Origin of the sequence: Pseudomonas izuensis (assembly GCF_002356535.2) — a bacterium.
Lineage (GTDB): Bacteria > Pseudomonadota > Gammaproteobacteria > Pseudomonadales > Pseudomonadaceae > Aquipseudomonas > Aquipseudomonas izuensis.
On record NZ_AP017423.2, the window covers coordinates 6,642,962 to 6,700,632 of the forward strand.

48 protein-coding genes (2 of these 48 running past the window's edge) are annotated in these 57,671 nt (G+C 59.6%); 26 read left to right on the forward strand and 22 right to left on the reverse strand.

Features of this window, described 5'->3' with window-relative positions:
* The 3 genes from LAB08_RS29845 to LAB08_RS29855 all read right to left on the reverse strand — a co-directional run.
* A protein-coding gene (locus tag LAB08_RS29845) for a 5-(carboxyamino)imidazole ribonucleotide synthase (protein ID WP_096514183.1) crosses the window boundary here: on the reverse strand, positions 1-967 show its 5' portion. 116 nt of this gene lie to the left of the window's left edge; only the first 967 of its 1,083 coding nucleotides appear in the window; its start codon is at positions 965-967; the stop codon falls past the left edge of the window.
* An 11-nt stretch (positions 968-978) separates the two neighbouring features.
* Positions 979-1,470, reverse strand: coding sequence for a 5-(carboxyamino)imidazole ribonucleotide mutase (gene purE / locus LAB08_RS29850; RefSeq protein ID WP_007971731.1), 492 nt, complete (start codon positions 1,468-1,470; stop codon positions 979-981).
* Between the two features lie 328 nt (positions 1,471-1,798).
* Entirely contained in the window at positions 1,799-2,722 is a 924-nt protein-coding gene (locus LAB08_RS29855; RefSeq protein ID WP_096514182.1) for a LysR substrate-binding domain-containing protein, read from the reverse strand.
* Between the two features lie 180 nt (positions 2,723-2,902).
* Between LAB08_RS29855 and aspA the strand changes: the two genes are divergently transcribed.
* The 7 genes from aspA to LAB08_RS29890 all read left to right on the forward strand — a co-directional run bounded on the left by aspA (position 2,903) and on the right by LAB08_RS29890 (position 15,531).
* Positions 2,903-4,327, forward strand: coding sequence for an aspartate ammonia-lyase (aspA, locus tag LAB08_RS29860; RefSeq protein WP_096514181.1), 1,425 nt, complete (start codon positions 2,903-2,905; stop codon positions 4,325-4,327).
* A gap of 374 nt (positions 4,328-4,701) precedes the next feature.
* Positions 4,702-6,147, forward strand: coding sequence for an alanine/glycine:cation symporter family protein (locus LAB08_RS29865; RefSeq protein ID WP_096514180.1), 1,446 nt, complete (start codon positions 4,702-4,704; stop codon positions 6,145-6,147).
* Positions 6,148-6,288: 141 nt separating this feature from the next.
* Positions 6,289-7,293 carry an asparaginase gene (locus LAB08_RS29870; protein ID WP_096514179.1) on the forward strand — a complete coding sequence of 335 codons (1,005 nt, stop codon included), beginning with the start codon at positions 6,289-6,291 and terminating at the stop codon, positions 7,291-7,293.
* Positions 7,294-7,439: 146 nt separating this feature from the next.
* Positions 7,440-8,432 carry an AraC family transcriptional regulator gene (locus LAB08_RS29875; protein ID WP_096514178.1) on the forward strand — a complete coding sequence of 331 codons (993 nt, stop codon included), beginning with the start codon at positions 7,440-7,442 and terminating at the stop codon, positions 8,430-8,432.
* 227 nt (positions 8,433-8,659) lie between these two features.
* A complete protein-coding gene (locus LAB08_RS29880; RefSeq protein ID WP_096514177.1) occupies positions 8,660-9,697 on the forward strand; it encodes a histone deacetylase family protein in 1,038 nt (345 codons plus the stop codon).
* 5 nt (positions 9,698-9,702) lie between these two features.
* Positions 9,703-10,803 (forward strand): polyamine ABC transporter substrate-binding protein, encoded by a 1,101-nt coding sequence (locus LAB08_RS29885; protein WP_096514176.1) that lies wholly within the window; start codon positions 9,703-9,705, stop codon positions 10,801-10,803.
* 168 nt (positions 10,804-10,971) lie between these two features.
* Positions 10,972-15,531, forward strand: a complete 4,560-nt coding sequence (locus LAB08_RS29890) for a dermonecrotic toxin domain-containing protein (protein ID WP_096514175.1) — start codon at positions 10,972-10,974, stop codon at positions 15,529-15,531.
* A 12-nt stretch (positions 15,532-15,543) separates the two neighbouring features.
* On the opposite strand, the gene pdxR is transcribed toward LAB08_RS29890, so the two are convergent.
* A complete protein-coding gene (pdxR, locus tag LAB08_RS29895) occupies positions 15,544-17,085 on the reverse strand; it encodes a MocR-like pyridoxine biosynthesis transcription factor PdxR (protein WP_096514174.1) in 1,542 nt (513 codons plus the stop codon).
* A 92-nt stretch (positions 17,086-17,177) separates the two neighbouring features.
* Between pdxR and LAB08_RS29900 the strand changes: the two genes are divergently transcribed.
* Genes LAB08_RS29900 through LAB08_RS29910 form a run of 3 tightly spaced genes read left to right on the forward strand, consistent with a single transcriptional unit; the run spans position 17,178 to position 18,946 of the window.
* A complete protein-coding gene (locus LAB08_RS29900; RefSeq protein ID WP_096514173.1) occupies positions 17,178-17,801 on the forward strand; it encodes an FMN-binding negative transcriptional regulator in 624 nt (207 codons plus the stop codon).
* 9 nt (positions 17,802-17,810) lie between these two features.
* Positions 17,811-18,257 (forward strand): GNAT family N-acetyltransferase, encoded by a 447-nt coding sequence (locus tag LAB08_RS29905; protein ID WP_096514172.1) that lies wholly within the window; start codon positions 17,811-17,813, stop codon positions 18,255-18,257.
* 17 nt (positions 18,258-18,274) lie between these two features.
* Positions 18,275-18,946 carry a GNAT family N-acetyltransferase gene (locus LAB08_RS29910; protein ID WP_096514171.1) on the forward strand — a complete coding sequence of 224 codons (672 nt, stop codon included), beginning with the start codon at positions 18,275-18,277 and terminating at the stop codon, positions 18,944-18,946.
* A gap of 259 nt (positions 18,947-19,205) precedes the next feature.
* On the opposite strand, the gene oadA is transcribed toward LAB08_RS29910, so the two are convergent.
* Complete coding sequence (gene oadA / locus LAB08_RS29915) at positions 19,206-21,014, reverse strand: sodium-extruding oxaloacetate decarboxylase subunit alpha (RefSeq protein WP_096514170.1); 1,809 nt, start codon at positions 21,012-21,014, stop codon at positions 19,206-19,208.
* 11 nt (positions 21,015-21,025) lie between these two features.
* Entirely contained in the window at positions 21,026-22,441 is a 1,416-nt protein-coding gene (locus LAB08_RS29920; protein ID WP_096514169.1) for an acetyl-CoA carboxylase biotin carboxylase subunit, read from the reverse strand.
* 190 nt (positions 22,442-22,631) lie between these two features.
* Between LAB08_RS29920 and LAB08_RS29925 the strand changes: the two genes are divergently transcribed.
* Positions 22,632-23,594, forward strand: coding sequence for a LysR family transcriptional regulator (locus tag LAB08_RS29925; RefSeq protein ID WP_096514168.1), 963 nt, complete (start codon positions 22,632-22,634; stop codon positions 23,592-23,594).
* Here the strand turns inward: LAB08_RS29925 and LAB08_RS29930 are convergent.
* Both LAB08_RS29930 and hexR read right to left on the reverse strand, forming a co-directional pair.
* On the reverse strand, positions 23,536-23,748 hold the full coding sequence (locus LAB08_RS29930) for a PA3496 family putative envelope integrity protein (RefSeq protein WP_096514167.1): 213 nt from the start codon (positions 23,746-23,748) through the stop codon (positions 23,536-23,538). The two genes, LAB08_RS29925 and LAB08_RS29930, sit on opposite strands and share 59 nt — an antisense overlap.
* Positions 23,749-23,949: 201 nt before the next feature.
* The gene (gene hexR, locus LAB08_RS29935) at positions 23,950-24,816 is read right to left on the reverse strand and encodes a transcriptional regulator HexR (protein ID WP_007927594.1); all 867 of its coding nucleotides are present in this window, start codon (positions 24,814-24,816) and stop codon (positions 23,950-23,952) included.
* Between the two features lie 350 nt (positions 24,817-25,166).
* On the opposite strand from hexR, the gene LAB08_RS29940 reads away from it, so the two are divergent.
* Together LAB08_RS29940 and LAB08_RS29945 are read left to right on the forward strand one after the other, a co-directional pair.
* On the forward strand, positions 25,167-25,481 hold the full coding sequence (locus LAB08_RS29940) for a hypothetical protein (RefSeq protein ID WP_096514166.1): 315 nt from the start codon (positions 25,167-25,169) through the stop codon (positions 25,479-25,481).
* A gap of 228 nt (positions 25,482-25,709) precedes the next feature.
* Positions 25,710-26,012: a hypothetical protein gene (locus LAB08_RS29945; protein WP_096514165.1), complete on the forward strand. Its 303-nt coding sequence runs from the start codon at positions 25,710-25,712 to the stop codon at positions 26,010-26,012.
* Between the two features lie 61 nt (positions 26,013-26,073).
* On the opposite strand, the gene LAB08_RS29950 is transcribed toward LAB08_RS29945, so the two are convergent.
* Complete coding sequence (locus LAB08_RS29950; RefSeq protein ID WP_096514164.1) at positions 26,074-28,935, reverse strand: EAL domain-containing protein; 2,862 nt, start codon at positions 28,933-28,935, stop codon at positions 26,074-26,076.
* Positions 28,936-29,193: 258 nt separating this feature from the next.
* On the opposite strand from LAB08_RS29950, the gene uvrD reads away from it, so the two are divergent.
* From uvrD to LAB08_RS29970, 4 genes are all read left to right on the forward strand, one after another.
* Entirely contained in the window at positions 29,194-31,377 is a 2,184-nt protein-coding gene (gene uvrD / locus LAB08_RS29955) for a DNA helicase II (protein WP_096514163.1), read from the forward strand.
* Positions 31,378-31,501: 124 nt separating this feature from the next.
* Positions 31,502-31,942, forward strand: a complete 441-nt coding sequence (locus LAB08_RS29960; RefSeq protein WP_096514162.1) for an EamA family transporter — start codon at positions 31,502-31,504, stop codon at positions 31,940-31,942.
* A 179-nt stretch (positions 31,943-32,121) separates the two neighbouring features.
* The gene (locus tag LAB08_RS29965) at positions 32,122-33,000 is read left to right on the forward strand and encodes a Tim44 domain-containing protein (RefSeq protein ID WP_096514161.1); all 879 of its coding nucleotides are present in this window, start codon (positions 32,122-32,124) and stop codon (positions 32,998-33,000) included.
* Positions 33,001-33,134: 134 nt separating this feature from the next.
* Positions 33,135-33,542: an SMI1/KNR4 family protein gene (locus LAB08_RS29970; protein ID WP_096514160.1), complete on the forward strand. Its 408-nt coding sequence runs from the start codon at positions 33,135-33,137 to the stop codon at positions 33,540-33,542.
* Between the two features lie 21 nt (positions 33,543-33,563).
* Here the strand turns inward: LAB08_RS29970 and LAB08_RS29975 are convergent, their stop codons facing one another.
* Complete coding sequence (locus LAB08_RS29975) at positions 33,564-35,327, reverse strand: cation:proton antiporter (RefSeq protein ID WP_096514159.1); 1,764 nt, start codon at positions 35,325-35,327, stop codon at positions 33,564-33,566.
* Between the two features lie 286 nt (positions 35,328-35,613).
* On the opposite strand from LAB08_RS29975, the gene LAB08_RS29980 reads away from it, so the two are divergent.
* Positions 35,614-36,096 carry an acyl-CoA thioesterase gene (locus LAB08_RS29980; protein ID WP_096514158.1) on the forward strand — a complete coding sequence of 161 codons (483 nt, stop codon included), beginning with the start codon at positions 35,614-35,616 and terminating at the stop codon, positions 36,094-36,096.
* A 115-nt stretch (positions 36,097-36,211) separates the two neighbouring features.
* Here LAB08_RS29980 and pdxY read toward each other — a convergent pair whose 3' ends face one another.
* Entirely contained in the window at positions 36,212-37,084 is an 873-nt protein-coding gene (gene pdxY, locus LAB08_RS29985; protein WP_096514157.1) for a pyridoxal kinase PdxY, read from the reverse strand.
* Between the two features lie 119 nt (positions 37,085-37,203).
* Here pdxY and LAB08_RS29990 point away from each other — a divergent pair, with 119 nt between their 5' ends.
* On the forward strand, positions 37,204-37,617 hold the full coding sequence (locus LAB08_RS29990; RefSeq protein ID WP_096514156.1) for a DUF3301 domain-containing protein: 414 nt from the start codon (positions 37,204-37,206) through the stop codon (positions 37,615-37,617).
* A gap of 147 nt (positions 37,618-37,764) precedes the next feature.
* On the opposite strand, the gene LAB08_RS29995 is transcribed toward LAB08_RS29990, so the two are convergent.
* Positions 37,765-38,736, reverse strand: a complete 972-nt coding sequence (locus LAB08_RS29995; RefSeq protein ID WP_096514155.1) for a CobW family GTP-binding protein — start codon at positions 38,734-38,736, stop codon at positions 37,765-37,767.
* Positions 38,737-38,762: 26 nt separating this feature from the next.
* On the opposite strand from LAB08_RS29995, the gene LAB08_RS30000 reads away from it, so the two are divergent.
* Positions 38,763-39,119 carry an NADH:ubiquinone oxidoreductase gene (locus tag LAB08_RS30000; RefSeq protein WP_096514154.1) on the forward strand — a complete coding sequence of 119 codons (357 nt, stop codon included), beginning with the start codon at positions 38,763-38,765 and terminating at the stop codon, positions 39,117-39,119.
* A 24-nt stretch (positions 39,120-39,143) separates the two neighbouring features.
* Here LAB08_RS30000 and zigA read toward each other — a convergent pair whose 3' ends face one another.
* Positions 39,144-40,349, reverse strand: coding sequence for a zinc metallochaperone GTPase ZigA (zigA, locus tag LAB08_RS30005; RefSeq protein WP_096514153.1), 1,206 nt, complete (start codon positions 40,347-40,349; stop codon positions 39,144-39,146).
* A 143-nt stretch (positions 40,350-40,492) separates the two neighbouring features.
* On the opposite strand from zigA, the gene LAB08_RS30010 reads away from it, so the two are divergent.
* The 3 genes from LAB08_RS30010 (at position 40,493) to LAB08_RS30020 (ending at position 42,946) form a co-directional block, all read left to right on the forward strand.
* Complete coding sequence (locus tag LAB08_RS30010; RefSeq protein WP_096514152.1) at positions 40,493-40,870, forward strand: glutamine synthetase; 378 nt, start codon at positions 40,493-40,495, stop codon at positions 40,868-40,870.
* Positions 40,871-40,998: 128 nt separating this feature from the next.
* The gene (gene folE2, locus LAB08_RS30015) at positions 40,999-41,895 is read left to right on the forward strand and encodes a GTP cyclohydrolase FolE2 (protein WP_096514151.1); all 897 of its coding nucleotides are present in this window, start codon (positions 40,999-41,001) and stop codon (positions 41,893-41,895) included.
* Between the two features lie 145 nt (positions 41,896-42,040).
* The gene (locus LAB08_RS30020; RefSeq protein WP_096514150.1) at positions 42,041-42,946 is read left to right on the forward strand and encodes a His/Gly/Thr/Pro-type tRNA ligase C-terminal domain-containing protein; all 906 of its coding nucleotides are present in this window, start codon (positions 42,041-42,043) and stop codon (positions 42,944-42,946) included.
* Positions 42,947-43,023: 77 nt separating this feature from the next.
* On the opposite strand, the gene LAB08_RS30025 is transcribed toward LAB08_RS30020, so the two are convergent.
* A complete protein-coding gene (locus LAB08_RS30025) occupies positions 43,024-43,545 on the reverse strand; it encodes a DUF3617 domain-containing protein (RefSeq protein WP_096514149.1) in 522 nt (173 codons plus the stop codon).
* A 132-nt stretch (positions 43,546-43,677) separates the two neighbouring features.
* Here LAB08_RS30025 and cls point away from each other — a divergent pair, with 132 nt between their 5' ends.
* Positions 43,678-45,117 (forward strand): cardiolipin synthase, encoded by a 1,440-nt coding sequence (gene cls, locus LAB08_RS30030; RefSeq protein WP_096514148.1) that lies wholly within the window; start codon positions 43,678-43,680, stop codon positions 45,115-45,117.
* On the opposite strand, the gene cfaB is transcribed toward cls, so the two are convergent.
* The 5 genes from cfaB to hflK (LAB08_RS30055) form a co-directional block, all read right to left on the reverse strand.
* Positions 45,114-46,301 carry a C17 cyclopropane fatty acid synthase CfaB gene (cfaB, locus tag LAB08_RS30035; RefSeq protein ID WP_096514147.1) on the reverse strand — a complete coding sequence of 396 codons (1,188 nt, stop codon included), beginning with the start codon at positions 46,299-46,301 and terminating at the stop codon, positions 45,114-45,116. The two genes, cls and cfaB, sit on opposite strands and share 4 nt — an antisense overlap.
* Positions 46,302-46,592: 291 nt before the next feature.
* Entirely contained in the window at positions 46,593-48,506 is a 1,914-nt protein-coding gene (locus LAB08_RS30040) for a cation-translocating P-type ATPase (RefSeq protein WP_096514146.1), read from the reverse strand.
* The gene (gene hflK / locus LAB08_RS30045) at positions 48,503-49,561 is read right to left on the reverse strand and encodes a protease modulator HflK (RefSeq protein WP_096514145.1); all 1,059 of its coding nucleotides are present in this window, start codon (positions 49,559-49,561) and stop codon (positions 48,503-48,505) included. Before hflK (LAB08_RS30045) ends, LAB08_RS30040 begins: the two co-directional genes overlap by 4 nt.
* Positions 49,558-50,604 (reverse strand): protease modulator HflC, encoded by a 1,047-nt coding sequence (gene hflC, locus LAB08_RS30050; protein ID WP_096514144.1) that lies wholly within the window; start codon positions 50,602-50,604, stop codon positions 49,558-49,560. Before hflC ends, hflK (LAB08_RS30045) begins: the two co-directional genes overlap by 4 nt.
* Entirely contained in the window at positions 50,601-52,559 is a 1,959-nt protein-coding gene (gene hflK, locus LAB08_RS30055; protein ID WP_096514143.1) for a protease modulator HflK, read from the reverse strand. The genes hflC and hflK (LAB08_RS30055) overlap by 4 nt, the downstream gene beginning before the upstream one ends.
* 214 nt (positions 52,560-52,773) lie before the next feature.
* Here hflK (LAB08_RS30055) and lpdA point away from each other — a divergent pair, with 214 nt between their 5' ends.
* Positions 52,774-54,174: a dihydrolipoyl dehydrogenase gene (gene lpdA / locus LAB08_RS30060; RefSeq protein WP_096514142.1), complete on the forward strand. Its 1,401-nt coding sequence runs from the start codon at positions 52,774-52,776 to the stop codon at positions 54,172-54,174.
* A gap of 102 nt (positions 54,175-54,276) precedes the next feature.
* Here the strand turns inward: lpdA and LAB08_RS30065 are convergent, their stop codons facing one another.
* Positions 54,277-54,750, reverse strand: coding sequence for an Lrp/AsnC family transcriptional regulator (locus LAB08_RS30065; RefSeq protein WP_096514141.1), 474 nt, complete (start codon positions 54,748-54,750; stop codon positions 54,277-54,279).
* Between the two features lie 145 nt (positions 54,751-54,895).
* Here LAB08_RS30065 and LAB08_RS30070 point away from each other — a divergent pair, with 145 nt between their 5' ends.
* Complete coding sequence (locus LAB08_RS30070; protein WP_096514140.1) at positions 54,896-55,525, forward strand: LysE family translocator; 630 nt, start codon at positions 54,896-54,898, stop codon at positions 55,523-55,525.
* 3 nt (positions 55,526-55,528) lie between these two features.
* Here LAB08_RS30070 and LAB08_RS30075 read toward each other — a convergent pair whose 3' ends face one another.
* Both LAB08_RS30075 and LAB08_RS30080 read right to left on the reverse strand, forming a co-directional pair.
* Positions 55,529-57,646, reverse strand: a complete 2,118-nt coding sequence (locus LAB08_RS30075; protein ID WP_096514139.1) for a hypothetical protein — start codon at positions 57,644-57,646, stop codon at positions 55,529-55,531.
* Positions 57,633-57,671: the 3' portion of a DUF3142 domain-containing protein gene (locus LAB08_RS30080; protein ID WP_096514138.1), read on the reverse strand. It continues 1,158 nt past the right edge of the window; the window shows 39 of its 1,197 coding nt (coding positions 1,159-1,197); the start codon falls outside the window, past its right edge; its stop codon occupies positions 57,633-57,635. The genes LAB08_RS30075 and LAB08_RS30080 overlap by 14 nt, the downstream gene beginning before the upstream one ends.

The following is a 57,671-nucleotide window of genomic DNA, read 5'->3' on the forward strand; positions in this document are numbered from 1 at the left end:
GATGCAGATGGCAATCGGCGATGGCCAGGACTTTCTCGGTCTCAGGCACTTTACCGATGAAGTTGACCATCGCGCTTTCGCCGACCTTGGCGGTCGAACCCAACGGCAGACCGGCCACCGCCCGCAGGTGGTTTTCGAACTGGCTGCACTCGGCACCTTCGGTGGTCCAGTGCCCGGAGTTGTGCACACGCGGGGCGATTTCGTTGGCCTTGAGGCCACCGTCGACTTCGAAGAACTCGAACGCCATCACGCCGACGTAGTCCAGCTGCTTGAGCACACGGCTGGAGTAGTCTTCGGCCAGGGCTTGCAGCGGATGGTCGGTGCTGGCCACGGACAGCTTGAGGATGCCGCTGTCGTGGGTGTTGTGGACCAGTGGGTAGAACTTCGTTTCACCATCGCGTGCACGCACGGCGATCAGCGAGACTTCGCCGGTGAACGGCACGAAGCCTTCCAGCAGGCACGCCACGCTGCCCAGTTCGGCGAACGTGCCGACCACGTCTTCAGCGGTGCGCAGCACTTTCTGGCCCTTGCCGTCGTAACCCAGGGTACGGGTCTTGAGCACGGCTGGCAGACCGATGGAAGCCACGGCGGCGTCCAGGTCAGCCTGGGACTGAATGTCGGCGAACGCCGGGGTCGGGATGCCCAGGTCCTTGAACATGCTCTTCTCGAACCAGCGATCGCGGGCGATACGCAGCGCTTCGGCGCTCGGATAGACCGGCACGAATTGCGAGAGGAACGCCACGGTTTCAGCCGGAACGCTTTCGAACTCGAAAGTCACCAGATCGACTTCATCGGCCAGCTGACGCAGGTGATCCTGATCGCCGTAATCGGCGCGCAAGTGCTCGCCCAATGCAGCGGCGCAAGCGTCTGGCGCCGGGTCCAGGAAAGCGAAGTTCATGCCCAGCGGAGTCCCCGCCAGCGCCAACATGCGACCCAACTGGCCGCCACCGATTACACCGATCTTCATCGTCAACAACCTCAGGCGATGCGTGGGTCTGGATTTTCCAGGACGCTGTCTGTCTGCTCAGCACGGAAGGTTTTCAGCACTGCATGGAACTGCGGGTGCTTGGCGCCAAGGATACTCGCCGACAGCAGCGCTGCGTTGATCGCGCCGGCCTTGCCGATGGCCAGTGTGGCGACCGGAATGCCGGCCGGCATCTGCACGATGGAGAGCAGCGAGTCGACGCCCGAGAGCATGGCCGACTGCACCGGCACGCCCAGTACTGGCAAGTGGGTCTTGGCCGCACACATGCCAGGCAAGTGGGCAGCGCCACCGGCACCGGCGATGATCACCTCGATGCCACGCGCCTCGGCTTCTTCAGCGTACTGGAACAGCAGGTCCGGGGTGCGGTGGGCAGAGACCACTTTCACCTCGTAGGGGATGCCGAGCTTTTCCAGCATATCGGCGGTGTGGCTAAGGGTGGACCAATCGGACTTGGAGCCCATGATCACGCCAACCAGTGCACTCATCGTCGTGCCTCTTCTCTCTGGGCGCCCGCAGGCGCGTCAAAAAACAACAAGCCACGCATTGTGCGTGGCTTGATTGTACGAATTATGGCCGGATGAACCGACCGAAGGCCGCGCAGTATACCGCAATGAAGCCAATAAACAGCCCCCATTGCGACCATCTGTCATACGGCGCAAAGCACCGGTTTTATTGACCTGAAGGTCAGCCAGCTACGCCACAAATCCCTGTGGGAGCGGGCTTGCCCGCGAAGGGGCCGGCATATTCGACATAAAGGTATGGAGTGCCGACGCCATCGCTGGCAAGCCAGCTCCCACAGGCGCCCTTTTTTGTTCAAGAACTCGAACCCACAGTACCTTGCGCCGCGCCCCCTTCGAGTTTACGCCACAACAACCGCACATTCGCCTTGCGCACCAACGCGCAGCGGTACAGACGAATCTCCAGCGGCACATGCCATTGCGGACCGCCGCACACTACCAGTTCACCCCGAGCCAATTCAGCGCGGACACTGAGCTGTGGCACCCAGGCAATGCCGAGCCCTTCCAGCGCCATGCTTTTGAGGCTGTCGGCCATCGCGGTTTCGTAGATGGTGGTAAAGCGCAATGCACGTTGACGCAGCAGCATGTTCACGGAACGGCCGAGAAAGGCTCCGGCGCTATAGGCCAGCAACGGCACGCTGCCCTCGCCCTCCAGATCGAACAGCGGCTTGCCGTCGGCGTCGGCGGCGCATACCGGCAACATCTCGGTATGACCAAGGTGCAATGACGGGAAGATTTCCGGGTCCATCTGCATCGCTGCATCCGGATCGTAAAACGCCAGCATCAGGTCGCAGCCACCTTCACGCAGTGCATGCACCGCGTCACCGACGTTGGTCGCCACCAGTCGCGTGGCGATGTTCAGGCCTTCGTTGCGCAACTGCGCAATCCAGCGCGGGAAGAATCCCAGTGCCAACGAGTGTGCGGCGGCTACCTGCATTACTTCGCCCTGCCCGCCTTCCAGATGATGAAGATGACGCAGCACTTCACCCAGCTGTTCGACCACGGTGCGCGCGGTAACCAGAAACAACTGCCCCGCCGCCGTCAGCTCGATCGGGGTGCGCGAGCGATTGACCAGCGTGAGGCCCAATGCGGCTTCCAGGCTGCGGATCCGCCGACTGAAGGCCGGCTGGGTCACGAAGCGCCGTTCCGCCGCCTGGGAGAAGCTGCGGGTGGCGGCCAGGGCACTGAAGTCCTCCAGCCATTTACTTTCCAGATTCATCACGTCCTCCCGGACACGCACCAATTTAGGTCACACGCTCGCCGCGAACGCGGCGTCACACGGGCATTATGCCGAATATGCATAGGCCAGTGTTTAACAGCATTGGCCCAAAATTCTCCACGAGCCTAGCATTTGCAGTGTTCCGGCACAGACCGGGTCCATATCGAGATGATTTCTATCATGTCCTCCGCTGCATCATTCCGCACAGAAAAAGACCTGCTTGGCGTACTCGAAGTACCGGCTCAAGCGTATTACGGCATCCAGACCCTGCGAGCGGTGAACAACTTCCGCCTCTCCGGTGTTCCGATTTCGCATTACCCGAAGCTGGTTGTCGGCCTGGCGATGGTCAAACAAGCCGCCGCTGACGCCAACCGCGAGCTGGGTCACCTGAGCGAAGCCAAGCACGCTGCCATCAGCGAAGCCTGTGCCCGTCTGATCCGCGGCGATTTCCACGATGAGTTCGTGGTGGACATGATTCAAGGCGGCGCTGGCACTTCGACCAACATGAATGCCAACGAAGTCATCGCCAACATCGCGCTGGAGGCCATGGGTCACCAGAAGGGCGAATACCAATACCTGCACCCGAACAACGACGTGAACATGGCGCAGTCGACCAACGACGCCTACCCGACGGCCATCCGCCTGGGTCTGCTGTTGGGCCACGACGCGCTGCTGGCCAGCCTCGACAGCCTGATCCAGTCGTTCGCCGCCAAGGGTGAAGAATTCAGCCACGTCCTGAAGATGGGTCGTACCCAACTGCAAGACGCCGTGCCAATGACCCTGGGCCAGGAATTCCGCGCTTTCGCCACCACCCTGGGCGAAGACCTGGCGCGCCTCAAGACACTGGCGCCTGAGCTGCTCACCGAAGTGAACCTGGGCGGCACCGCCATCGGTACCGGCATCAACGCCGACCCGCGTTACCAGCACCTGGCCGTTCAGCGCCTGGCCACCATCAGCGGTCATCCGCTGGTACCGGCAGCCGACCTGATCGAAGCCACTTCCGACATGGGCGCCTTCGTACTGTTCTCCGGCATGCTCAAGCGCACCGCGGTCAAGCTGTCGAAAATCTGCAACGACCTGCGCCTGCTGTCCAGCGGCCCACGCACCGGCATCAACGAAATCAACCTGCCGGCGCGTCAGCCAGGCAGCTCGATCATGCCAGGCAAGGTCAACCCGGTTATCCCGGAAGCCGTGAACCAGGTGGCGTTCCAGATCATCGGCAACGACTTGGCCCTGACCATCGCGGCCGAAGGCGGCCAGCTGCAACTGAACGTGATGGAGCCGCTGATCGCCTTCAAGATCTTCGACTCGATCCGCCTGCTGCAACGCGCCATGGACATGCTGCGCGAGCACTGCATCACCGGCATCACCGCCAACGAAGAACGCTGCCGTGAACTGGTCGAGCACTCGATCGGCCTGGTGACCGCGCTGAACCCGTACATCGGCTATGAAAACGCCACCCGTATCGCCCGCATTGCTCTTGAAAGCGGCCGCGGCGTGCTGGAACTGGTGCGCGAAGAAGGCTTGCTCGACGACGCCATGCTCGCCGACATCCTGCGCCCGGAAAACATGATTGCCCCGCGTCTGGTTCCGCTTAAAGCCTGATCCGACGCGTTACTCGTAGCACCGCTCACCAGGTCGAGGGACTAGACACCTCTCACCTTTTGAGGGCTTGGAGATCACTCTCCAGGCCCTTTTTTTTACCCTTATTGCTCCCACAAGAGCAGCAACTCGCTTCATTGAATGCACCACAATCGTGCAGACGGACGGTACTGTCATCGGTATAGTGCCGCCCCTCTTCGCGTGAGCGGTCGTCGGTAGCGAGGCCACAACCCATGCGAAACCCGAACTAATAACAAACCCGCGATATGAAACCGGGACGAACTTCGACCCGCCTGTTGTGCCATGCGCCAACTGGTGTAACTCAATGTGTCTGCCCGGCAGCATTTGCCTACACAAAAAACAGCGAGGAATAATCCATGCTCGAAGTCATTAACGACTTCCTCTCAGGGAAAGTACTGATCGTGCTCATTGTCGGGCTCGGTAGCTACTTCACGATCCGCTCGCGTTTCGTTCAATTGCGTCACTTCTTCCATATGTTCGCGGTGTTCCGCGACAGCCTCAAAAGCAGCGCCGGGCAACTCAGTTCATTCCAGGCCCTGATGCTCAGCCTCGCCGGCCGCGTCGGTGCGGGCAACATCGCCGGTGTCGGTATCGCCGTGACCCTCGGCGGGCCCGGTGCGGTGTTCTGGATGTGGGTCACCGCGCTGGTCGGCATGTCCAGCAGCTTCTTCGAATGCTCCCTGGCCCAAGTCTACAAGCGCGCCGATGGCGACGGCCTGTACCGAGGTGGCCCGGCCTACTACATCCAGCACGGTCTGAAGCTGAAAGGCATGGCGGTGGTGTTCTCCATCCTGCTGCTGGTCACCTACGGCTTCGCCTTCATTGGCCTGCAGTCCTACACCGTGACCCACTCGCTGCAGAACGCCTTTGCCTTCGACCCACGCCACACCGGTATCGTCCTGGCGGTGCTCCTGGCCATCACCTTCATCGGCGGCATCAAGCGCATCGCCTCGGTGTCCGACCTGCTGGTACCGGTCAAGACCCTGGCCTATATCGGCGTGACCCTATACGTGATCGGTACCCAGATCGAACATGTGCCAGCCATGCTGGAAACCATCTTCAAGAGCGCCTTCGGCCTCGACCCGGCCTTCGGCGGCCTGCTCGGCAGCGCCATCGTCATGGGCGTGAAGCGTGGAGTGTTCGCCAACGAAGCGGGCCTGGGCAGTGCGCCGAACGTGGCCGCAGTGGCCGCCGTGAAGCACCCGGGCGCCCAAGGAGTGGTCCAGGCCTTCAGCGTGTTCCTCGACACCTTCGTTATCTGCACCTGCACCGCGCTGCTGATCCTTCTGTCGGGCTTCTACACCCCGGGCTTCGAGGGTGACGGCATCGTCCTTACCCAGAACTCGCTAGCCGCCGTGGTCGGTGACTGGGGCCGCATGTTCGTCAGCGTCGCTCTGTCGCTGTTCGTCTTCACCTGTATCCTCTACAACTACTACCTGGGCGAGAATAGCTTGCAGTTTCTCAGCCGCAACCGCGCCCTGCTGATGGTTTTCCGCGGCCTGGTGCTGGCGCTGGTGGTATGGGGTTCGATGCAGGACCTTTCGACCGTGTTCGCCTTCGCCGACATCACCATGACCTGCCTGGCCTTCGTCAACCTGGTGGCCCTGGCGATGCTGTTCAAGGTGGGCCTGCGCGTGATGCGTGACTACGATGACCAGCGCGCCGCCGGCATCACGACCCCGGTGTTCGATTCGAGCAAGTTCCCGGATCTGGATCTGGACTTGAAAGCCTGGCCGGCCAACCCGCCGGCCGCCGCCAAGGCTGAAGCTCAGCCGCAAGGCGTACCCGCAGCGCAACGCTGATCGGTTAAAGTGCGCCATCCCCTGTGGGAGCGAGCCTACTCGCGAAAGCGGTGTATCAGTCGACATCAATGTTGAATGATTAACCGCATTCGCGAGCAGGCTCGCCCCCACAAGGGAAGTCATTGTTCTCGGAGAACCTCCATGAATTCCTCGACCTACCCTGCCGCCCAGCACGTCATGGTGCTCTACACCGGTGGCACCATCGGCATGCAAGCCAGCGCCAATGGCCTGGCCCCGGCGTCCGGTTTCGAAGCGCGTATGCGCGACTACCTGCACAGCCAGCCTGATCTGGTGGTGCCGCAGTGGCGTTTCCGCGAAATGACACCGCTGATCGACAGCGCCAACATGACCCCGATGTACTGGCAGCAACTGCGTGAAGCAGTCGTCGACGCCGTCGACGTTCAGGGCTGCGACAGCGTGCTGATCCTGCATGGCACCGACACCCTGGCCTACAGCGCCGCCGCCATGAGCTTTCAACTGCTCGGGCTGCATGCCCGCGTGTGCTTCACCGGCTCGATGCTGCCGGCAGGCGTGACCGACAGCGATGCCTGGGAAAACCTCGGCGGCGCGCTGGCTGCCTTGGGCCAGGGCCTGGCACCGGGCGTGCATCTGTACTTCCACGGCGAACGGCTGGACCCGACCCGCTGCGCGAAGGTCCGCAGTTTCGGACGGCATCCGTTCAAGCGCCTGGAGCGTCAGGGCGGTGGCGTGAAGGCCGCCTCTTTGCCTGCTGCGCTGAACTACAACCAGAGCAAACAACTGGCGAATGTCGCGGTGCTGCCGCTGTTCCCCGGCATCCGCGCCGAGATCCTGGATGGCCTGCTCGACAGCGGTATTCAGGGGCTGGTGCTGGAGTGCTATGGCAGCGGCACCGGGCCGAGTGATAACCCGCAATTCCTTGCCAGCCTGGAACGGGCGCGGGACAAGGGCGTGGTGGTGGTTGCCGTGACCCAATGCCATGAAGGTGGTGTGGAGTTGGATGTGTACGAGGCCGGTAGCCGGTTGCGCGGCGTGGGCGTGTTGTCCGGTGGCGGCATGACGCGTGAGGCGGCGTTCGGCAAGCTGCATGGGCTGTTGGGGGCCGGACTCGAAATCACCGAGGTTCGGCGATTGATCGAACTCGACCTCTGCGGCGAACTCATCTGAACCTGTAGGAGCCGGCTTGCTGGCGATTTGGGCGACGCGGTGTATCAGGTACACCGCGTTATCGTTCTTCGCCAGCAAGCCGACTCCTACAAGGGCGTCGGCATGTAACTTGCTGTGTTCCAGCCATCCCAAGGCTGGAAGTCCCCATGCTCCACTCCCACCTCACCACCCTCAACGCCGTTTCCCTGGTGCTCAACGCGTTCAAGGACAAAGGCCTGTCCAGTGAAGCCTTGTTGGCTGGCAGTGGCATCAGCACGGCGGATCTCAACCGGGCCGACACACGCATCACCACCAACCAGGAAATGCAGGTATGTGCCAATGCCGTTGCGCTCAAGCGCGATATCGGCCTGGAGCTGGGGCGGCGCATGCACGTTTCCTGCTACGGCATTCTCGGTTACGCGTTGCTCACCTGTGCCACCTTCGGTGACGCGTTACGCCTGGCAATGCGTTATCCGGCGCTGCTGGGAACACTTTTCGAGCTGAGCCTGGAGGACGACGGCGAGCGCATCTGGTTCGTCGCCGCCGATTACCGGGAGAGCCCGGCACTGGCGGTGTTCAATGCCGAGTTCTGTCTGGTCTCGCTGAAAGTCATCTGCGACGACCTGCTGGGGCATCCGCTGCCGCTGCTGGCCGCACGCTTCGAGCATGCCGCCCCTGATTATCAGGCGACCTATGCCGAGCACTTCGACTGCCCGCTGCATTTCGGCGCGCAGGACAACGCATTCGCCTTCGACAAGCGCTGGCTCGATCAACCCCTGCCACTGGCCGATGTCATCACCCATCAGGCCACGGCCGAACGCTGTCGCAAGCAGAACACTGAATTCACCGGACGCCAGGCATGGCTGGGGCGGATTCGTCAGTTGCTCAGCGCGCAATTGAATGCCGCACCCGGGCTGGAGGGCCTGGCCGAGCAGATGAACTGCTCGGCGCGCACCCTGCGCCGCCACCTCAAGGACCTGGGTTGCAGCTATCAGGAGTTACTCGACGAACTGCGCTTTGAGCAGGCCAAGCAGATGCTTTGTGAGGATCAACTGCCGATCTACCGGATTGCCGAAGCGCTGGGCTTCAGCGAAACCGCGAGTTTCCGCCATGCGTTCGTGCGCTGGAGCGGTGTGGCGCCGAGCCAGTTCCGCCCGTAGCACGCGCCCATCCTTGTGGGAGCAAAGCTTGCTCGCGATGCGGGCACCGCGGTGTTTCTGTTAAAACGCGGCGATGCCATCGCGAGCAAGCTTTGCTCCCACAGGGGGCGAATTTCGGTCAAATGTTTTGGCCATATCGATCCCCTTTTGGCCTTTCCTGCCGTTCTCCAAAACCGTCTGCGCCGCAAGACTGTGTTCAAACCGAATCAGCCTGCGGAGAACAAGAAATGCTGACGATTTACTCAGATGATCACCACCTGCACCACGGCCGTTGCGAATTGATCGACGGGCAACTCAAGCCTTGCTTCGAAATGCCGTCCCGCGCCGACCACGTACTGGCACGGGTGCAACACCAGGAACTGGGTCCGGTAGAAGGTCCGAAGGATTTCGGCCTCGACCCGATTGCGCGCATTCACAGCCGCGACTACCTCGAGTTCTTCAAGGGCGCCTGGGCCCGCTGGACCGAGTTCAACACCGACGGTGACTTGCTGCCTTACACATGGCCAGCCCGCACCTTGCGCCGCATCAAGCCCACCAGCCTGCATGGTGAACTCGGTTATTACAGCTTCGACGGCGGCGCGCCGATTACCGCCGGCACCTGGCAGGCGGCGTACAGCGCGGCGCAGGTGGCGTTGACCGCGCAAGCGGAAATCCAGCGTGGCGCCCGCAGTGCCTTCGCCCTGTGCCGTCCACCGGGACACCATGCCGCCGGCGATTTGATGGGGGGTTACTGCTACCTCAACAACGCCGCCATCGCCGCCCAGGCGTTCCTCGATCAAGGCCACAAAAAGGTCGCGATACTCGACGTCGACTACCATCACGGCAACGGCACGCAGTCGATTTTCTACGAGCGCAGTGATGTGCTGTTCACCTCGATCCACGGTCACCCGGAAGCCGAGTTCCCGTTCTTCCTCGGCTATGAAGACGAGTTGGGCGAAGGCGCCGGCGAAGGCTTCAATTTCAACTATCCGTTGGCCGCAGGCTCAGGCTGGGACATCTGGAGTGCAGCGCTGGAACAGGCCTGCAAAGAGATCGAAAGCTACGGAGCCGACATCATCGTCGTGTCCCTGGGCGTCGACACCTTCAAGGACGATCCGATCTCGCAATTCAAACTCGACAGCCCGGATTACCTGGCCATGGGCAAGCGCATTGCGGCCCTCGGCAAACCGACGCTGTTCGTGATGGAAGGCGGTTACGCGGTTGAAGAAATCGGCATCAATGCCGTGAACGTTCTCGAAGGTTTTGAAAGCGCCCAGGGGAAATAACAACAATGAACAGACTCAAGCGTTTTATCGCGCCAGCGCTTTGCGCGACCGTGCTTAGTGGCGCCGTCCATGCCGAAGAGCGAACCTTGCGCGTCTACAACTGGTTCGACTACATCACCCCCAAGGCCCTGGAAGACTTCAAGGCACAAAACACCCAGACCAAACTGGTCTACGACATTTTCGACACCAACGAAGCCCTCGAAGCCAAGCTGCTGACCGGCAACTCCGGCTACGACGTGGTAGTGCCATCCAACGTGTTCCTGGCCAAGCAGATCGAAGCCGGGGTGTTCCAGCCGTTGGACCGCAGCAAGTTGCCAAACTGGAATCACCTCGACCCCAAGCTGATGAAGCTGATCGAGGCCAACGACCCGGGTAACAAATTCGCCGTGCCCTACATGTACGGCACCATCCTGATCGGTTTCAACCCGGACAAGGTCAAAGCCGCGCTGGGTGCCGATGCTCCGGTGGATAGCTGGGATCTGATCTTCAAGGAAGAGAACATCAGCAAGCTCAAGCAGTGCGGCGTCGCCCTGCTCGACTCGCCGTCGGAGATCCTGCCACTGGCCTTGCAACACCTTGGCCTGGACCCCAACAGCAAGAAGCCTGCGGACTACGACAAGGCAGAAGCGCTGTTGATGAAGATCCGCCCGCACGTCACCTACTTCCACTCCTCCAAGTACATGGCTGACATCGCCAACGGCGATATCTGCGTTGCGGTCGGCTATTCCGGCAGCTTCTCCCAGGCCGCCAACCGCGCCAAGGAAGCCAAGAATGGTGTGGTCGTCGACATGCGCCTGCCCAAGGAAGGCGCGCCGATCTGGTTCGATATGCTCTCGATTCCAAAAGGCGCGAAGAACCCGGAAGACGCCTACACCTTCATCAACTATTTGCTGCAACCGCAAGTGATTGCGCCGGTCAGTGACTTCGTTGGCTATCCGAACCCGAACAAGGATGCGACAGAGCTGGTCGACCCGGCGATCCGCAACAACCCGAACCTGTACCCGACCGAAACGGCGATGGGCACGCTCTATACCCTGCAACCACTGCCGCGGGATGCCGAACGCGCGCGGACCCGGGCCTGGACCAAGATCAAGTCCGGGACTTGAAGCTGCCACCCCTGTAGGAGCGAGCTCGCTCCTAAAATTCAAGACCCGCATTCGCGGGTCTTTTTTTGTCCGCAATATTTATCTACCGCCTCGCGCGATGCCCCGCTTTCTACCTTGCCCTGATCCGGCGTGCCTTTCGTGCGCCCACTGTCAGACAAGGATTTGCCCATGCCTGAAACTTCTTCGCCCAGCGCCGTCGATGTGCTGACCCAATTGGTGACCGGCCCTTCATTGCAGGATGTCGCTTCGAAGGTACTGCGCCCGGCGCTCAAAACCCTGTACCCCAGCCTGGACCTCGATCCACAACTGTCCATCCTGGTGACCCCCACCTGGCAAGTCGAAAATGAACGTGTCATCCCCGGCCCGAGTCAATACGAATCACTCACCGATGTATTGGTGCGCCTTGGTCTGTCCGGCACCCACGTGACCTGGATGGATGGCGAACACTTCCTGACCCTGCACCCGGAAATCGAAAGGCCGGTTCAACTGCCGGTGAAAGTCGATACGCTCGGAACCCTGATCAATGAACTCGCGCCACTGCTGTTCGTGGCCTATCGGGAACAACAGATCGACTACTGGAACGAGTCCATCCCTCCCGCTCAGCCGCGCTGGTATCAGTTATCTGACGCCTTGCGCAGCCTGTGGAACCTCAACGATTCGGTTGACCTGGACGCAGATCAACGAGCCATGGCCCTCGCTGTATTCACCTCCCCCGACAAATTGCAGCGACATCCCACCGACCCATACAAGACCCGAGCCTGCCTGATCGATGTCGATCAAGGCGATGGTGCAGACCGTAAACACCTCAATGTGCTCGACATGGCCGTGCTGATGGGATCCCTGGCAGAACGTACTCTGATCGTCACCTATTCGCTGAGCAGGGGTTTCCAGAGTTTCGACTCGCTTGACGCCTTGGGCCTGGCACTGGGGGACGCCTATGCAAAAAACGCTGGCCAGGGGACGTTGAACTGGCGGCTTTACGAACCCGAGGGCAACTTCTTCGACCAACAAGCCTGCACGCTCATCGCGTTGGAAGCGGACGTCATCGGTTCGATCAGTTTTTTCCCGTCCTCGGCCGAAACAGACTTCTACCCATACGTTGGAACGGTCGGCAATCCCTCAGAACCCCCTCCTCGACTGCAATCCCGATTCGATAGCTTGCGCCCCTTGCTGCCACCCTGGCTGGACAAGGCAACCGCCGCCGACCAGACCTGCTACAGCCGACACTTGCTGGATCTGGTGGTGATACAGCATCAAAACGCCGGGAAGACATTTCAGGGCGAAGTCCCCGATATCCACGCATTCGCGCTGGACGCACTTGCTAAACAGATACTCAAAGACCACCCACAAGCGGGCGACGTGAAGGCCGACAACATCGAGATCAGCATCACCAACCTGGTGGTCTGGGGCACCTTCGTGTTACCGGGCAATACTGAAACCCTGACGCTATCGCTCACCGAGCTCGCGCTGCAGAACCTCTCGGGACTGCCGTTGGGCAACAAGACGGTGTGCTATCAGGACGGCACCCCGGTGCCCGACTGGATGAGTGTGAGTTACATGGAAAAGCTGGTGAACACCGTCGATATCGGTGCGACCTATCCGGCGATGCTGAAACAAAAACTGGTCGACGACGCAACCCGGGCCCTCGAACTGCAACAGCTCTACACCCGTCAACTCTCCGTGGAACTGCCGTTGCTGGCACTGCAACACAAGATACGCGGCGAAGCGCAACTGGATGAGCAAGGCTACCGCTATGTCATCGCAGCGATCGCCGCTCACGCAACGCATCGACAGGTAGATGGGCAAGACATCGAAATTCGCCCGCTGGCGTTTACCCGCAAGAACACCACGCCCGACGAGGTCGTCAACATGTTCGTCATCGGCCCACGCCAGGCAGACAAAGGCCCTTGCCTGCTCTATCGACCGTTACTCGACCCGCCATTGATTCAATTCCCCAGCCCAACCAATTTGCTGTATGCGATCAAACATTCCCGGGCAATCAGGGAGTCGGTATTGGCCTGGTTACCAGACGGAGTCCGCTTCAACTACTCCCAGTACGTCTTTCCTGCAAAACTGCCTTCGGTATGGACAGTGCCGCAATTGCTGGTCGATCCAACGGCCGCAATCGACCTGTCCGGGGCTGTCTCGCTCGGGACACGGGTGATCGATAAGGACGTGATGGCAACGCTGTTCAAGGCCAATGTGCAAGCCATGATCACCCAGGCAGATCGCCAATCGGTGTCCAATGCCGAGGCGCGCTGGGCGTCTCTCAAACAGGGTGGCTGGATGATTTTCAACGCGGCGTTGCCGTTTCTGGGACGGAGCGTGGGCACTGCGGCCTGGATCTGGCAAATCATGGAAGACTTGCAGGAGTTGAGTGACAGCGCCAACAAGGATCCTGCCAGCATCGACTGGACGGCACTGGCTGACATCCTGCTGGCCCTGGGCATGGTGCTCGCCCACCGGGCGGCCACCGGCAACAGACCGCCACGGGAATCGAAAACGCCGTCCGAACGCCCACGCCCGCTACCCGCAAAGCCAGTCCCTCAGGAGATCAAGGTGCTGCAATTGCCGGATATCAGCGGCACATTGCTTCCTGCGGCCCATGAAACTTCACTCAATGCCATCGGCGCCCTGAACCGTTCGCGTCCAGGACTTGGTTCGCATCTCGACAGTCTTCAAATCCGTAAACCGGAAGGGCTTGGTAATCCGCAAAGTACAGGCCCACACCGGCACCTCTATGCTCACGGGCAAAAATGGTACGCGACGGTGGGAGAGCGCTGGTTCGAAGTGATGCTCAATGACGAAGAACAGGTACAGATCATCGACACGCGTCAGCAATCCCCGCGCACCGGACCGCTACTGACTCACAACGCCAGCGGCCAGTGGTTTATCGACCTGCGATTGCGTTTGCGGGGTGGCGGCCTGCGCAACCGGCGAAAAAAACTGCAACAGGAAAACCGGGCACAGCTGACTCAGAAGAAAGCGGCGCTCGCTGCCTTCGACACCACGTTGCAGGTCAAGCGGACACAGCTCAAAGATGCCCGCAAAGCCATGCTCGAAGCCTCCCCCGAAGACCGCGCCAGTGCACGCCAGACATTCCTCGATACGCTGGATCAGCAGGTTCAGGATTATGGCGTCCACATTCAGGAACTCAAGGCGCTGAACACACTGGAGCCTGTGCCCAATTACCGCACCGCGATGCTCGACCGGTTGTCGTTGCAGCTGTTCCTGATGCAATCCTGGCTAGACGAACAATCGTCGGAATTTCGCAACAGCCTGACCACGACCCTGGCATTGCTCGATGAAGAATCGCCAGCGCAGCCCGCCGAGCGTGCCGGGCCTTTTGAAAGAATGACCGATCTGACCCAGGGCATGATCGACAAGGTCGAACTCGCCCGTACGCGCTTCGAGGAGCTCGGCTTGCTCGGCAGGGAGGCTGTCGAAGTCAGTCGCGTCTACAAGGCAAAGCTCCCGCCCTTTGCGCTCGATGACCTCAAACTGCTGCAAATCACTTTGGGTCAGGAGTTATGTCTCAAGGCAGGCCCTGCAGAAACCCTGGCGGATGCCCGACTCGCCCTGGTAAATCTGGTCGAGGATGCCGCCTTGAATATCCAGAGCGCCCTGGACCTGAGCACTGACGAAAGCCTGAATGATCTGGGTGAGCGGATTGAGACGATGAGCAACCTGGCGGAACAGTTCACGGTCATTGACCAGCGTTTTCTTGATCTCGTCAGCGAATATCCCGAGCACATCGTGACAGAGCGTGTTGAGCAGGTACGCGTCCGTATTGCCGGGTTCTACAAGGACACAGTTAACCAGTTGGCGAATTTGCTACGTGAGCAGCGACTTGTCGAACCGCTGCCCGGCCCGTCCAGACCGTCGGCGCCCCCGACCAGAAAGATTATCAAGACACGGTACAAGGGCACGCTCGTTGGCGAAGCAAGAAAGGACACCAAGGGGCAACAAACCGATCTGGTCGATGTGAAATCGCCGCTGACCGGCAAGGTCATCGCAACATTTCACGAAAAAACGCCAGGGGTCTGGCTTGAAAGAGTCACCCGCCAAGAACCTCCCACCCAGGCAAAACCTGATCTGGCCAAAAGCATTGAAACCGGCCAGGGACTGCTCGATGGTGTGGCAGCTTTCCAGAGGCGCACTGAGGCCCACGTCAGCCGTGCACCCCGTATTCCGATCGAGATTGAAGAGATCTACCACCTGCATGCCGCACGTCTGCGCGAAGCCATGGATGCAATTGATAGCGCGTTGACCGCCAGCAACCTTACCGACGAGGGTGCGGCCAGCCTCTTGTGCAAAGATCTGGAAACAGCAGCAGCCGCGCTTTATAAGAAAGGCAGCAGCACCCGCATACATTTGATCAAGCAGCAGCCGCCGACAGCGGCCCGAATCGAATGGCTCAAGGGCAAAGGTGAAGTCGTCATCTCGAAAACCGCTGCACGACGGCGACTCAAGGGGCCGACCAAGGACTATCTGGACGAGTACGAAGTGCTCGACCACAAAACCCGCAAGGTGCTGTGGTATGCCCATTTTCACTACGCTAATGTCACCGATCCGGCAGACTCATTCACAGCCGCACATTTGAAGACAGTCGAACAACGACGATTGGGTGGATCATTCGATTTTCGCGACAAGAGCAATCAGGAACTCGTTGCCATTTATCGCAGTGAAATCAGCCGTACGCTGGCCGCGCCGCTGTTCTTTACGTAAACCGCGGGGCGCTCACACCTGCCAGACTTCCCGCAAGCGTGCCAGTGCCAGCTCGATCGCCGGCTCTGGCACCGCGGCGAAACCCAGCACCAGCCCGGCACGCTGATCGATTGGAACTGTCGAGTCCGGCAGCCAGTAACTGCTCAGGCCGTTGATTTCAACGTCCACCTGGGCAGCTTGCTCGATCAATTGTTGCTCGCGGGCCTGACTGTCCACCGCAACTGTCAGGTGCAATCCGGCCGAGACCGCAGGCAAGCTGCCGACGCCGACCACCCCCTGCGGCCAGCCACTGAGCAGCGTATTGCGACGGCTGAGGGCGGCCCGGCGCATCCGCCGGATGTGCCGCTGAAAGTGCCCGGCGGCCATGAACTCGGCCATGACCGCCTGGGTGCTCACTTCTGAATGCCGGACATCCACCGCCCGACGTTGCGAAAATGCGTCCACCAGCCCCGGCGGCAATACCAGATAACCCAGGCGCAATGCCGGAAAAGCGACTTTGCCGAAAGTGCCGACATACAGCACCCGCCCCTGTTGATCGAGTGCCGCCAACGGTGCCAGGGGCGCGCCGGTGTAACGATACTCGCCGTCGTAGTCGTCCTCGACGATCCAACCCTGGGTACGTCCGGCCCAGGCCAACAGTTCCAGGCGTCGGGCCAGGCTCATGACCACCCCGGTCGGATATTGATGCGACGGTGTGACGTAGGCCACGCGGCAATCACCGCAAGCGGCCAGCGCCGCGCAGTCCATGCCTTCTGCATCTACCGGCACCCCATGCAAACGCCCGCCAGCAACAGCAAACGCGTGCCCGGCAGCACGATATCCGGGATTTTCGACGCCTACGCCATCGCCTGGCTCCACCAGTAACTGTGCACAAAGGCTAATCCCCTGCTGCGCACCACTGGTGATCACAATTTGTTCAGCCGAGCACTGCATGCCCCGTGAGCTGCGCAAATAAGCAGCAATCAGACTGCGTAAACGCGCATCGCCGGCAGGGTCGCCGTAGCACAGTTGCTGTAAATCCGGTTTGCGCCAGAAAGCCGCATTCAGCTTGGCCCAGACGTCAAAGGGAAACAGGTCGAAAGCCGGAACGCCTACTCGAAAAGCCCTCGGCGGCCCACTCGGCGGGCGGGGCAAATGGTTGTTTTCCAACCGCTGCAGCGCACCGCTGTGGATAACTTTACTGGATGAAACACCAGGTAAGTCAGCCGATTTTGTGGATAAGGTTGTGGGTAAGCCTGTTGAAAAGCCTGTGGATACTTTTGTGGATAATTTTTTTGCCTGAGGTAACTGCGCTACATAAGTGCCATCGCCGACCCGCCCTTCAATGAAGCCTTCGGCATAGAGCTGATCGTAGGCTCGCACCACACTATTGCGGGAGATCGTCAGCGCCGCCGCCAGATCCCGGCTGGCTGGCAAACGTGTGCCGCTGGCAAGTCGCCCATCGAGTACGCGCATGCGTAATGCTTGATAAAGCTGGCGGCTCAAGCCTTTGCGGCGGTCGAGCTCGATACCGGCCGGGTTGAATGGCATCGACAGAGTGGGCGAATCCGACATGACAATGGACCTATGAAATTGGTCGTCAATGGCTCTTACAACAGACCAATAGCCTGCCTACGATGGAGGCATTCGCCAAGGAAAATCTCGCCATGTACACGCCCCGCGCTTTTGCCATCGATGAGTTGTCCCAGTTGCACGAACTGATCCTCGCCACCCGTCTCGCCATCTTGGTCACCCACGGCGAACACGGTTTGCAAGCCAGCCATGTGCCCGTGCTGCTTCATCGCGAACAAGGTCCGAACGGCACGCTGTACGGGCATCTGGCCAAGGCCAATCCGCAGTGGAAAGACCTGCGCGACGGCGCCGAAGCCCTGCTGATTTTTTCCGGTGCCGATGCCTACGTCAGCCCGGGCTTTTACCCGAGCAAAGCCGAGCACGGCAAAGTCGTCCCGACCTGGAACTACGTCGCGGTACACGCCTATGGCCGTGCCGAAACATTCAGCGATGGCGGACGGCTGCTCGACATCGTCAGTACCCTGACCGATCGCCATGAGAGCGGCCGTGCCCAGCCCTGGAAGGTCGCCGATGCCCCCGCCGACTACATCGACGGCATGCTCAAGGCCATCGTCGGTTTTGCCGTGCCAATCGAACGCCTGGAGGGCAAGCGCAAGCTCAGCCAGAACCGCAGTACCGCCGACATTGCTGGCGTGCGCGAGGGGCTGGCCGCCAGCACCGATGCGCAAGACCAGGCCCTCGCCCAATTGATGCGTTAAGGAATGAACATGAGTCAGATCGATATTCGCCCGGTCAGCGCCGACGACCACGCCGCCTGGCTGCCGCTGTGGCAGGCTTACCTGCGCTTCTACAACACCGAACTGCCCGAGGCTGTGACGGACAGTACCTGGCAGCGCATGCTCGACCCGCACGAGCCGACTCACGCCGCGCTGGCCTGGGCCGACGGCAATGCAGTGGGCATGGTGCATTTCATCTACCATCGTTCGAACTGGGCCATCGAAAATTCCTGCTACCTGCAAGACCTGCTGGTGGCGCCCGAAACCCGCGGCAACGGCGTCGGCCGCAAGCTGATCGAATTCGTCTACAGCACCGCCAAGGCTGACGGTTGCAACAAGGTCTACTGGCTGACCCACGAAACCAACGCCACCGCGATCCAGCTCTACGAGCGCATCGCCGAACGTCCCGGTTTCATCCAGTTTCGCAAGGCCATCTAAGGTTCAAGGAGAACAACATGTCGACTTCACTCGCGGACTGGAAAGGTGTTCCGGCGCCAACGGTTCAAACCCTCGAAGGGCGTTTCATCCGCCTGGAAAAACTCGACCCGGCGCGCCATGGCGACGGCTTGTTCAAAGCCTTGCAAGGCCCCGGTGCCGACCCGAAGCTCTGGGATTACTTGCCATACGGCCCGTTTCCGGAACGCAGTGCCTTCAATGACTGGCTGAACAACCACGCCGCCAACAGCGACCCCTACTTCTTCAGCGTGATCGACCGCGTCACTGGTGACGTGCAAGGCATCCTCAGCCTGATGTCCATCGTCCCGGCCCAGGGCCGCATCGAAATCGGCCACGTCACCTTCGGCGCCCCGATGCAGCGCTCACCGAAAAGTACCGAGGCGATTTACCTGCTGGCCAAGGAATCCTTCGCCCTCGGCTACCGTCGCCTGGAATGGAAGTGCAACAACGGCAACGCCCGTTCCAAATACGCGGCTGAACGTCTGGGCTTCAGTTTCGAAGGCGTGTTCCGCCAGCACATGGTGGTCAAGGGCCAGAACCGGGATACGGCGTGGTATTCGATTCTGGATTCGGAATGGCCGGCGATTGGTGCGGGGTTTGAGAAGTGGTTGAGTGATGAGAACCAGACGGGTTCGGGGCAGGTGAAAACGCTGGCGGAGTGCCGTAGCTGATCAGCAGCGCCTGGACGTACGCTTTCGCGGGCAAGCCTCGCTCCCACAGGTTTTTTGGTGTTCACACAATCTGTGCTTCCCCCGAAACCTTGTGAGCGAGCCAGCTCGCGAAGCGGTATTCCATTCACCAACTGCATCGGCTGACACTCCGTCATCGCGAGCAGGCTCGCTCCCACATGGGTTCGGCGTTTTTTCGGAGCAAAAAAAAGGGGAGCACATGCCCCCCCGAGGTTTAAAGCGTTGTATCGAGGCTGTTATCTCAGCCTTCGATCTCGATCAGGATTTCGCCCGGATTCACCCGGTCGCCCTTGGCTACGTGGATGGCGGTGACCTTACCGGCGATGGCGGCCTGGACTTCGGTTTCCATCTTCATCGCTTCGGTGATCAGCACGGCCTGGCCCGCCTTGACGGTATCGCCTTCCTTGACCAGCACATCGACGATGTTGCCCGGCATGGTGGTACTGACGTGGCCTGGTGCAGTCGCCTGCTTGCGCTTGCTGCTGCCACCGCTGACGAATTCATTGAGCGGTTCGAACACCACTTCTTCCGGCATGCCGTCGATGGACAGGTAGAAGTGGCGCTTGCCTTCAGACTTGACGCCGACACCGGTGATGTCGACGCGGTAGGTTTCGCCGTGAACGTCGATGACGAACTCGGTCGGCACGCCTTCGCCGCCTGCCGAGGCGACACCGCCGGCTTCAGGAATCGGCAACAACACTTCCGGTGTCAGAGTGCCCGCAGCGCGTTCTTCGAGGAATTTGCGACCGATGTCCGGGAACATGGCGTAGGTCAGCACATCCTCTTCAGATTTGGCCAAGGCACCCACGTCGGCGCGCAGCTTGGCCATTTCCGGCTTGAGCAGGTCGGCCGGACGGACGTCGATCACTTCTTCGCTGCCAATGGCCTGGCGACGCAGCTGCTCGTTCACAGTACCCGGCGCCTTGCCGTAGCCGCCTTGCAGGTACAGCTTCACTTCGTTGGTGATGGTCTTGTAGCGCTCGCCGGCCAGCACGTTGAAGAACGCCTGGGTACCGACGATCTGCGAGGTCGGGGTCACCAGCGGCGGGAAGCCAAGGTCTTCGCGAACGCGAGGGATTTCGGCCAGCACTTCGCCCATGCGGTTCAGAGCGCCCTGCTCCTTGAGCTGGTTGGCCAGGTTGGAAATCATGCCGCCCGGAACCTGGTTGACCTGTACGCGGGTGTCGACTGCGGTGAACTCGCTTTCGAACTGGTGGTACTTCTTGCGCACGGCGTAGAAGTACAGGCCGATTTCCTGCAGCAGTTCCAGGTTCAGGCCGGTGTCGAACTCGGTGCCTTTAAGGGCCGCGACCATCGACTCGGTGCCTGGGTGGCTGGTGCCCGATGCGAAGCTGGAGATGGCGGTGTCGATGTGGTCGGCACCGTTTTCGATGGCCTTGAGTTGGCACATCGCGGCCAGACCAGCGGTGTCGTGGGAGTGGATAAACACGGGCAGCGACTGCTCGGCTTTCAATGCCCGGACCAGTTCGCCAGTGGCGTACGGGGTCAGCAGACCGGCCATGTCCTTGATCGCCACCGAGTCGCAACCCATGGCTTCCATTTGCTTGGCCTGGGCCACGAATGCATCAATGGTGTGCACCGGGCTGGTGGTGTAGGCGATGGTGCCTTGAGCGTGCTTGCCCGCCGCTTTCACCGCTTCGATGGCCACGCGCAGGTTACGCACGTCGTTCATGGCGTCGAAAATGCGGAACACGTCGATACCGTTGACGGCAGCCTTGGCGACGAAAGCCTTGACCACGTCGTCGCTGTAATGGCGGTAGCCCAGCAGGTTCTGGCCGCGCAGCAGCATTTGCAGACGGGTATTAGGCAGCGCAGCGCGCAGTTGGCGCAGACGCTCCCACGGGTCTTCTTTCAGGAAGCGTACGCAGGCGTCGAACGTCGCGCCGCCCCAGCACTCCAGCGACCAGTAGCCGACTTTGTCGAGCTTGTCGCAGATCGGCAGCATGTCTTCGGTGCGCATGCGGGTCGCGAGCAGCGATTGGTGGGCGTCGCGCAGGATGGTGTCGGTTACATGAATCTTCTTGCTCATTGTTCTATTCCTCACAGGCCTGCGTGGGCGGCGATGGCGGCGGCGATGGCCAGGGCCAGCTCTTCGGGTTTGCGCTTGATCGAGTAGTTGGTCAGTTCAGGGTGGCTTTCAACGAAGCTGGTGTTGAACTGGCCGCTACGGAATTCCGGGTTGCGCAGGATTTCCTGATAGTAGGCGGCGGTGGTCTTGACCCCTTGCAGACGCATGTCATCCAGGGCTCGCAAACCACGGTCCATCGCCTCTTCCCAGGTCAGCGCCCACACCACCAGTTTCAGGCACATGGAATCGTAGAACGGCGGAATGGTGTAACCGGTGTAGATCGCCGTGTCGGTACGTACGCCGGGACCGCCGGGTGCGTAGTAACGGGTGATCTTGCCGAAGCTCGGCAGAAAGTTGTTTTTCGGGTCTTCGGCGTTGATCCGGAATTGCAGCGCGAAACCGCGGTGCTGGATGTCTTCCTGTTTCACCGAGAGCGGCAAACCGGAGGCGATGCGGATCTGCTCGCGGACAATGTCGATGCCGGTGATTTCTTCGGTGATGGTGTGTTCCACCTGCACCCGGGTGTTCATCTCCATGAAGTACACCTCGCCCTCGGCGAGCAGGAACTCCACGGTGCCGGCGTTCTCGTAACCCACGGCTTTGGCCGCTCGCACCGACAGGTCGCCGATGTAGGCGCGCTGTTCCGGGGTCAGCTGCGGGCTCGGGGCAATCTCGATCAGCTTCTGGTTACGGCGCTGGATCGAGCAGTCACGCTCGAACAGGTGCACCACGTTGCCAAAGCTGTCGCCAAGAATCTGCGCTTCGATGTGCTTGGGATTGACGATGCATTTTTCCAGGAACACTTCCGCGGAACCGAAGGCCTTGGTGGCTTCGGAGATCACCCGCGGGAAAGCCTGTTCAAGTTCTTCACGGCTGTTGCAGCGACGAATGCCGCGACCGCCGCCACCGGAAGTGGCTTTGAGCATCACCGGGTAACCGATGCGATCGCCTTCGGTCAGGGCTTCTTCGATGCCCGAGACGTTGCCTTCGGTGCCTGGAGTAACCGGTACGCCCGCCTTGATCATGCTGCGGCGCGCTTCGGTCTTGTCGCCCATGCGGCGAATGACTTCAGCCGATGGACCGATGAATTTGATACCGCGCTCGGCGCAGATGTCCGCCAGCTCCGCGTTTTCCGAGAGGAAACCATAACCGGGGTGCAAGGCATCACAACCGGTTTCCACCGCCAGGTTCACCAGCTTGCGCGGGTTCAGGTAACCGGCCAGTGGTTCGGCACCAATGCTGTGGGCCTCGTCCGCACGCTTCACGTGCAGGGCATGACGGTCGGCGTCGGAATAGATCGCGACCGAGCGAATGCCCATTTCGGCGCAGGCACGTACGATTCGTACGGCAATCTCACCACGGTTGGCGATCAGGATCTTTGTTATCACTTGGAAATTCCCTTGAGCCGGTGGTACCCACGACCTGCTAGACCAGGTCGACGCGTGACCAAATGTTTCAATTTGGTCGCAGAGCCACACTAGCGCCCGCAAGGGATTAACAAAAATGAATAATAATTGGGTCACGCATAAGTAAAGACTTATAGTTGTCGCATCAGCCTGTGGCGAGAGTGCTCATAAAATGCGTAAGTCATTGATGCGTATGACATTGCGTCAACTGCAGATCTTCAATGAAGTCTGTGATTTGAGGTCCTACAGCCGTGCAGCCGACGAAATGTCGCTGACACAACCGGCCGTCAGCCTACAGATTCGTCAACTGGAAGAGCTGATTGGCCAACCCTTGTTCGACTACGTCGGCAAAAAACTCTACATGACGGAAGCGGCCGAAGCACTGCAACGCGCCAGCCGGGATATTTTCGGACGCCTGGAAAACCTCGACATGCAGCTTTCCGACATGCAGGGCTCACTTCAGGGCCAGTTGAAACTGGCGGTGGAGTCCAGTGCCAAGTACTTCGTCCCCCACCTGTTTGCCGCGTTCAAGCGCCAGCATCCGGAAGTGAACCTGCAACTGACGGTGGTCAATCGCGGGCAGGTGATTCGGCGCCTCTCCGACAACCGGGATGACCTGGTGATCATGTCCATGGTGCCGCAAGACATGGGCCTGGAGTTCCTGCCATTCCTCAACAACCCGATTGTCGCCGTCGCGCCACCCGATCATCCGCTGTGCCATATGGGACCGCTGCGTCTGCAGGACCTTGAGCCCTACACGCTACTGCTGCGTGAACCCGGCTCCGGTACGCGCCTGGCTTGCGAAGAGTATTTCAAGGAGAAGCGGGTGCACTTCAACCAGACTCAGGAAGTGTCGTCAGCCGAAGCCCAGCGCGAATGTGTGCTGGCGGGCCTGGGCGTTGCGCTGTTGACGCGCCACGCCCTGAACCTGGAGCTGGCGACCGGCGGGCTGATCGAGTTGCCGGTCGAAGAACTGCCGCTGTACCGCAGCTGGTGCCTGGTGCAGGCCAAGGCTAAACGGCTGTCACCGGTGGCTCACGCATTCCTTGCGTTTGTGCGCAGCGAGCGGGTGCAGATCAGCGGGCTGGTTGAGCGTTTCGACGGGAAGTCGTCGAGGCTGCCTGCCAGTAATTGAGTTCGAACTCTTCTGGAAAATCGCCGATTTCGGCAAGAAGCTGGCGGCGTTCGCAGCGATCTTCGATAGCGCGGCGAAATTCCATACGGCGCTGGTCTTCCTGCTGACGACGGGTTCTGACGGCGCTGTTGCGTTCTTCGTAGGGCTGGGCCATTTCGAGTCTCCCAAGGCGAGTACGGGAGCTTCAAGATAGGCGCGAGGGATGACGGTTTGGCGGCTCGGGGGTTACAGGCTGATGAATGTTGCGATGAATTGAATGATGCCTTCGCGAGCAGGCTCGCTCCTACAGTTGGTCGAGATTTCCTGTGGGAACGAGCCTGCTCGCGATTCAGGTCGGAACGACCTGAGGACGACGTCAGTCGTCCAGCGCTTTCACCGACTTGGGCGATAACCGCAAGCTGCGAAGGCTGCGCTTCACACTCTTGAGGTGATTGACCAGGCTCGGCCCACGCGCCATGGCGACGCCCATCGCCAGTACATCGATCACCACCAGGTGGGCGATCCGCGAGGTCAGCGGCGTATAGATTTCGGTGTCCTCATGCACGTCGATCGCCAGGTTGACGGTAGACAACTCGGCCAACGGCGTCTGACTTGGGCACAGGGTAATCAACGAAGCGCCGCTTTCACGCACCAGGTTGGCGGTAATCAACAGATCCTTGGAGCGCCCGGACTGGGAAATGCAGATCGCCACATCGGTCGGCTTCAGGGTCACCGCCGACATCGCCTGCATGTGCGGGTCGGAATACGCCGCCGCGGTCAGCAGCAAACGGAAGAACTTATGCTGCGCATCCGCTGCTACCGCGCCTGAGGCCCCGAAACCGTAGAACTCCACGCGCTGGGCCTGGGACATCAATGTTACCGCGCGCTGCAACTCCACCGGATCGAGCTTCTCGCGAACCTCCATCAGGGTGTGCAGGGTGGTGTCGAAAATTTTCAGGCTGTAGTCGGCGACCGAATCATCTTCATGGATCGCGAACTGCCCGAAACTTGCGCCTGCCGCCAGACTCTGGGCCAGCTTCAACTTCAGGTCCTGGAACCCGGAACAACCGATGGCGCGGCAAAAACGCACGATGGTCGGTTCGCTGATACCGACGCTATGGGCCAGGTCGGCCATGGAGCTGTGCATCACGGCCGCGGGGTCAAGCAGCACGTGATCGGCGACCTTGAGCTCCGACTTGCGTAACAGGTGACGAGACTGGGCGATGTGTTGCAGCAGATTCAAAGGGATGGACTCTTTGTTATTGGCAGGTGCCGGGGATGTAGCACGCTTGTAGTTATACTACAAGAATCGGCTTTTTGCCTGCTCAATGCGTAACCAGATCCCTCGATTTCAGGTGCCCGCACCTCATGTAGCTCTCGTGCCGAGGCACCATCCCACCATCACTCCTCTGTTTCAAAGCGCTCAGAGCCTCACAGATATCCACTAACTCTCCAAGCATAACTATTCTATTTACTTCTACTTGAACATACAGCCTTACAAACTAACACTCAAAATATTATCCGCACCTTATATGAGATGGATATATTGACCCAGCACGAAGCGACACTCACTAATTACAGGAGTTACATGCTATGACCATCAAAACAAAAAACTGGACCGCGCAAATCGACCGAATGCCGGGCAATCCTTCCTTTTGCGTGAATGGCACCGTTACCGTTGCCCATACCGGCATCACCCCAAAACTTGAATACATGAAACTTCAGGACAAGTCCTTCAATGTACGCCTGGAGCTTAAACTTGAAACCTCCAGCGAGGCTTCATTGCAAGTTGAAACCGATAAGTGTGTTGAATACAAAGTCATGGGGGACGCCAATGTTCCCAGCGTCAGCATTTTCTACAATGGCGAGCTTCTTCACCGCATCGATAAAGTTCTGATTACACATTAAGAACAACATCAGCTTCAAACTTCCCGCCAACCTTCAATACGGTCGGCGAGACGATCTGTTGACCCATACATCATTCTCACAGCAGGCCTGCCAGCCCATGCGTTAGGCGCATAATATGATCATCACATTAAAGTTACGGAAACGTTTCTTAACCTTTCCGCGCTACTTAAGCGCAGATAGATTGATCCGGCAGGAAGCATCAATAATTAATTAAAGGTTTTGTACATCATGAGCATCACAACCAAAGACTGGACAGCACAAATCGCTACACGGGAACCTAACGCGTATTTACGCGTCACTGGAGCGATATCCGGCCCAAGAGTAAAATTGGTGCGAAGCCTAAGGCAAGTCAGCAATTATGATCTTCGTCTTGATCTTGAAATTGACCTTTTAAACGAAGATACGCTGCATATCGTAAGTGACTTGCCAATTGAATATAAAGCCATGGGTAACCATAACATTACAGGCGTTAGCATATTCCATGAAGGAAATCTAATTCACCACATCAATAAAATTCTGATCACATACTAAAAACCATGTGCCTTGTGACTTCCCGTCAGGCTCCATGAAAGACCGACGGGAAGCCAACACTTCAATTTATGCATTGCTCGCTTAGCAGCGCTGCCAGCCCATCCGCCTCTATCGGCCGACTGATGAGATACCCTTGCACCTCATCGCAGTGCTCATTCTTGAGGAATTCAAGCTGCTCGCGCCGCTCCACTCCTTCGGCCACTACCTTCAACGACAATCCGTGTGCCATGGCAATAATTGCTCGGGTAATCGCCGCATCCTCTGTGCCCTCTCCCAGGCCGCGAATGAACGCCTGATCGATCTTCACGTAATCCACCGGAATGCGCTTGAGATAGCTCAAGGATGAATAACCGGTGCCGAAATCGTCGATCGCCAGTTTCACGCCCAGATCGCGCAGTTGCTGGAAGGTCGCAATGATGTGCTCGACGCTGTCCAGCAACTGGCTTTCGGTGAGTTCAAGCTCCAGGTAATACGGTGCCAGACCGGTCTCTTCCAGCACCTGCCGCACCAGACTGACCAGCTTGCCCTGGCGCAACTGATGCACCGACAAATTAACGGATACCCGAATCGGCTCAAGTCCCAACCGTTGCCACTCACAGGCTTGCCAGCAAGCCTGGCGCAGCACGAATTCGCCGATGGGGCCGATCAGCCCGGTTTCTTCGGCCAGGCCGATAAAGTCTCCCGGCGGCACGCGGCCCATGGTCGGGTGATCCCAACGTACCAAGGCCTCGGCGGCATTCAGCTTGCCCGTGGTCAGGCACAGTTTCGGCTGGTAAAACACCTTCAACTGCTTCTCCTCAACGGCTTTACGCAGTTGGTTTTCCAGCTGCAAGCGCTCCAGCGTGCTGGCTTGCAGGCTGTCGGTGTAGAACTGAAAGTTGTTACCACCCAGGTGCTTGGCGTGTTGCATGGCCATGTTCGACTGGCTGACCAACGCGGAAATTTCCCGGGCGCTGTCCGGCAACAGACTGATGCCCATCGACGCACTGACCACCAATTCGTGCCCCTCGACGGTCACCGGCAACCGCAACTTGTTCGCCAAGCGTGTCGCCACTCGCGCCAGGCTCGACAGGTTGCCGTAGGAATTGAACAGCACGGCAAACTCGTCGCCGGACAAGCGTGCGATGGTGTCTGCTTCCGGCAACGCGTTTACCAGGCGTCGGGCCATCTTCTGCAGCAACTGATCGGCGACTTCATGACCCAGGCTGTCGTTGAGCTGCTTGAAGCGATCCAGATTGATGTGCAGCAACGCCAGACTGCGATAGCCACCCTGGCGCACCCGTTGATGCGCCTCGCTGAGCCGTTCGCGGAACATGGAGCGGTTGGCCAGGCCGGTGAGTTCGTCGTAATGGGTCAAGTAGCGCATGCGCTCTTCGGATTCACGGCGAGCCGAAAGATCCGCGAAGAAACCGACAATATGGCTCACATGTCCCCGTGTATCTCGTACGGTATTCAGCTGCAGCCATTGCGGGTACATCTCGCCGTTCTTGCGGGTTTCCACCAGTTCGCCCTGCCAGCTGCCGTGCTGTTCCAGCGCTTGATGAATCGCGGCGTAATGACGGCGAGCGTCGCGACTGCATGGCAATTCAACGACGTTGCGACCGAGCATGTCCTCGATCTCATAACCGGTCACGCGGCTGAAGGCCTGATTGATTGCGATCAAGGCGTAATTAGGATCAAGAATCACAATGCCTTCGCTGGCCGCCTCGAACACCATCGCCGCCAATTGCTGCTGCTCTTCAAGTGCCTTGCTCACGCTGATGTCGCGGCGAGTGCCGACCATGCGTATCACCCGGCCGTTTTCGGCACGCTCGACCGCCCTTCCGCGGTCCTCGATCCAGACCCAGTGACCGTCAGCGTGTCGCACGCGGTACTCGATCTGGTAATCCTCGGTGCGGCCCTTCAAGTGCTCGACCAGTGCCCTTCGAAGGGCAGGAAGATCCTCGGGATGCAGGCGTGGCTTGAGGTGGCGCAACATCGCGGTCACGTATTCCGGCTCCAGGCCGAACAGCTCCTGAATGTGTGTGTGATGGACTTCGTCGGTTTGCAGGTTCCAGTCCCACAGCCCCAGCTCACTGGCCTTCAAGGCCAGCGCCAAACGCGCCTCGCTCTTGCTCAGCGCGTGGTTGGCGGCGTCCAGCTCCAGGCTGCGCTGGGCGACACGGCTTTCCAGATCGACCTGGATTTCACGCAACTCGTCTTCGGCACGCCGGCGCTGGTCGATTTCCCTGGCCAGCTCTTTATTGAGCTGATCGCTGCGGTTTTGCGCCTGCTGCAGATGCTCGATCAGCGCCTGATTCTGGAAGCGTCGCAACAAGCCACTGTCGATCAGCCGATTGACCTGCCAGGCGACCACACTCAATGCACCCAGCAGGATCAGGCCAAACCAGCCCCACCCCTGTTCCTCCCCCCAGAACATGTAGGCAATGGCCGGCAACAGACAGGGCAAAGTGAACGACAGAAACCCCGGCAGGCTGACGGCGTAGGCCACGCTGGCCGACAGTGCCGCCGCGCCGATCAGACCGAAAACCCAGGCTTGCTGAATGAAATTGTCGGCGGGAACCAGGGCGATACCGGCGCCGGCCAGCGTCAGGCCGGTGAGGCCAGAGCCCAGCAAAAACATGCGCCGCCAGATCGGATGGGCCTGACGGTTGGGAATCGCCGAATCGAAGGCTGCAACCTGTATCACTCGCAACGCCACCAGCGACAGCAGCCAGACCAGCCAGACGGTGACCAGGAAGTAGCGCTGCGGACTCCATAGCAAGCCGGCGCAGACCAGACCGTTGATCAGCATGAACAGTGTGGGCAGCAATGAGCCCTGATACAGCAGGCGTGTGCGTTCGACCGCCATTTCCATGGCGTATTGCTTACGGATAACCCGGGGCTCCACAGTGGGGCCCGACAGGTCGGAGCTGAGGGTCATAGGCGATGTTCTTGTTCTTATAATGGTGAGCATGAGCCCGAAACGTCGACGGAGCATACACAAGCCAGTGCCCGGACCAAACTGCTTCAGATCAAAAAACAGGCAAAAGCATGGGGCACCCGACTCGACCTTACAGCCGCCAGACTAGAGCGGCCAACGCTTGCAGACGATGACTGACCGGTCGTCCCGCGCGCATCTTTCATCGGCTAAAGCAAAGGGGGGTTTGCCCGGTGTGGCGCGGCCCCCTAGAATGCCCCGATGCGCGATGATCTCTCCCTTCTGCTGAACTCCCTCAACGATGCCCAACGCCAGGCTGTAGCAGCCTCCGTGGGTCGTCAGTTGGTCCTGGCCGGAGCTGGTTCCGGTAAAACCCGAGTGCTGGTGCACCGTATCGCCTGGTTGATCCAGGTCGAAAACGCGTCGCCCCACTCCATCCTGTCGGTGACGTTCACCAACAAGGCGGCTGCCGAAATGCGCCATCGCATCGAGCAGCTGATGGGTATCAACCCGGCCGGCATGTGGGTCGGCACCTTCCACGGCCTGGCGCACCGCTTGTTGCGGGCGCACTGGCAGGAAGCCGGGCTGAGCCAGACCTTCCAGATTCTCGACAGCGATGACCAGCAACGGCTGGTCAAGCGGGTGATCCGCGAGCTGGGCCTGGACGAACAACGCTGGCCGGCCCGCCAGGCCCAGTGGTTCATCAACGGGCAGAAAGACGAAGGTCTGCGCCCGCAACACATTCAAGCCAGCGGCGATCTGTTTCTGGCGACCATGCGCAGCATCTATGAAGCCTACGAGGCCGCCTGCCTGCGCGCCGGCGTCATCGATTTCTCCGAATTGCTGCTACGCGCCCTCGACCTGTGGCGCGATCATCCAGGACTACTGGCGCATTATCAGAAACGTTTCCGGCACATTCTGGTGGACGAGTTCCAGGACACCAACGCCGTGCAGTACGCGTGGTTACGCCTGCTGGCCAAGGGTGGCGACAGCCTGATGGTGGTGGGCGATGACGATCAGTCGATCTACGGCTGGCGTGGCGCAAAAATCGAGAACATCTACCAGTATTCCGAAGACTTCCCGGATGCCGAAACCATTCGCCTGGAGCAGAACTATCGCTCCACCGCGGGCATCCTCAAGGCCGCCAACGCCTTGATCGCCAACAACACCGGGCGCTTGGGCAAGGAGCTGTGGACCGATGGCGGCGAAGGCGAAGCGATCAACCTGTACGCTGCGTTCAACGAACACGACGAAGCCCGCTACGTTGTCGAAACCATTGAAAGCGCGCTGAAAACCGGCCTGGCTCGTAGCGATATTGCGATTCTGTATCGCTCCAACGCCCAATCGCGCGTTTTGGAAGAAGCCTTGTTGCGTGAGCGCATTCCGTACCGCATCTATGGCGGTCAGCGCTTCTTCGAACGGGCAGAAATCAAGAACGCCATGGCTTATATGCGTTTGCTTGAAGGCCGTGGCAACGATGCCGCGCTGGAACGGGTGATCAACGTACCCGCCCGCGGCATCGGCGAAAAAACCGTTGAGGCGATTCGTGACCATGCGCGCCACAGCGATGTGTCGATGTGGGAAGCGATGCGCCAACTGGTGGCCAACAAGGGCCTGACCGGTCGCGCGGCCGGTGCACTCGGCGCATTCATCGAACTGATCGAGAACCTCGCGGCCAAGTGCATGGAAATGCCGCTGCACCTGATGACCCAGACGGTCATCGAGCAGTCAGGGCTTATTGCCTACCACCAAGCGGAAAAAGGCGAGAAAGGCCAGGCCCGGGTAGAAAACCTTGAGGAACTGGTCAGCGCCGCGCGCAACTTCGAAAACACTGAAGAAGACGAGGACTTGACGCCATTGGCGGCGTTCCTCGGTCACGCGTCGCTGGAGGCTGGGGATACCCAGGCCGACGAACACGAAGACAGCATTCAGCTGATGACCCTGCACAGCGCCAAAGGCCTGGAATTCCCTTATGTGTTCCTGGTGGGCATGGAAGAAGGCCTGTTCCCGCACAAGATGAGCCTGGAAGAACCCGGACGCCTTGAGGAAGAGCGTCGTCTGGCTTATGTCGGCGTCACCCGTGCCATGCAAAACCTGGTGATGACCTATGCTGAAACCCGACGCCTGTACGGCAGCGAGACCTACAACAAGGTGTCGCGCTTCGTACGCGAAGTGCCGAAAGGTCTGATCCAGGAAGTGCGGCTTTCCAACAGCGTCAGTCGTCCGTTCGGTGGCAACCAGTCGATGAGTGGCAGCAACCTATTCAGCGGCAGCGAAATCCCGCAGACCGGTTTCAGTCTCGGTCAGGCGGTACGGCATTCGGTGTTTGGCGAGGGTGTGATCCTGAACTTCGAAGGCGCCGGCGCACAGGCGCGGGTTCAGGTGAACTTCAGCGAAGGCAGCAAGTGGTTGATGCTGGGGTATGCGAAGCTGGAAGCGATCTAACAGGGGTGCTTCTGTGGGAGCGAGCCTGCTCGCGAATGAAAGCGCCCCGGACTATCTGGAAACCGTGGCGTGGCTATCGCGAGCAAGCTCGCTCCCACAGGTTCGTCTTAATTAAGGAAAAATCATGGGCTCGGGCTTTTTCTCTTCTTGGACATTCTGGGCCCTGTTGTCAGCTGCATTCGCGGCGTTGACCGCTATTTTCGCGAAGATTGGTGTCGAAAACGTCAATTCGGATTTCGCCACCCTGCTGCGAACGGTAGTGGTCCTGGTCAGCCTGGCCTTGATTTTGTACGCCACGGGCCAATATCAAGCATTAGGATCGATCTCTGCCAAAAGCTATCTGTTCCTGCTGTTATCTGGGCTGGCCACCGGCGCATCGTGGATTTGCTACTTCCGCGCCCTTAAAGTCGGCCCTGCGTCCCTGGTCGCTCCAGTGGATAAACTCAGCGTGGTACTGGTGGCTATGCTCGGCGTGTTCCTGCTGGGTGAAAAACTCGACCTGCGCCAATGGGGCGGGATCGGTCTGATCACGGCCGGGGTGGTGATGCTGGCGCTGCGACGCTAGGTATCCCTCCTACAGAACTTACCCACTTATCCTACAGACCAAAGTGAACAAGCCTTATTGCGCTGACCGAAGCTGAACCGAACCTGTCAGGCAAAAGCCCGAAACACTCTGCCGCTAGCCAGTAACACTTCAGCTGTGCAACATGGCGCGCGTGCCTTCCACAAATGGGAATTCCCTTTATGAAACGTTTTCTTAGCATCGCCATGGCGTTGTGCATCGGCCTGACGATGAGTCTCGACGTCAATGCCGCCAAGCGCTTCGGTGGTGGCAAAAGCGCAGGCGCTGCGCCGACTCACCAGACCAGCCAGATGGCTCCATCTTCTCCAGGCATGGGCGGCGCTGCGGCGACCGCTGGTGCTGCCGGTGCCGCTGGCGCCGCTGCCAAGGCCGGCGGTGCTTCGCGCTGGCTCGGCCCTCTGGCCGGCATCGCCGCCGGTGGCTTGCTGGCATCCATGTTCATGGGTGGCGGCTTCCAGGGCATGCAGATCTTCGACATCCTGATCATGGCCGTCATCGCGTTCCTGATCTTCCGCTTCATCGCCGCCCGTCGTCGCAAGCATCAGGAGCAATATGCCCCGGCTGGCCACGCACCGATGCAGCGTGAAGCGTTCGAACAAAAGCCTGCCGGCGGTTCGATTTTCGGCGGTTCGGCTGCACCCGTTGCCGCCCGTCCGGTAATCAATGCGCCAGCCTGGTTCAACGAAAGTAACTTCGTCGAAGCGGCACGCAATCACTTCCAGTCCCTGCAACAACACTGGGACGCCAACGAAATGGACAAGATTGCCGAGTTCGTCACTCCGCAAATGCTGGAATTCCTCAAGCGCGAACGTGCCGATCTGGGCGACGGCTTCCAGTCCACCTACATTGATAACCTCAATGTGCAGCTGGATGGTGTGGATGATCGCGCCGACAAGACCATCGCCACCCTGACCTTCAGCGGCGTGTCGAAAACCTCGCGTTTCGACCAGGGCGAAGTGTTCAGTGAAAGCTGGAACATGGAACGTGCCCAGGGCGAAAACCAGCCTTGGCTGGTGGCAGGTATCCGCCAGAACGGCTAATCACCCTCCACGCACGATTCGTTATAAAAAACCCCGGCTTGCCGGGGTTTTCTATTTCGCGGTTGCATCTATAGCAAGCTACTGTATAAACCGCCCCATATAAACCGCGCCATTCAAGCAAGAGGATCCCGGACGTGGAAGAAATCATCGAACAACTGCGTGAAGCCAACGAACCGGTACCGGTCCCCTTGGAGTTGCCCGACGAAGATCTGCTGGTCGAAATCGAAGAGCAACTGTTCATCGACATCCCCTTCGTCTTCAGAGAGTTTTTGCTGACCGTCAGCGACGTGGTCTACGGCAGTCTGGAGCCGGTGACAGTTACCGACCCGCAATCCCACACCTACCTGCCGGACGTTGCCGCCAACGCCTGGGACGCCGGTGTCGACCGCAGCCTGATCCCGATCTGCCAGGACGGTGACAACTACTATTGCGTCGAAGAAGACGGCACCGTGGTGTTGTGGTCCGCCGAGGAAGAACTGGTCACCGAAGAAACCTGGGAGTCGGTGTGGCACTGGGCGCGGGACGTCTGGCTGGAAAGCTGAGTCAACTGACGACCCACCGGGTCAGTGCCCTGGCGAATCCTTGTGATTGTCCAGGGTATCCAGCAACGCCACCTGCATGCGCGTGTGGACGCGGATAAACCAGCGCCACAACAGTGCAGCCACGGCGGCCGCCACCACGGCGATCAGCACCAGCAACTTGTTGGTCGGCAGAATACTGGCCGACAAGGCTGCCAATAGCAGGAAAATCACCAGCAGCGAGAGGATCGGGATCACTTCGGAGATCACCCGGCGCACTCGTTGCGTGTGGCGCCCGGCCATCTGCGGCTTGACCCCCATTTCCGCCAGCAGCATCGACAGCGCCTTGAGCTTGCGATACGCAGCAATCAAGAACGGAAGCGAGAGCAACAGCGCCCCGCCCCAGATCAAGGCTTTCTGCCAACTCGGGTCACTGATCCAGCCTTGCAGGTAAGCGGACAAGCGTTCGGCGAAGTAAGCACCCGCGAAGAAGATGGCGATCACCAACGCCAGGTTGACCCCTACTTGCAGCAAAATCCGTCGAATCATCGAGGCCAGCAATGCGCCTTCGCCCTGCGGCTGGATGCTGCGCAGCCATTCGCCATACATCCCCAACACCCGGCCCAGTCGCTGCGGCATCACCGCAGCCAACTTGATCGACAATGGGTCCGCCGCGCGGATCAAATAGGGTGTCAGCAACGTGGTGAGCACCGAAACCGCCACGGCCACCGGGTAAAGGAAGTCACTGGTAACCTGCAGGGTCATGCCCAGCGAGGCGATGATGAAGGAAAATTCGCCAATCTGCGAAAGCCCCATCCCGACGCGCAGCGAGGTGCGTCCATCATTGCCGGCGATAAAGGCACCGAGACCGCAAGACAACATCTTGCCGAGCACCACCGCTACCGTGATCACTGCGATTGGCCAGGCGTATTGCAACAGGATCATCGGGTCGAGCATCAAGCCGATCGCCACGAAGAAAATGGCGCTGAACAAATCGCGAACCGGCTCGATCAGGCGCTCGATCTTAAGCAACTGCCGGGATTCGGCCATGATCGCGCCAATCAGGAATGCGCCGAGCACCATGCTGTATTCGAGCTTGACCACCAGCAGACAGAAGCCAAAACAGAGCCCCAGCACCGTAATCAGCAACATTTCGTTGCTTTCGAACCTGGCCACATAGGCCAGCAATCGCGGCACCAGCAAAATGCCGATCACCAGCGCGACGATCATGAACAGCGAGAGCTTGCCGACGGTGGAAAACACTTCGCCTGAGCTGACCGTGCCACTGACCGCAATGCTCGACAGCAAGGCGATGATGCCGATGCCCAGGATGTCTTCAACGATCAACACACCAAAAATCAGCTGGGCAAAGCGCTGGTTCTTCATCTTCAGATCGTTGAGTGCCTTGACGATGATGGTGGTCGAGGAAATCGCCAGGATCGCGCCGAGGAACAGCGAGTCCATGGTGTTCCAGTCGAACCAGCGGCCGATTTCGTAGCCGATCCAGATCATTAGCACGATTTCCAGGAACGCTGCGATAAACGCCGTGGCGCCGACCTTGAACAGTTTGCGCAGGCTGAACTCCAGGCCCAGGCAGAACATCAGGAAAATCACCCCGAGCTCCGCCAGGGTCTTGATGGTCTCTTCGTCGTGAATCAGGCCGAACGGCGGGGTGTGCGGGCCGATGATAAAGCCGGCGACGATGTAGCCCAGCACCACCGGCTGTTTGAAGCGGTGGAAAAGCACGGTCACCACACCTGCGACCAACATGATCACTGCCAGATCCTGAATAAAACTGATGGCATGCATGGTATGTCGCTCCTTGGGTGGCTTCGCACAATCGCAGATGCGGAAAACGTCCATTCAAACAGAGTAAAAAATCCGCTTTCCGCGTAGGAGTTTTCCCTTTGGGATGGGCTTTTGCAGGGTAACACCGCGACTTCCAGCAGAAAGGCGGTGCAATATATGGAAACAGATCGATCCGGCGTGACGGCGGCTCCCCGCCTGGCGTCCCGATAACTGTTGGTTTGAAAAAACCACGCGGGCACCCGCAGAGGTGCGTCCCTCAAACCTTGCCTTGATCCGTGAGAATGCTATGGAACCCGGAAACGCCCAGCTGTCGATGACGGTATTGATGACCCCCGACATGGCCAACTTCTCTGGCAATGTTCACGGCGGTACCCTGCTCAAGTACCTCGACGAAGTCGCCTACGCCTGCGCCAGCCGCTATGCCGGCCGCTACGTGGTGACCCTGTCGGTAGACCAGGTGATTTTCCGTGAGCCGATCCATGTCGGCGAACTGGTGACCTTTCTGGCTTCGGTCAACTACACCGGGAATACCTCGATGGAGGTGGGCATCAAGGTGGTGACCGAGAACATCCGTGAGCGCTCGGTGCGCCACACCAATAGTTGCTTCTTCACCATGGTCGCGGTGGATGACCAGCGTAAACCCGCCCCGGTGCCACCTCTGCAACCGGACAACAGCGAAAGCAAACGCCGCTACATCCAGGCCCAGCAGCGTCGTCAGATTCGCCAGGAGCTGGAAAAGCGGTATCAGGAAATCAAGGGCGATGCCTGACGCGTTCGATCGTTAGATCGCTTTCGCGGGCAAGCCTCGCTCCTGCATTAGCGGGTCGCACACCAGACATGCGAACGACTCAACATTGCAGGAGCGAGGCTTGCCCGCGAAGCTTTTAGAGGCTGATCGAGGTCGCTTCGAACCGCACCCGCGGATGGGCAATCCGGTCCTGCGCCCGCACCAGTTCCAGCTCGTAGCTGGCGCAGGCCTGGGTTTCCAGCAACACCTCATGCACCGCCGACGCCGCGAATTCAAAAGCGGCCACCAGGCTGTCCCCCAGCAGCACGCGCGCGAGAAACAATCCAGAAGTCAGGTCACCAACGCCCACCGGCTGACGCGGAAACGCCAGCAGTGGACGTTGCAGATGCCAGCTGCCTTCGGCTGTCACCAGCAGCATTTCGAAGACGTCCGGTGTTTTACCCGGGTAGTCCAGATGTTTGACCAGCACCGCTTTGGGCCCGCGCGCCAAGAGCGCCCGCGCCATTGCCAGGCAATCGAACAGTGACTGTGGCTTGCGCCCGGAGAAACTGTCGAGCTCCAATTGATTCGGGCACATGAAGTCGGCCACCGCGGCGGCCTCCTCCAGCAGGAAATCGCTGACTTCCGCCGGTACGCTGCAGCCCTTTTCCGGATGGCCCATTACCGGGTCACACAGGTACAACGCCTTGGGGTTCATCGACTTGATCCGCGCCACACCCGTGAGGATGGCACGACCCTGGGCCGCGCTACCGAGGTAGCCCGACAACACCGCATCGCAATTGCCCAGCTCGCCAATGGCCGCGATGCCTTCCACCAGGTCAGGAATCTGGTGCGGGGCCAGCACGTCGCCGGCCCATTGGCCGTATTGGGTATGGTTGGAGAACTGCACGGTGTTGAGCGGCCAGACATTCACACCGACCCGCTGCATCGGGAAAACTGCGGCACTGTTGCCAGCGTGACCAAACACCACGTGGGACTGGATAGCGAGCAAATGGGGCGTACGTTTCATGCGGTGAGTTTCCGTAAAACGATTGAAATTCAAGCAGCGCAGTATGCGACTAAACACAGCCTGTACGACAGACCGGCGACGCAGTTAAGCTGACACTCTCTAGTTGGAGCGCCCTGTCGATGCTGACCCTTGGAAATATATTCGTGCTGATGCTGCTGGCCACTGCTGGCGCCTGGCTGTGGCACAACCACGGATTGCGTGAACGTGCGCTGGAGCGGGTCAAGCAGCATTGCAGCAACCTCGGAATCGAGCTGCTGGATGGTAACGTGGCGCTGAAAAAAATCGCATTCATCAAGGATGCCAGCGGTCGGCGGCGCCTGGCCCGTGTGTATGACTTCGAATTCACCGTGACCGGCGAAACCCGGCATAACGGCACCATCACCCAGTTCGGCCCCCACAGTGCGCAGATCGAGCTGGCGCCCTACCCGATGCCGTTCGACGAAACACCTCCCGTCGCCGATGTGGTCAAGCCAAGCGCCAATGTGATCGAGCTGAGCCATTGGCGGCAGGAACATAACAAATGGCGGCCATGACAATGGAGGTCATCCGTTAAATCCATTCGTGGGCAAGCCCGCTCCCGCACTTAACCCCTGTCGGGCACACATTTTGTGTTCACAGGGGATCCACTGTGGGAGCGGGCTTGCTCGCGAAGAGGCCTTCAGCATCAACACGCAAACCCGCTAGCTCGACTGAACCCTGCATCCCGCCAAACCGTTACGCAGTGAATCAACCTCCTGCGGCTCACTGAAAATCAGTTCAAGCCGCGAATCCTGCCGCCACTCACTCGGCTGCCATTCAACCTTCGAGTTATCCACTGCATTCGCCGATATCCACCCATCGACACTGTGGATAACCAGTTTCGCCCGCAGCCAGGCAAGACTTCCAAGCCATCGGGCAACAAGCACCGCATCGAATATCTGGCTCGGATGCCAGCGCCAGCCAATGCTCCAGCCGCCCTGCTGTTCCTGACTCAAGCAGATCGGCTGTGTCGGATCAGTCCAGATTGCCGGGACCTGTGCCAGTCCCTTGGGCACGACCAGGTTATCCACACCCGCCACGCCCCGCGCGGCCAAACCGGGTAATTCGCTCAACGGTAACGTCGCTTGTTGCGTCCAATACAACGGACGCTCCGGTAGCTGCATGGCGAGGCGCTGGCGATCGGCCTCATTGAGGTTTTCCGATTTGTTCAGCAACAGCAGTCCGGCACCGTTCAACGCTTCCTGTTGTGCCTGCGGCAGCGTCTTGCCGGCCGCGAGCGCCTGAGCGTCCAGCACCAGTACACAAGGCAGTACGCTTAGTACACCTTGCCAGGGCGCTTCACTCAATTGCCTGAGCAACTGCACCGGATGCCCCAGCCCGGACGGCTCGATGAACAGGCGGTCCGGCCGCGCCTTGCGCAGCAATCGGCCAAGCCCGATCTGAAACGGCGCGCCGTTGACGCAACACAAACACCCCCCGGCCACTTCCCCCAGTGCGATACCATCGGTATCGCGGGTGAGCAGCGCAGCGTCCAGGCCGATTTGGCCGAACTCGTTGATCAATACCGCCCAGCGCTCACCGTCCGGGCGTTGCGCCAGCAGGTGCTTGATCAGGCTGGTCTTGCCCGCCCCCAACGGACCGGCAATGACATGGGTGGGAATGTTCTGCAACATGATCGAGGATTTCTGAGGAGATAAAGATGCGGTGGATGGGATTGTCGTTACTGCTAGCGCTTGTTTGCGGCGAGGCGCTGGCCCAAGCCTGCGTCGTCCATAGCCAGGCGGAGCGGCTTGACGTGAAAGTCTGTCAGCAGAACCGCAACATCCCGGAAAAATTGTTCGCCGATGGTTTCTGCCAGCCAAACCTGGTCGGGCAGAAAGTCGAGGTGCAATACGTCGATCAATGCCCCGGCGGGGCATTCGGCGTGTGCAGCAACGCCCAGGTTGCCAATATGCCTTACCGGCAAGATATTCACTATTATGGCGTAGCCACGGATACGGCGTATCTGAAGCCGTTTTGCGAAGCCCAGAGCCAGGGAACCTGGCTCAAACCTTGAACCGCAAAGTCAGCCAGTGATGTGTCAGGCGGCCTCATCAAACCACGGGCCGAACGGATCCGGCAGCCATTGCCAGCCCTCTTCACCCATCGCCATTTCATCATCGGTCAGCAAGCAATCGTCGAGCTCGGCAGTGAGTTGCGCAAAATCGATGTTCTGGCCGATGAACACCAGTTCCTGACGGCAGTCACCGGTGACGGCGGCCCAGTTTTTCATGATGAAGGCGGTGCTTTCTTCGTCTTGCGGCCACTGATTCTTCGGCACAAAACGCCACCAGCGCCCGGCATACCCATGCCGCATCAACCCACCGGCCTGGGACCAGCTACCGGCGTCCATGTGTTTGCTCGCCAGCCAGAAAAAGCCTTTGGAACGCAGCAACCTGCCATTGAGCCAAGGGCGGTCGATGAAGCTGAAGAAGCGCTGCGGATGAAAGGGACGACGCGCGCGATAGGCGCCGGAAGCAATGCCGTACTCCTCGGTTTCCGGTATGTGTTCGCCGCGCAGCTCCTGCAACCATCCCGGCGCCTGCGCAGCTTTCTCGAAGTTGAAGCGGCCGGTATTGAGAATTTTCTCCAACGGCACTTCGCCCATGACCATCGGGATGATTTCAGCCTGTGCATTGAGTCGTTCGAGGATTGCCATCAGCTCCTGGCGTTCACGGCTGCTGATCAAATCGATTTTGCTGATCAGGATCACGTCGGCGAATTCGATCTGCTCGATCAACAGATCGGTAATTGAGCGCTCATCCTCTTCGCCCAGGGTTTCACCTCGGGAAGCAAGGCTTTCGGCGGCCTGATAATCGAGCAGGAAATTCACGCCATCGACCACCGTCACCAGGGTGTCGAGCCTGGCGATGTCGCTGAGGCTCTGGCCGTTTTCATCGCGGAAAGTGAAGGTTTCCGCCACGGGCAGTGGCTCGGAAATACCCGTGGATTCGATCAATAGATAATCAAAACGACCGTCCCGGGCGAGCTGACTCACCTCCTCCAGCAGATCTTCGCGCAGGGTGCAGCAAATGCAGCCGTTGCTCATTTCCACGAGTTTTTCTTCTGCACGATTGAGGCTGACATCGCGTTGGACTTCGCTGCCGTCGATGTTGATTTCACTCATATCGTTGACGATGACAGCAACCCGCAGATTACTTCTATTACGTAGTACGTAATTCAAAAGTGTACTCTTTCCAGCCCCTAAAAAGCCCGACAGAACGGTAACGGGGAGACGATTGGGCATCAGATATTCCTCACAGGGTGCCCGGTCAAATCGTCGGGCTTGATTAGATGTTATAGTATAACAATACAACCAAGCCACTCCCTGTTGCCCACAACGACAAAGGGAACGATGCTGGAAGCCGTCTCCTGTTGGTGAGAAATGCTATGCGTTATCCCCTGAAATTCGTGCTACTGGGCGTTTCACTGCTGGTTGCAGTGGATGCCAGCGCGCAGATCCCGACTCTGGCCAATTGCACCCGCAGCGCCAACCTGCTGGCCTGCGTGGATGGCGAAGGCAATGCCTACAGCGTCAATACCGCGGGCAGCACGATGTATTTGCGAGGCTTCGAAGCAGCTGGAAAGCGTTTCTGGGCACAGACCAACAGCCGCTATGGCCAACTGACGTTTTTCACCGGAATCGCCTCTGACGGTGAAGCGTGGGTCGGTTACAACCGGCGCGTTGGCTGGACCACGATCAATCGGTTTTCCAGCTCCGGTGGCAGTAGCGGCAAATTTACCTGTAACCGGATTGCCGGCTGTTAACCCCGCTGGCCAGATCAACTAAAGAAGGACCTCACCCTGGCTGATTAAAGCCTGCTCAAGAAAAAAGCGTCGTTGATTTTATTGTTATAGTATAACATATTAAATCAACTCCCTCGATGGACCTGCTCATGAATGCGCTAACTCTGCCGGATGTTGCCTCGCAGGCCTCAAGCCAAGCCTTGCCACTGGAGTGGGTTGGCATGTGCGGCATTGCTCTTCCTGTTTTGTTTGACAGCACACGACTGACTGCAACAGTCGACGCCGGGGTAAGTCTCGATAACGGCGAGGCACGCGGTATTCATATGTCGCGACTCTATCTGGCGTTGGAATTACTCGAGCAGCAGCCCCTTTCGCCCGATCTGCTCCGGCGAGTTCTGTTGAGTTTCCTGAGCAGCCATGAGGGGCTGTCAAACAACGCGTACCTGAACATTCACACGGATTTTCTGCTGAATAGACCCGCAATGATCAGTCCCTTGGCCGGCTGGAAAACCTATCCCGTCAGCATCGAGGCCAGTTTGAAAAACGCGATGTTCCACGTGGAACTAAAAACAGAGGTGTCTTATTCCTCTACGTGCCCCTGTTCAGCGGCGCTTTCACGACAACTGATCCAACAGCAATTTGTCGATGATTTCGCCAACAGAACTCTCCAGCACGCCGACGTGTTGGCCTGGCTCGGCTCCTCCAGAGGCATCGTTGCGACACCGCACAGTCAGCGCAGCACCGCGCAGTTACGCCTGAGCCTGGATGACTATCTGGATGCCCTGCCGCTGATCGCTCTGATCAATGACGCCGAAGCCGCCCTCGGTACTGCGGTGCAAACGGCGGTGAAACGCGCTGACGAACAAGCCTTCGCATTGGCCAATGGCCAGAACCTGATGTTCTGCGAAGACGCCGCACGACGCTTGAACCTGGCCCTGAAACGCTCACCCGGCATCAACGGTTTTCACATACGTGTCGTTCATGCCGAAAGCCTCCACGCCCATGACGCCGTCGCCGAAAGTCGCTGGAACTGGGAGGCCGCATGATCCGTTGTCGGGCGTTACGGCCACCGACGTCGCCGTGCCGATCCCCCGGATGCGGCACGACAAAGGTCTACATGACAACGACCTGGGTTTGCCTCTAATGTTGATGCGCTAGCGTGTGTGATCGAAGCACCCGAGAACAATAACCATGATCCAGATCACCCTGCCCGATGGTTCATTGCGTGAGTACGACCAGCCGCTGTCCGTACATGAAGTTGCCGCGAGTATTGGCCCCGGGCTGGCCAACGCAGCGGTAGCGGGTCGGGTGGATGGCGAACTGGTGGACTGTGAATTCATGATCAGGACCAATGCCCGGATCAGCATCGTGACGCCGCAGGAACCCGACGGGCTGGAGATCCTCCGTCGCTCCTGCTCGCTGATGCTGGCGATGGCGGTCAAGCAACTCCATGCCCATGCCCAATTGCGAACGGGCTCGGCATTGGGTGACGGGTTCTATTGCGAGTTTGCTGTCGAGCGCCCTCTGACGACGACAGACCTGCCACTGATCGAAGCACGGATGCAATCGCTGGCGGCCACCAACCATTCGATCCGTCGCAGCTCGACGCCCTCTCCATCGGCACCACCCGAGTCTCTGTCACTGTACCGCCTCGGTGACACCGAATATTTGACGACGGGTCCGCATGTTCCCACCACCAGGGTATTGCAGGCATTTGCCCTCGATCACGTCAGCGGGACCTTGCAGCAACGCATCTACGGCACATGCTGGTCCAGCCACCAGGAGCTGCAGCAGTGGCGCCTGCCGCCCCTCGTAGTGGTCGTGAGCATGGATGATCGTCAGACAAGCTATGCACACGCGGTCACTGAGCGCCTGCGCCGCAGTGGCGTGCGAGCCCTTGCTGATCTGCGAAACGAGAAAGTCCACTGTAAGATTCGCCATCACAGCCAGACAGTGCCGTACCTGGTGGTAGTCGGAGAGAAGGAACAGGCTGGCGACTTTGTCAGTGTTCGCGGTCGCAGCGGGGAAGATTTCGGCAGGATGGGGGTTGAGGCGATGTGTGAGTGGTTGGGTCAGTCCTGGATGGCGGGTGTCTGAACAGACGCCTTCGCGGGCCGGCTCCGCTCCTGCAGGACTATAGCAATCCATAGGAGCGAGGCTTGCCCGCGAAGCTTTTAAGCTCTTGGCTTAACGGTACCGCAATCCTGCCCCAGCCACACGGCGCGACTCTCGAGGCTACCCTTTTGCTGAATGCCAGTGGCATTGAACGTGCCGTTGACCTTGGTGGTGAACTCACGGTCACTGAGGAAGGTGGCCACCCCCGCACCCTGCGCTTTCGGGCAACTGAAGCGGAATTTCCACTGGTTGCCGGTTCGGTCGGTAATTTGCTGCTTGCAGCCGGATTGCGGGTCAGTCAGCGGGATGTCGTCGGTCTTGACCTGCTCCGGCGTCAGGCACGCGCGAATCCCTTTGCCACCCATGGTGATGCCCTGTTTTTCCAGCTGCGCACGCTGTTCAGGGGTCATCTGGCTTTGTAGCTGCCCGAGGATCAGTTGCAGATCCGGCATATTCTGGTCATCGACCTTCATGTTGCTGGTGGTCAATTCCCACAAACCTGGTTGCAGCATCTGCGCCTGAGCGGCCACAGGAAGTGCCAAACCCAACGTAATGGCCAAACCCAGCAGACGAACATTCATCGTGTAACTCCTGATCAGTAGTGGCCGTTAGACGTCAGCCACCGGCTTCGGTTCATGGGCCAATTAAATAGCGACATTCTGCCCGGAACATGGTCTGTTAGGCATTGAATCTTCAGGAGCAAGGCTGCCCCCATGGATTATTTTGGCCCCCATATCTTTGGCTACACAGTCGCATTGCTGCACTCCTTGGGTACGATCGCAGCGATCCATGCCGTATTGACCGTTCGAACCGCCCAAGGCTCGATCGCCTGGGCCTTGTCACTGGTCTTCATGCCCTACCTGACACTCATCCCCTATCTGGTATTCGGTCGGAGCACCTTCGACGGTTACATCAAGGCGCGACGCCAGGCGAACGAAGAAATGCGCAAGGCCATCTCCGAGCTGAACTGGCGGCCCTGGGTCGAAGAAGCGCTCACCGCCCGCGCTTCCAGTGCCTATGCATCGCTGCGGGCAATGCCGAAACTGGGTCGCATGCCCTGCCTGGCAAACAACGAAGTGAAATTGCTGATCAATGGCCGCGCCACCTTCGATGCGATCTTCAACGCCATCCGCCAGGCCAAAGAAGCGGTGCTGATCCAGTTTTTCATCATTCATGACGACCGTCTGGGCCAGCGCCTGCATAACCTGCTGCTGGAGAAAGCCGCCGAAGGCGTGGCGGTCTATCTGCTGTATGACCGGATCGGCAGCCACTCTCTGCCCCACCAGTACGTGCAGGCGTTGCGCGATGGCGGCGTCGAGGTCAAGGCTTTCGCAACCCGTAGCGGTTGGCTCAACCGCTTTCAGGTCAATTTCCGCAACCATCGCAAGATCGTGGTGGTCGATGGCATTCTCGGCTTTGTCGGTGGGCACAATGTAGGCGACGAATACATGGGCGAGAAACCGCCCCTGGCGCCCTGGCGCGATACCCATGTGCAAGTACGCGGGCCAGTGGTGGCCTGCATGCAGGAATCCTTCGCCGAAGACTGGTTCTGGGCGGCCCGTAAGTTGCCCCCCATGATTCTGCCGCAGGTGTATCCGGACGACGGCGTACTGTGCCAAATGCTCGCCAGCGGACCGGCGGACTCCTACGAGACCTGCTCGCTGTTCTTTGTCGAAGCCATCCACGCGGCGACCGAGCGGGTCTGGATCACCAGCCCGTACTTCATTCCTGATGAGGCGGTTTTCGCCGCCTTGCGCCTGGCGGTGTTGCGGGGTGTCGATGTACGGATTCTCCTGCCATCACGGCCCGATCATCGTATCGTCTACGCGGCCTCGAGCCTGTATGCCTTTGAAGCGGTGCGCGCGGGCGTGCGGGTGTTCCGCTACGAGCCCGGTTTCCTGCATCAGAAGGTGGTATTGATCGACACCGAAATCAGCGCTATTGGCAGTGCCAACATGGACAACCGTTCGTTCCGGTTGAATTTCGAAGTGATGTTGCTGACCGTCGACAGCGTGTTTGCCGGCAAGGTGGAGCAGATGCTCAACGATGACTTCGCCCAGGCTCACGAAATCGCTAAAGAAGAAGGCCGGGAAACCGCACGCCTGCGACAGCTTGGCATGCGGATCGCCCGGCTCATTTCGCCGATACTTTAAGGGTTGTAAATGTCGTCCCGTGTCCACGGCAGTTCATGGCTGCCATCGGGGTGCGCCTTGACCGCCAGGATCTGGTGCAGGTTGATCCAGCCCCTGGCGAACGCATAGGCGCAGCCCGCCAGGTACAGGCGCCAGATCCGCAACGCTTGTTCCGGCACCAGTTTCGCGGCGGCCTCGAGGTTGTCTTCCAGGCGCTCGCTCCAGTGATCCAGAGTGCGAGCATAGTGCAGGCGCAGGCTCTCGACATCGACGATTTCAAGCCCTGCTTCGCTGATCTCGGCAGAGATCATGGACAGGTGCGGCAACTCGCCGTTGGGGAACACATACGTCTCGATGAATTCACCCGCACCGCGCCCCACCGGACGGCCATCGGTGTACTTGGCGGTGATCCCGTGGTTCATCACCAGGCCGCCCTCTTTCACCGCACCGAACAGGGTTTTGCAGTACTCGGCCAAGTTTGCATGACCGACGTGTTCGAACATGCCGACACTCACAACCTTATCGAAACGGCCATCCTGAGGCAGGTCACGGTAGTCGAGCAACTGCAGCTCGATCATGTCTTCCAGACCTTCTTCCTTCACCCGTTCCCTCGCCAGGGCAAGCTGCTCTTTACTGAGGGTAATGCCAAATACCTTCGCGCCGAACTCACGGGCCGCATACCGCGCCAACCCGCCCCAACCGCAGCCAACATCCAGCAAATACTCGCCAGGTTGCAGGCGCAACTTGCGGCATAGATGACGGAACTTGGCTTGCTGGGCCTGCTCCAGGGTTTCGCTGCCGGTCTCGAAATAAGCGCAGGAATAAGCCATGTCGCTGTCGAGCCATAGCTGATAGAAGGCGTTGGAAAGGTCGTAGTGATACGAGATCGCTTTGGCGTCTGTTTCCTTGTCATGCGCGGTGCGGATCGTCTCACCACCATCGTCTTCGTCCACCAGTGCCTGGCTCCATTCATCGCAGACGCGGATCACGTCGCTGATGGAACCTTCCAGCTCAAGTTTTCCTTCGACAAACGCCGCCCCGAGCGCATTGAGGCTGGGTTTGGTGAGCTGGGTAACCATTTTCGGGTCCTTGACCACAATCGTGACGCTGGGCGTCGGCCCCAGATTGAATTCATGGCCGTCCCAGAGTCGCAGGCGTAGCGGTAACTGCAGATTCTGTAAGGCCGGTGGAAGTTGCGCGAGCATGGATAATCCCCCTTGTTTCAGACGTCTGCTGAGAGGTTAGACCATCCTTGAAAAATAGCTTCCTACCGATTTAATAGCGGATTTCCATGAAGTTATCGCACCGGAAAATCGCCGTGAATTCACAGAAATGATCGCTCTTACCCTAAATGACTACAGATTCGACGCACAGTTCTGTAAACCTTCTACCCATCCCTTTGTAGGAGCGAGCTTGCTCGCGAAGAACTCCAGAGCGCCGCGTATAGCCAGAAAACACGCGTAATCGTTAACGACCATCGCGAGCAGAGCTCGCTCCTACAAAGGATCGTCCTTGAGTTTCAGTAGTGGCTCCTGAAACCGCAGCAACCGCCCGGCATTACCCAATACCAATAACGTGCTGAGGTTGTGCAGCAACGCTGCAATCATTGCCCCGGCCGCGCCAAGCCAGCCGAACGCGGCGAAGGCCACGATGGCCAGGGTCCAGCCCAGACCAATGATCACATTGACCTGCAAGGTTTGCCGGCACTGGCGACTCAAGCGCACACAGGTCCCCAGGCGGCGCAAGTCGCTGCCGATCAACACGATGTCGGCCGAAGCCAGGGCGATATCCGCGCCACCCGCGCCCATGGCCACGCCGACCACACCGGCCTTTAGGGCCAACGAATCGTTGATGCCGTCCCCCACCACCATAGGCCGAAAACCATTACCGATTTCTTTCAACACACGGTTGAGTTTGTCCTCGGGCAACGCCTGCGCTTCGACATCGCTGATACCCACGTCCCGCGCCAACGTATGCGCGACACTTTGTCGGTCACCGGTGAGCAACAGTTGCCGGCCCAATCCAAGGTCGCGCAACTCGTTCAGGGCAAACCGCGCTTCGGGTTTCACACTGTCGGCCAGCAGCAGCCAGGCGAGGAATTCACCATTGAGTGCCAGCCCGGCAATCGGCCCGTCGTGGTCGGGCACGGCTGAAACGGGAATATCCAACTGGGCGAACAATTCCGGTCTTCCGAGCGCCGCTTCACCCTGCTCCGTCATGGCCACCACCCCTAACCCCTGACGTTCATGAATATCCGTGAGCAACAGAAAATGCTCCTGCGTCACCAGCCCCGCCAGCGCCCGGCTCACCGGGTGGCTGCTGGCCGAACCGAGGCTGGCGGCGAGTTTCAGGACATGGCTTCGATCCTCCAGCGGGCTGTCGATGGATTGCAGGCGCAAGGTGCCAAAGGTCAGAGTCCCGGTCTTGTCGACCACCAGCGAAGTCAGGTCTGCCAGCTCCTCAAGAAACGCCGAGCTGCGAATCAGAATGCCGTGTCGCGCCGCCACCGCCACCCCCGCGATCGCTGTCGCCGGTGCCGACAACACCAGCGCACACGGACAGGCTGCCACCAGTACGGCGAGCATCGCCTGGGCATTGTTGGTGATGAACCAGGTCACTGACGCCAGCAACAACACCAGCACCATGTAGCTGCCGGCGTAACGCTCCAGCAGCCGTGTGATCGGTGGCTTGGAACGTTCGGCGTTTTGCATCAGAGCGATGACTTTGCCGAGGGTCGACTCGTGGCCGGTACGGGTTACTTCAATGCGCAGCAGGCCGTCGAGGTTGATTGCGCCACCGAACACCGGCATACCGACGCCCGCCTCTATCGGCACCGACTCGCCGGTGATGGACGCGGTGTCGAGACTCGCCTGGCCGGACAGCACCCGCCCATCCGCCGGTACTCGATCGCCAGCGCGCACCTCCACCCGATCACCTGCCTTGAGCGTACCGTTGTCGACTTCGACGATGGACCCGTCGGCCTGAATCTTTCGTGCATGGCTGCGCGTCAGCTTGCCGAGGGCGTGAATGGCTTCTTGCGAACCGATCACACTGCGCTCTTCCAGTACGTGGCCAAAGATCATGATGATCGGCAACAAGGCGGCCGTCAGCAGATCGCCGGTCGCCCAGGCACCGAGCATGGCCAGGGCGATCAACTGATCGGTGATGCCGTGAAGACTCGGGTAACGCAGGCTGTACCAGGCCGAACGCATAACCGGCACGGCCACCAGCACGGAAGCAAAACCGAGCAGCAATTGGCTGATACCGGTCTGCTCGGGCGATAACCAGCGCCAGACAAGACCCAGCGCGAGCAAGCCGAGTGCGAGCATGGCCAGGGTCAATTGGCGGGCGGCGCTGCGTTGTTCGGCCGAGGACAACATGCTCCGTGCAGCGGCAGTTTGCGCAGTCATTGGGCAGCTCCCTGAATGATCAGGCGGGAATCGTCTTTGGGATCAACCGTGGTCACCGAGCCAGCCTGGCCGAGAATTTTCGGCATCCGCTCGCGGTAGATCCGCAGCAACATTTGTGGGTCGGTGCCCTGTTGTTGTGCCTTGGCCAGGCTCAACACCGTGGCGGTATCAGCCGAGGCTTTGGCCAACCGTTCGCTGGCCTGGGCATGGGCAACTTGCAGCGCACGGTCGGCTTGTTCGTTGGCGCCCTGGGTCAGTTTCTCGGCGTCGGTACGCGCGTTGGCCACGGCTTTGTCGGCTTGCTGGCTGGCCGTCAGCACGGCATTAAAGGCGTTCACCGCCGGGCCGGGCAAACTCGATTGCACATCGACCCGCGCCACTTCAATCCCCAGGCCCTGCCCGGTTGTGGTCAATTCGGCCAAGCGTTGATTGATGCCTTGCACCAGGTCGCCACGCAAGCGCTCACGTCTTTCGGCGGCCTGACTATCAGCGCCAATCAACTCCGGTCGTGCAACCAGAATGGTGTCCAGATCTCGTGCCGCCGTCAGAGCCACAGCGCTACGGGTGACGAGCCGATCCAGTGCCGGCAGCACGTGTTCGCCTTGCACCACGAAAGCATAAGGGTCAGTGACTTTGTAGAAAACACGAACATCGAGTTGCACCACCCCGGCATCGCCGGTCAGCAAATAGCCGGAACCCGCCAGTGCATCACTGATCGGCATGGCGAAACTGGCGACTCGATCGGCCTGTATGGCGGCACCACCGCGCAGCAGATTTTCCACCCGACGCTCAATCACTCGATCCGCCGCCGGCAACAAAATGACCTGTTCAAACGGTCGCGGCCAAGCCAACAACAACCCGGCATTCTGGATGCGATTCAGTGCACCGAAATGCAAAACCACCGCACGGTCCTGCGGATCAATCTGCCGTACATTGGAGAATGCCCACGCCAAGGCGGCCAATACCGTCACTGCGTATAACGCGAGAAATGCCAAGCGCCCGGCCTGAATCCAGGGACTACTCAACTCATTTGTTCCACGTGGAACCCAACTCATGGTTGCGATCCGGATTTGTTATCGAGGTTTGGCGGACCGTCAACCAACACCCGAAATGGCGCTGCATCGGTGCGCAGAATCAGCTTGGTTCCTGGCGTGACCACAGTGCCCAGGGTGTCGAGTGAACGAAGCAAGTTGTACAGCTGCGGCGAACCGGCGTAGGCGCGTCCATAAATTTCCGCGGCTTCGACGCGCGATTGCGCTTCGATACCCGCAGCTTTCACCGTGGCATCGGCCTGCACGATTCGCGCATCACGCTCGGCGGCGGAACGAATTTGCGCGGCTTCACGCTTGCCGATGGCGGTACGTTCGGTGGCAATGGTTTCACGCTCGGCACGCATGCGATCGACCGTCGCGGTGAGGGTGACCGATGGCAAGGTCAGACGCTCGATGCCGACTTGCAATACGCGCACGCCATAAGTGGCGAGCAACTGCTGATCGATTTGCTGGCGCAACTGCGCTTCGAAATCGGCGATGTGCACCTGACTGGCATCGGTGTTTACCAGGTTGGCCAGATCGAAACTGCTGGCTGTGGTTTCCAGCGCAGAGCCGACAAAAGTGCGAATCTGCCGCGCCGCTTCATCCGGCTGATTTTGCACAGCGCGCATGAAGCGCTGCACATTGTCCGGGTCACCCTGCACCTGCCAGGCCACATACGCTTGAACGATGATGCGCAAACCGTCCCGCGTACCCACGTCCTGCAAACCGCTGGATGTGGTGCGTAGCCGCAGATCGACCGGGATCGCCGCTTCGAACGGCGCAGGCCAACGCCAGCCAAGCCCTGGCTCCAGCAAGACCCGCGACGGGTTGCCGAAACGAGTAATGACCGTGGCTTCCCCCGAGCGCACCTGTACCAGGCTCGCCGCTGCCACCGCGAACGCCACCAGCAAAACCGCCCACCCCATGCGCCGCCAGGGAAACGGGCCGGCTTCCTGAGGATCGCCATGATGGTGATGATGATGGTGACCGTGGTGATGATGCCCGCCATGGCCGTGATCGTGGCCGGCGTGATCATCGTGATCGTGAGTGTGAGACTGGCTCAATTGGCAGCTCCTGGCTGAGCGGTTTGACGCGACGGCGCAGGATCAGCCGGCAACGTGAATGTACGCAGGTCGATGGTCGGCGCATTGTTGCTACCACCCAGACGATGATCGAGCACCAGCAACCTGGCATTGGCCAGGCCCTGGGAAAGTTGACTGAGGTATTGCTCCAACACAAAGGCCTGACCGGCACTGGTGTAAGCTTTTCTCTCGGCGGTGAATTTGAGGTCGGCTGCTTGCGCAACCGCATTGATTTCACGGGCGCTGGCCGTTGCTTGATCGCGGGCGATGCTGGCCTGCAACTGCGCCTGGTTGGTCGCCTCGGCGGCCGCTCCGCGTTCGCGGGCGATCAACGCCTGCACACCAATCTGCGCCGCTTGCACACCGTGATAGGCATTGGCGGCCCCGGCCGGTGGGTGAATCGCTTCGACCACCGTGGCGAGAATTTCCACACCGCTGTCGAGTTTCTGCAGATCCCCCTGCACTGCGCGGCCGATTTCTTCGGCAAGCCCTACCCGGTCTTCGCCGAGCAAACCGTCGAGGGTTCGCGAGGCGAAGTCGTGGACCAGAATCCTGCTGGCGGTGCTGCGAATCAGTGTCGGCACATCCGCGCTGTTGTAGGTTGCCGCCAGTGCCGCCTGATCGGTCAGGCCGATGCGATAGACGAAGCGCACGTCCATGTTGACGATCTGAAAGCTTTGCTTGTCGGCACGGCTGCTGGCGATCACCTGGGATTTGTCGTTCACATGGCTCGCGTCCCACAACCGATTGGCCGTGATCGGCGCCGGACCTTCGGCAGGGTCGACCTGCACGGGGGCCGAGGTTTCGCCAACGCTGGTGGCCAACTCGTGAACCACGCCGTTCTCGACACTCAACACCCGACCCAGCGGCCAGGGTAAACCGGCGTGCAAACCGGGACCGAACACCGTCACCGGTTTGCCGAAACGCTCGTAAATGCCCCGCCCTTGCAGCGGTATTTCATGGAGGCCGGTGAGTAACCAACCCACGAGTACAACAACGGCCAGCACCGGCAAAAATGCCCGACGCATGTAAGTAAAAGCCCAGATCTGCCGCAGGTCGATGCCGAAGCGGTTGTGCAATTCGTGCTGCAACGCCAGCAACGGCTGTGGTGGCCAGCGCAGCATGTCGGCGACAAAACTGCGCGCCAGCAGTACCGGTTCAAGTTGTTCGCGACGGGGACTGAACAATGACAGCACGGCGCGCAACAACAACTCCACCGCGACCAGCCCCGGCAGGAGGCCGATCAGTACCGCCAGACGCACTGGCCAGATCGAGGTTTCATTGCCGAACAACAGGCACAACGCACCGAGCACCAGGCTGATGATTGTGACGCGTGCCAGTTGCGACAATGCCCCGGCTTCTGGCCACTGCGCAGGATTTTCCTGGGCCAGTTGACGCTCCAGCACCAGCAAACCGAAAGCCAGCAACAACGCCAGCGCCGCGCCGACCGTGGCCGACAAGCCCAACGCGGCGGGTGGCAGGCCAAGGTTCCAGACCTGTTCGATGCAAAGCAGCGCCAACAATGCCCAACCGCCGAGCCACAGTGTCGGTGCACCGATCTGCTTGAGGGTGGTGAACCAGCGCTTGCCTATGCGCTCCAGCAGCCTTTCGTACCAGCCAACCGGAGATTCGATTTCTTCAACTACAACCGCCGGCATGACCGGATTCAGCGCCCGCGCTCGCCATTGCGTCACCCACCAGGCCGATTGCAAACCAGCAACCAATACGAGCAACGCAGCGCTTTGATTGAACAGCAACGCCGGCCAAAGAGATTGCGACGCAAACAGCCCCACAAAGAAACCCAGCACCAGCCCCATCGCCGCCAACGCGCCGAAGCCAATAGCGAACTGACGCAATCGCCGCCCTTGAAAAACCGCCTGTTGGAAGCGCGGCAGCCCGGCTATCTGCGCCTCCTCCACATCGAGATCGACTTGCATACCACCCCAGTGTTCAGCTCTGTTTTATCGCAATTCGTTACGATATAACGAAAATGGTGAAATATTCGTACTTAATTGCGCTATCTAAAAACGCTCAACCTGTCCCTTGGCTGAAGCCTTGACCGAAACTCGTCAAAACGCACATATTATGTGCGTAATTTTTTATACAACTACCTTTACCCCTCCCGACCTCTTTCGATCCAGGAGTCATTCCATGAGCACTTATGACGTCGTGATACTCGGCGGTGGCCCCGGCGGCTACAACGCAGCCATCCGCGCAGGGCAACTGGGTTTGAAAGCCGCTTGCGTAGAAGGACGCGCCACCCTCGGCGGTACCTGCCTGAACGTCGGCTGCATGCCGTCCAAGGCGTTGCTGCACGCCTCCGAACTTTACGACGCGGCCATGGGAGCGGAATTCGCCAACCTGGGCATCGAGGTCAAACCCACGCTCAATCTCGCCCAGATGATGAAACAGAAGGATGAAAGCGTCACCGGGTTGACCAAGGGCATCGAGTTTCTCTTTCGCAAAAACAAGGTCGACTGGATCAAGGGTTGGGGCCACATCGACGGGCCGGGCAAAGTCACGGTGACGGACAACGCAGGCGGCAAGACCGAATTGAGCGCCAAGGACATCATCATCGCCACCGGTTCCGAGCCCACTCCCCTGCCCGGCGTGGACATCGATAACAAGCGCATCCTCGACTCCACCGGCGCGCTGTCACTGGTAGAAGTGCCCAAGCACCTGGTGGTGATCGGCGCCGGCGTGATCGGCCTGGAGCTGGGATCGGTGTGGCGGCGTTTGGGCGCTCAGGTGACCGTGGTCGAGTTCCTCGACCGAATCTGTCCCGGTGTGGACGGCGAAGCAGGCAAAACCCTGCAGCGCTCGTTGAGCAAGCAAGGCATCAGCTTCAGGTTGAGCTCGAAAGTGACCCGCGCGACAACGTCCGATAGTGGCGTACAACTGAGTGTTGAACCTGCCGCGGGCGGCACAGCCGAAACGCTCGAAGCCGATTACGTACTGGTGGCTATCGGACGCCGACCTTACACGCAAGGGCTGGGGCTGGAGAACGTCGGCCTTGCCACCAACAAACGCGGCATGCTCGCCAACAAGAGCCACCGCACCGAAGCCGCCGGGGTCTGGGTCATTGGCGACGTGACGTCCGGACCGATGCTCGCGCACAAAGCCGAAGACGAAGCCATGGCCTGCGTCGAGCAGATCGTCGGCAAGGCCGGCGAGGTCAACTATGAGTTGATTCCCAACGTGATCTACACCAAACCCGAACTGGCCAGCGTCGGCAGGACCGAAGAGCAACTGAAGGCCGAAGGCCGGGCATACAAGGTCGGTAAATTCCCCTTTACCGCCAACAGTCGGGCGAAAATCAATCACGAAACCGAAGGCTTCGCCAAGGTTCTGGCCGATGAGCGAACGGATGAAATCCTCGGTGTTCACCTTGTCGGGCCGAGTGTCAGTGAAATGATTGGCGAGTATTGCGTGGCGATGGAGTTCAGCGCCTCGGCCGAAGACATCGCCCTGACCTGTCATCCGCACCCGACCCGCTCCGAGGCTTTGCGCCAGGCGGCGATGAATGTGGAGGGGATGGCCACTCAGATGTAAGGCTGAAGATTTGCGGTGACTGCATCGTGAGCAGGCTCGCTCCCACAGTGGCTAAATGATTTCCTGTGGGAGAGAGCGTGCCCGCGATGCAGTCGACTCGATCTAAAGCGGCAAATGCTCTAGCGGCAACGCTCCCGGCGCCTTCACCGTATGAATCGCAAAGTTGCTGCGAATATCACTCACGCCCGGCAACTTGAGCAAACTCCCCGTGAGAAACCGGTCATAGCCACGCAGGTCCGGCACCACCACCTGCAACAGAAAGTCCGATTCCCCTGACACCAGAAACGCCGAAATCACTTCGGGCAACGCCGTCACGGCCCGGCGAAAAGCTTCGGCCTGTTCATCGTTATGGCGCTCGACCTTGACCCCGACGAACACGGTCAACCCAAGCCCGACTTCATCGCGATCAAGATTGGCTTGATAGCCACGAATGACCCCAGCCTCTTCGAGCATCCGCACTCGCCGTAAGCAAGGCGACGCAGACAGGCCGATCTCGTCAGCCAGTTGCACGTTGCTCAGGCGACCGTCCCGTTGCAGTGCGGCGAGGATCTTGCGGTCATAGGCATCGAGTTTCATGATTTAGCAGATCCAGAGAGTTCAACGGTAGTTTAATGGCAGGTTATGCCAAGACAGCCCATTTTAGAAGCAAACTACGCAAGCACCTGCCCTGCCCCTTCGCCCTAGACTGGCCGTACCGAATCGACAACGAATGGGGTGCAACATGGCAGGACTCTGGCTGTTTTTCATGGCGCTGGCAGTGGTTTACCTGTTGCCAGGTCCCGACATGATCCTGCTATTGCAGACCGGCGCCCGCCAGGGCAAAGGCGCGGCGCTGGCCACTGCTGTGGGATTGGCCATTGCCCGGGGTTGCCATGTGGCGTTGGCGGCGTTGGGGTTGGCGGCACTGTTCAAGGCTGCGCCCTGGACCTTCGAAGTGGTGCGTCTGGTCGGCGCCGCGTATCTGTTATGGATCGGCATTCAGTGCTTGCGCACCACCCTGCTGCCAAGCCTGAACGGTTCGAATGCAACCGGCGAGAAGCCCCGCTATCAGCAAGCGATCCAGCGCGGTTTGCTGACTAACCTGCTCAACCCCAAAGCCCTGCTGTTCTGCTCGGTACTGCTGCCGCAGTTCATTGACCCGCACGCAGGCCCGGTGCTCGCGCAATTCGCCACTCTGGGTGTGGTGCTGGTGGCCGTCGGTCTGCTGTTCGACAGTGCTTACGCCCTGGCCGGTGCCGCATTGGGCCGATGGTTGCAACGCAGCCCATCGGCCCAACGTCTGCAGCAATGGTTGTTCGCCAGCCTGTTGATCGGTTTCGCCGTGCGGCTGACCTTTGTTCAGCAGGCTTGAGCCTCACTGAACCTTACGGCGGCGACGAATGATCAGCATCAGCGCCGCTGCGGTTACGGCCAGCACACTGCCCCACTGCAACGCTGTCCTGTATGGCCGCAGCGCTGAGCGAGCCGCGTCAGTGACCTGAGTGACGTAGCGCTTGTCGGCGTTCTGGAAGTCAGGATACGGGCATTGATGACCGAAATCCGCCGCCCACGGCACAAATGGGCCTTCTTTGACATAGCGCTGATAGAGCGCACTTTGCTCTTCCAGGCTGCTGTTCCACCCGGCCGCTTCGCACAGCACGGCGGCAAACGCCTGGCTGGTGTGGGGCAAATTGTCGGCGGCGCGACTGGCCAATGCCGTGGCGACAAACCGGTAGTGGTAACGCTGATCGGGTTGGGCGGCGCTGGCCTGCTGACGTTTCACCTCGTCCTCGGCCACCAGCGGCCCGACCTTCAGTTCACTCTCCTCAAGGCTGAAGTTGCCGCCGAAGGTGGCGTAATCCGGGGCCATTTCGTAGCCGAGAATATCCATCCCCCACTCGCGCGCCGTCCAGGCGGCATTGAACAATGCGGCAGCGCGACGTGTCGGCCACCATGCCGAATCGGCCGTCACACGTTGCTGGCCATACAACCTGGCTTTGTTGCGCAAGCCGTCGTTATCGAAATACGCCGACGCCTCTTCATAGTGCCCTTCGCGCAACAAACGCCGCCCAAGCAAATTGCGCAGTTTCGCCGCCACCGGCAGCGGTACGTAGCTTTCGCGATCCTGCTGGGTCAACGGTGGCGGTGCCGGCACCTGAGTGTCGACGTAATGCTTGAGTTCATCGACGGTCAGCACACGCTCGGCGATCGTCGCGGCGTCGAGCCAGTAAATGTCATTGCTGCGATAAAGCTGATCGAACGCTTGCAGGTAGTCCCCTCGTTGCAGGGCCAGAATCGCGCTTTCGCCTTCGACCCGACACTTGGGTTGCAAGGATTCGAAAGCCCAGTCCTGCGTCCGTCGCTCCCCCCAGGATTCGTCCTGCGGGAAGGCCTGGGCTGCTTTCGCATACGCGGCGGCCGCTGCATTTTTATCGCCCTCGCGCACCGCCAGCTTGGCACGCAACCACCAGGCCAGACCGCCCTCGCCGGCGTGTTCGAGGAAGGCCTTGGCGTTGTCGTAATCGCCCTGTTGATAATTCACCGCAGCCAGGCGATCGGCATTGTCGAGACTGCCCCGGGTGCTGCTTTGCAGAAGCTTGATCAATTTTCCTTCGTTCGATGGTTGATCACCGAATGACCAGCCCAGTCGGCTGATCAATGACGCAGTGACCAGTTGCTGTACCGGCTGACTCCTGAGCCTTTCAGCCAGTTGCGCCTCGGGCATCGACGCCAGCTCAGTCATCAACAACTTCAGTGAGCTGTAGCCCACCGTCGAACCGTGGCGGTTTTGCGTGGCGTAGAGTTCAATGGCGCTGTCCCAATCGCCAGCGGTGCGCGCCACCCTGGCCTCTTCACCGAGACTGGCAACGCCTAGTTCCAGCGGGTCACTGAAGCCGTCGATGCTCAGTTGCCGGGCTTGCTCGAACGCCTTTGCGGACCGTGCCAACAGGTCAGGACCCGCGCCCACTTCCGAGCTCATGGCGAACAACGCCCGGCCCAACGAATACGCCGCCCAGGTACTGCGCAGTGCTCGTTGATCAGCGGGCAACGCGAGAACCTTCTGGAAGTACTCTGCCGCCAGACCATGGTCATCGGCAGCAAAGGCCACGGCTCCGGCCACATACAGCCTGAGTTCGGGAGGCAGACTCGCGCCTTGTGCTTCCACCTGATGGGCGTCGGTCAGGCCACGCAGTTGTTTCACCATCGCTTGCTGCTCGGCGGTCAAACCGGATTGCTCCGCCTGACTGCGTTGTTCTGCATAGTCGGTGGCGTCCAGACCATAGGCGACTTCAGTGATGTTCTTCAGGCCCGCGATTGTGTGCCCAAGCCGATTGATCTCAAACCGGAAGCTGCCTTCCGGCAACTCCGCCAGCGACTGGCCGCGGTTGTCCAGCAGGCGCGCGGGAAAGTCAGGCCCGCATGCCAGTGCTGAACCCAGCGGCAGACTGAGGCTGAGGCACAGCAGATGGCGCGGCCAGTTACGGGTGAACATGCGACTCTCCTTGATCAATTTTTGC

Excerpts from the sequence above, each read along its gene's own strand:
- LAB08_RS29975 (WP_096514159.1), bottom strand. The coding sequence starts at position 35,327 with ATGCATGCCATCAGTTTTATTCAGGATCTGGCAGTGATCATGTTGGTC.
- LAB08_RS30020 (WP_096514150.1), top strand. The coding sequence starts at position 42,041 with ATGATCCAGATCACCCTGCCCGATGGTTCATTGCGTGAGTACGACCAG.
- LAB08_RS29980 (WP_096514158.1), top strand. The coding sequence starts at position 35,614 with ATGGAACCCGGAAACGCCCAGCTGTCGATGACGGTATTGATGACCCCC.
- LAB08_RS29900 (WP_096514173.1), top strand. The coding sequence starts at position 17,178 with ATGTACACGCCCCGCGCTTTTGCCATCGATGAGTTGTCCCAGTTGCAC.
- LAB08_RS29940 (WP_096514166.1), top strand. The coding sequence starts at position 25,167 with ATGACCATCAAAACAAAAAACTGGACCGCGCAAATCGACCGAATGCCG.
- LAB08_RS29885 (WP_096514176.1), top strand. The coding sequence starts at position 9,703 with ATGAACAGACTCAAGCGTTTTATCGCGCCAGCGCTTTGCGCGACCGTG.
- LAB08_RS29960 (WP_096514162.1), top strand. The coding sequence starts at position 31,502 with ATGGGCTCGGGCTTTTTCTCTTCTTGGACATTCTGGGCCCTGTTGTCA.
- hflK (WP_096514145.1), bottom strand. The coding sequence starts at position 49,561 with ATGAGTTGGGTTCCACGTGGAACAAATGAGTTGAGTAGTCCCTGGATT.
- LAB08_RS29950 (WP_096514164.1), bottom strand. The coding sequence starts at position 28,935 with ATGACCCTCAGCTCCGACCTGTCGGGCCCCACTGTGGAGCCCCGGGTT.
- purE (WP_007971731.1), bottom strand. The coding sequence starts at position 1,470 with ATGAGTGCACTGGTTGGCGTGATCATGGGCTCCAAGTCCGATTGGTCC.
- LAB08_RS29880 (WP_096514177.1), top strand. The coding sequence starts at position 8,660 with ATGCTGACGATTTACTCAGATGATCACCACCTGCACCACGGCCGTTGC.
- oadA (WP_096514170.1), bottom strand. The coding sequence starts at position 21,014 with ATGAGCAAGAAGATTCATGTAACCGACACCATCCTGCGCGACGCCCAC.
- aspA (WP_096514181.1), top strand. The coding sequence starts at position 2,903 with ATGTCCTCCGCTGCATCATTCCGCACAGAAAAAGACCTGCTTGGCGTA.
- LAB08_RS29870 (WP_096514179.1), top strand. The coding sequence starts at position 6,289 with ATGAATTCCTCGACCTACCCTGCCGCCCAGCACGTCATGGTGCTCTAC.
- hflK (WP_096514143.1), bottom strand. The coding sequence starts at position 52,559 with ATGCAAGTCGATCTCGATGTGGAGGAGGCGCAGATAGCCGGGCTGCCG.
- LAB08_RS30010 (WP_096514152.1), top strand. The coding sequence starts at position 40,493 with ATGCGTTATCCCCTGAAATTCGTGCTACTGGGCGTTTCACTGCTGGTT.
- LAB08_RS30065 (WP_096514141.1), bottom strand. The coding sequence starts at position 54,750 with ATGAAACTCGATGCCTATGACCGCAAGATCCTCGCCGCACTGCAACGG.
- LAB08_RS30000 (WP_096514154.1), top strand. The coding sequence starts at position 38,763 with ATGCGGTGGATGGGATTGTCGTTACTGCTAGCGCTTGTTTGCGGCGAG.
- LAB08_RS29890 (WP_096514175.1), top strand. The coding sequence starts at position 10,972 with ATGCCTGAAACTTCTTCGCCCAGCGCCGTCGATGTGCTGACCCAATTG.
- LAB08_RS29945 (WP_096514165.1), top strand. The coding sequence starts at position 25,710 with ATGAGCATCACAACCAAAGACTGGACAGCACAAATCGCTACACGGGAA.
- uvrD (WP_096514163.1), top strand. The coding sequence starts at position 29,194 with ATGCGCGATGATCTCTCCCTTCTGCTGAACTCCCTCAACGATGCCCAA.
- LAB08_RS30040 (WP_096514146.1), bottom strand. The coding sequence starts at position 48,506 with ATGACTGCGCAAACTGCCGCTGCACGGAGCATGTTGTCCTCGGCCGAA.
- cfaB (WP_096514147.1), bottom strand. The coding sequence starts at position 46,301 with ATGCTCGCGCAACTTCCACCGGCCTTACAGAATCTGCAGTTACCGCTA.
- LAB08_RS29905 (WP_096514172.1), top strand. The coding sequence starts at position 17,811 with ATGAGTCAGATCGATATTCGCCCGGTCAGCGCCGACGACCACGCCGCC.
- pdxY (WP_096514157.1), bottom strand. The coding sequence starts at position 37,084 with ATGAAACGTACGCCCCATTTGCTCGCTATCCAGTCCCACGTGGTGTTT.
- pdxR (WP_096514174.1), bottom strand. The coding sequence starts at position 17,085 with ATGTCGGATTCGCCCACTCTGTCGATGCCATTCAACCCGGCCGGTATC.
- LAB08_RS29930 (WP_096514167.1), bottom strand. The coding sequence starts at position 23,748 with ATGGCCCAGCCCTACGAAGAACGCAACAGCGCCGTCAGAACCCGTCGT.
- zigA (WP_096514153.1), bottom strand. The coding sequence starts at position 40,349 with ATGCCCAATCGTCTCCCCGTTACCGTTCTGTCGGGCTTTTTAGGGGCT.
- LAB08_RS29990 (WP_096514156.1), top strand. The coding sequence starts at position 37,204 with ATGCTGACCCTTGGAAATATATTCGTGCTGATGCTGCTGGCCACTGCT.
- LAB08_RS29925 (WP_096514168.1), top strand. The coding sequence starts at position 22,632 with ATGCGTAAGTCATTGATGCGTATGACATTGCGTCAACTGCAGATCTTC.
- LAB08_RS30025 (WP_096514149.1), bottom strand. The coding sequence starts at position 43,545 with ATGAATGTTCGTCTGCTGGGTTTGGCCATTACGTTGGGTTTGGCACTT.
- LAB08_RS29865 (WP_096514180.1), top strand. The coding sequence starts at position 4,702 with ATGCTCGAAGTCATTAACGACTTCCTCTCAGGGAAAGTACTGATCGTG.
- LAB08_RS30075 (WP_096514139.1), bottom strand. The coding sequence starts at position 57,646 with ATGTTCACCCGTAACTGGCCGCGCCATCTGCTGTGCCTCAGCCTCAGT.
- lpdA (WP_096514142.1), top strand. The coding sequence starts at position 52,774 with ATGAGCACTTATGACGTCGTGATACTCGGCGGTGGCCCCGGCGGCTAC.
- LAB08_RS29995 (WP_096514155.1), bottom strand. The coding sequence starts at position 38,736 with ATGTTGCAGAACATTCCCACCCATGTCATTGCCGGTCCGTTGGGGGCG.
- cls (WP_096514148.1), top strand. The coding sequence starts at position 43,678 with ATGGATTATTTTGGCCCCCATATCTTTGGCTACACAGTCGCATTGCTG.
- LAB08_RS29910 (WP_096514171.1), top strand. The coding sequence starts at position 18,275 with ATGTCGACTTCACTCGCGGACTGGAAAGGTGTTCCGGCGCCAACGGTT.
- folE2 (WP_096514151.1), top strand. The coding sequence starts at position 40,999 with ATGAATGCGCTAACTCTGCCGGATGTTGCCTCGCAGGCCTCAAGCCAA.
- LAB08_RS29855 (WP_096514182.1), bottom strand. The coding sequence starts at position 2,722 with ATGAATCTGGAAAGTAAATGGCTGGAGGACTTCAGTGCCCTGGCCGCC.
- LAB08_RS30070 (WP_096514140.1), top strand. The coding sequence starts at position 54,896 with ATGGCAGGACTCTGGCTGTTTTTCATGGCGCTGGCAGTGGTTTACCTG.
- LAB08_RS29965 (WP_096514161.1), top strand. The coding sequence starts at position 32,122 with ATGAAACGTTTTCTTAGCATCGCCATGGCGTTGTGCATCGGCCTGACG.
- LAB08_RS29875 (WP_096514178.1), top strand. The coding sequence starts at position 7,440 with ATGCTCCACTCCCACCTCACCACCCTCAACGCCGTTTCCCTGGTGCTC.